The following is a 54,382-nucleotide window of genomic DNA, read 5'->3' on the forward strand; positions in this document are numbered from 1 at the left end:
CTGGCGGGTGCCCGGCGCCCGCCGACCGACCCGATGTTGCTGGTATAAATGCGGGGGTCAGAGTCCATTTCCGCCCCGCGAATTGGAACTTTGACCCCGGATTTGATCCGGTCCTTTGGTCGCCGGGGACTGATCCGAGATCTTGTGGCCGGACCGCGAAGCGGCCCGACTGAGGGAGGCGCGGCGACTGGCCGGCGGGCTGGCCTGTCCGAACTGGAGCGCGCATCCCGCAGACAGGCCGCGGTACTTCGCAGGTCGCTCAGCTCCGTGCAGGCGTTGCGGCCGGAGCAGGGGGCTGCGACGCCGCCGGTGCGCTCCAGCCGCAGCTGCGGCCTTCGTTCTGCTGCTCGAGCCAGGTCTGCAGCGGCGCGAAGTATTCGAGCACGGGCGCTGCGTCCATCGTCTCGCCGCCGGTCAGTTCCTTGAGCGTCTGCTGCCAGGGCTGGCTGTTGCCCTTTTCGAGCATGGCCCAGAACTTCTCGCCGGCCGCCTTGTTGCCGTAGAAGCTGCACTCGTACAGCGGGCCGGTGTGCCCCGATGCATCGCACAGCGCCTTGTAGAACTGGAACTGCAGCACGTGCGAGAGGAAGTAGCGCGTGTAGGGCGTGTTGCCCGGCACGTGGTACTTGGCGCCGGCATCGAAGAAGTCCTCGCCGCGCGGCGTCGCCGGTGCCACGCCCTGATACTGCGCCTTGAGCGACCACCATGCGGCGTTGTAGTTGTCGGGCGTGATCGAGCCGTCGAACACGCCCCAGCGCCAACGGTCGATCATCAGCCCGAACGGCAGGAACGACACCTTCGCCAGCGCCATGCGCATCTGCGAGTTGACCAGCGATTCCTGCGACTGCCGCTGTTCGCCGACCAGACCGATCGACTGCAGGTACTTGGGCGTCATCGCCAGCACGATCGTGTCGCCGATCGCTTCGTGGAAGCCGTCGTGGGCACCGCTCTGGAACAGCGGCGGGCGGCCGTTGTAGGCGAGGTAGTAGTAGACGTGACCGAGCTCGTGGTAGATCGTCGTGAAGTCTTCCTCGTTCGGCTTGGTGCACATCTTGGTGCGCACGTCCGGCTGGCCGTCGATCTTGCCGCCCATGTCCCAGGCGCTGGCATGGCAGACCACGTCGCGGTCGCGCGGCTTGATGAACTGCGTCTTGGCCCAGTAGCTGTCGGGCAGCTTGGGCATGCCGAGCGAGACGTAGAAGTCCTGCGCGCGCTCGTTCATGCGCTTGGCGTTGTCGACCTGGGCGGCGTGGGCGATGTCGGCGCGGCGGTCGGAATCGATCAGCGCGTTCTCCTTGACCATCCGCTCGTTGAGCAGCGCCTGGTAGTTCTTCTCCAGCGCACCGGTGATGTCGAGATCGCCGGCGTCGGGGTAGGGCTGCAGCACGTCCCAGAGGTTGCCCCAGTCCTGTTGCCACATGTTGCCCAGCAGGTGTGCCGGCAGCAGGCCGCCGTCGACCGTGCCGCGACCCGGATACCGGGCTTCCAGCCGGCCGCGCGCGTAGCAGTGCAGCTGTTCGTACAGCGGCTTGACCTGGCCCCAGAGGCGGTCGGTCTCGGCGGCCAGTTCGGCCGGCGGCATGTCGTAACCCGAGCGCCAGGCCTCGCCGGCATCGGCGAAGCCCAGGTCGCGCGCGCCTTCGTTGACCAGTTCGACGAAGCGCGTGTAGTCGCCGCGCATCGGCTGGGCGATCGTGTGCCAGCCCTGCCAGGCGTCGAGCTGCGCATCGTAGTCGCGGCTGTTGCGCAGCACGTCCTCGAGCTGGCCGAGCTGGCGGCAGCTGCGCGCCTCGCCTTCGCCGGTGCAGTACTGGCCGGCGCCGTAGGTGCCTTCCATCTTCGAGGCGATCTTCGTCAGCTCCGCAAGGTGTTCGGGATTGCGCGGCGGCGGCATCGAAGCGCCGAGTTTGAGCAGGTTGATGGCGCGTGCGGTCTCGGGCGACATCTGCTGGCCTTCGAACTTGCGCGACTGCTCGATCCAGCTGTTGAGCTGGGCGAGGTAGCGCTCGTTGTACTTGGCCGCCAGCAGTTGGCTGTCGTCGTTGATGTAGGTCGCCGACAGCCATTGTGAGGCGGTCAGTTCCGGCATCAGCGTGCGCATCTCGTCGTTCACGCGTGCGATGAACTGGTCGGCCGTCTCGCCCTCGGGCGCCGTGGATGCAGCCGGCGTCGTGGCCTCGGGCGAGGGGGAGCGGTTACAGCCGGCGAGCGTCAGGCTCGCGGCGACCGCGACCGCGACCGCGAGGGCGAGCAGGGCATGGCGATGGGTCACGACGGCATCCGGTGTACAGAAGGAACCGGGAGGCTAGTGCGCCGGTTGCGGGGCCGCAAGTCAGGCGGCACGGCCGGCAACGCGGTGTGGCGGCGTAGCCGCAGGCCTATTCAGCCCGAAACGGGCGCCGGTAACAGGCCGCGTGCGGCCAGCCACGCGCGCGCATCCTCGGCGTCGCGCTCGAACCAGGCCTGGGCCGAGCCCAGCCGGAAGGTGTAACCCCACGCGTCCATATCGGCCATCAAGCGTGCGCTGCCGACGCCGGGCAGCGCCTGGGCGAGCAGGATCTGCAGATAGCAGGCCGCATCCTCCTCCTCGACCGAATCGGTGGCGTCGGTATGCACCGTCGCGCGGCGCTCGGACGGCAGCACGATCAAGTGGCAGGCCTCGTGCAACAACGAGTGCACCGGCGTGTCGTCGCGCGCATGCACGTCGCAGCCGATGATGCCCGCCTCGCTCTCGCCCCAGTAGCTGCCGGGAATCGGCAGCCCCGGGGCGATGCGATGCAGCCGCAGCCCATGGCCCCGCAACAGGGCGGTCGGGGCCTCGAAGCCGATGTTGGCCAGACGCAGCACGGGCGCGGCGGCGGCGTGCGGCGCCGCAGTGGACGTCGCCGAGCCGACTGAGGGCGAGGGCATGTCGGCTCAGGCCGGCGTGATGCGCTCGTCGGGCAGGGCGACCGAGATGTCGAGCACGTCGTTGTCGCCGTCCTTGACCAGGTCCACCTTGACCGCCTCGACGTCGATGCTGACGTACTTGCGGATCACCTCGAGCAATTCGCGCTGCAGCAGTGGCAGATAGTCGGGGGCGTCGCGGTTGGTCCGCTCCTGGGCGACGATGATCCGCAGGCGATCCTTGGCGATCGTCGCAGTGTTCTTCTTGGGCTTGAGGAAATCGAACAAGGCCATCATCAACCTCCGAACAGCTTGCTGAAGAAGCCCTTCTTCTCCGTGGTGGTGAAGCGCAGCGGGCGCTCCTGGCCGAGCAGTCGCGCGACCGCGTCGTCGTAGGCCTGGCCGGCAATCGACTGGGCGTCGAGGATCACCGGCTCGCCCTTGTTGGACGCGTTGAGCACGTCGCCCGATTCGGGGATCACCCCGATGGTCTTGAGCCCCAGCACCTCTTCGACGTCGGCGATCGACAGCATCTCGCCGCTTTCCACCCGGACCGGGCTGTAGCGGGTCAGCAGCAGGTGTTCCTGCACGCGCTCGCCCGACTCGGCGCGCCGGGTCTTGGACTGGAGCAGGCCGATGACGCGATCGGAGTCGCGCACCGAGGAGACCTCGGGGTTGACCACCACGATCGCGCGGTCAGCGAAGTACATCGCGAGGAAGGCGCCTTTCTCGATGCCGGCCGGCGAGTCGCAGATCACGAAGTCGAAGCCGTCGTCGGCGAGCTCCTTGAGCACCCGTTCCACGCCCTCCTTGGTCAGCGCGTCCTTGTCGCGGGTCTGCGAGGCGGCGAGCACATAGAGGTTGTCGAAACGCTTGTCCTTGATCATCGCCTGCTTGAGCGAGGCCTCGCCCTGGACGACGTTGACCAGGTCGTACACCACGCGGCGCTCGCAGCCCATGATCAGGTCGAGATTGCGCAGGCCGACGTCGAAGTCGACGACCGCGGTGCGCTTGCCCTGCCGGGCCAGGCCGCTGGCGATGCTGGCGCTGGTGGTGGTCTTGCCGACCCCGCCCTTGCCCGATGTGACTACGATGATTTCAGCCAAAACACGTCTCCTGGGGTGTGCCGCCGTCACTCGAGTGCGGCGATCTTCAGTTCTTCATGCTCCAGCCAGACCTGGACGGCCTTGCCGTGGAGTTCTCGTGGGATATCTTCCAGCACCTTGTACTGCCCCGCCACGGCCACCAGTTCGGCATGGAAGCTGCGGCAGAAGATGCGGGCATTGCGGTTGCCCTGGGCGCCGGCCAGTGCGCGACCGCGCAGCGGGCCGTAGATGTGGATCGAACCGTCGGCGATGACCTCGGCGCCGGCACCGACCTGCGACATCACCGTCAGGTCGCGGTTGCGGGCGTAGACCTGCTGGCCCGAGCGCACCGCCGAGGTCTGCATCAGGCCCGGTTCGGCGGCCGCCTGGGGCGGTGCAGGCGCAGGCGCCGGCGCCGGCGCCGCAGGGGCGGGCGCTGCGCGCGCAGGCGCCGGGGCGGGCACGGCAGCTGCGTCCGCGTTCTCGTACTGGGCGCGGAACTTCGACAGCAGCGGCAGGCCGAGCGCCTGCGCGAGCAGGGCGTTGTCGCTGCTGCCCCAGGCCAGTGCGACCGGCAGCGCGCCGGCCTCGCGCAGCGCGTCGATCAGTGCCTGTGCGGTCGCCGGGTCCGGGGTCGCGGGCAGGCCGCCGAAGTCGAGGATCACCGCCGCCCGCTCGAACAGCTTGGGCGCGCGGGTCACGCGGCTGCGCATCTCCTCGCCCAGCCGGGCGACGTCGAGCGTGCGGATGCGCAGGTTGGCGATGCCGACCTGGCCGATCTTCAGTTCGCCGGCCGGTTCGAAATCGGCTGCCGGCGCGGGCGCGGGCTGGCCGGCCATCAGGCTGCCGCCCCTGCGCGGGCGGGTAACTGCCTGGGCCTGAGCCAGGCGGTGTCGGGCAGCCGGCCACCGTAGGTGTCGCGCACCCACGGGTAGCTGCACATGTCCTTGACCAGCATCGAGGCGCGCAGATCGGTGCCGGGCATGACGTGCTGGCCGACCTCGCGGAAGCCGAAACCGCCGTGGAACAGACGGACCGGATCGTTGTCGTGCTCGACGAACACCTCGCAGGTCAACAGCGGGTAGCGGACCTCGGCGTAGCTCTGCACGTCGGCATAGAACGCCCGCCCGACGCCGCCGCCGCGGCGACGGCTGGCGACCACGATGCGGTCGATGTAGAAGAATTCGGGATAGTGCGCGCCGAACCAGGCGTAGTTGCTGCTGTCGTGGCCGCTGCCCGAGCCGAAGCCGATCAAAAAGCCCACCATGGCCTCGTCGCGCTCGGCGACGCGGAAGTACTCGGCGGTGTCGTGCAGACGGCGGAGGCGGGCGGCATCCAGCGGCAGGATCGACGGGCCAGCGGCATTGTTGAGTTCGAGGATGGAATCCAGCTCGTGCGCATGCACGTCGCGGACGACGATCGACATTCCAGACTCCATGTGAGACGACGACAGACACACGAATCGACCGCAGGCGGCAATTTTGGCCGCAATGCGTCGCAAGGGCGGATTATTGCATGCCCGCTGCGCGCGGGCGAGGCATGGCACGGGCGCCGGCATGACTTCAGGCCCTCTGCGCGAGGTCCGGTGCGCGCCTACCATGGCGCATGATCCGTGCCCTGAACCACAACCGCCTGCTGCGCGTCGCCGGCCTGTTCACCTGGGCGGTGATCGGCCTGCCGTTGCTGATGCTGTCGCTGGCGCCGGCCGACCAACTGGTCGAGGGCGGGTCGCGGCTCTGGCTCGACAGTTGGCGCTCCTGGCTGGCCTGGGCGGTCTTTGGCACCAGCTACGCCTGGCTCACGCGCGGCCTGGGCGAGCGCCGCATCGGCGTCTTCGATCGGCTGCTGGTGCTGGTGCTGGCCGGCAGTGCGATCGCGATCAGCTACTACAGCCAGAGTGGCCTGGGCAGCATCCTGCTGATGGTCGTCGCCTGCGTGCTGCCGTGGCTGTTGCCGCTGTGGGTCGGGGTGGCGCTGCTGGTGGCCTGCGAGTTCGTGATCGTGCCGGTCTATGTGCGCGGCTTCGACTTCACCTGGGCCGAGGCGGTGCTGCAGGCCGCGCTGTACGTGGGCTTCACCGGCTTTGCGTTCGTGACCGGCCTGGTCGCGCGGCAACAGGCGCAGGCCCGGGAGGAGCAGCGCCGGCTCAACGCCGAGCTGCGCGCGACCCGTGCGCTGCTCGCCGAGAGTGTGCGCGTCAACGAGCGCACACGCATCTCGCGCGAGCTGCACGATCTGCTGGGCCACCACCTGACGGCGCTGAGCCTGAACCTGGAGATTGCCAGCCATCTGGCCAGCGGCCAGGCGCAGGAACACGTCGGCCAGGCGCAGACGCTGGCCAAGCTACTGCTCAGCGACGTGCGCGAGGCGGTCAGCCAACTGCGCGACGACGATGCCATCGACATGCGCGCCACGCTGCTGCCGCTGGCCGAGAACGTGCCGAGCCTGCGGATCGACATGCAGATGCCGCAACAGTTCCTGGTCGACGATCCTGAGCGCGCGCACGTGCTGCTGCGCTGCACCCAGGAGATCATCACCAATGCCGTGCGCCATTCGGGCGCCAGTCTGCTGCGCCTGCGCTACGTGCAGGACGCCGGCGCGATCCGGCTCGATGCCCGCGACGACGGCCGCGGCGCCGACGTCGCCCGCGCCGGCAACGGCCTGACCGGCATGCGCGAGCGGCTGGCCGCCTATGGCGGCGCCCTGCAGGTCGAGACCGCGCCGGGCAGCGGCTTCGTGCTGCACCTGGAATTGCCGCTGGCGGACGACGCCCGCCTGCGCGATGCTGCACCCCGCACGGCTGCGGCCCCGCCGCCGTGAGCCCGCATCCGTTGGGAGGCCCCATGATCCGAGTCTGCCTGGTCGACGACCAGACCCTAGTCCGCCAGGGCATCCGCTCGCTGCTCGCGCTCGACGGCGGCATCGAGGTCGTCGGCGAGGCCGCCGATGGCCGCCAGGCGGTCGACCTGATCCCCGGCCTCAAACCCGACGTGGTGCTGATGGACATGCGCATGCCGGCGATGTCCGGACTCGAGGCGCTGCAGTCGCTGGCGCGCGCCGACGCGCTGCCGCCGACGATCATCCTGACCACCTTCGATGACGACCAACTGGTACTGGCCGGCCTGAAGGCCGGCGCCAAGGGCTACCTGCTCAAGGACGTGTCGCTCGAGCAACTGGTCGGTGCGATCCGCACGGTCGCCGACGGCGGTTCGCTGGTGCAGCCGGCCGTGACCCAGCGCCTGCTGACCGGCCTGGAGCAGATGCGCAACGAGTTCGTCAGCCTCGACCGGCCCGATCCGCTGACCGACCGGGAGACCGAGATCCTGCGGCTGATGGCCGGCGGCTTCTCCAACAAGGAGATCGCCAACTCGCTGGGCGTGGCCGAGGGCACGATCAAGAATCACGTGTCCAACATTCTGTCCAAGCTGGGCGTGCGCGACCGCACCCGGGCCGTGCTCAAGGCCTTCGAGCTGCAACTGGTCTGAGCGGAGGCGGGGGCCATCACGCCGGCGGCGGCGTGGGGCGTCAAACGCCGGCCCGGCGGCGCCTGGACGACACCGGTGTCGTGCGCTGCCTGCCGCGCCGCGCATGGCAGCTGCTGAGCCCGGCGCGAAGCCGCGCTTACGACCGTCGATTCACTCGCAACATCGCTCGCCCGCGGCAATACAATCTTGCTACGATTGCCGGTCTGTGCCGCCTCAGGCCGGAATTGGTCCTGGAGAACCCTGAATGACCCGTCTGCTCGAACTGCTGATCTCTTGCGTCATCGTTGCCGTGCTGTTCCTGGTGGTGGCCGTGCTGCTCCCGTCCAGCCGCACGTTGACCGAATCTGTCGAGACCAACCGTCGGCAGTCGATCGTGTTCGACACGATCAATAGCGTCCGTCGCTTCAAGGACTGGTCGCCGATCCCGCGTTACGACCCCGCCGTCCAGCTCAAGCTCTCCGGCCCGGATGCCGGCGTCGGCGCCCGCGTCGACTACACCTCCAAGGACAAGCGCATCGGCCAGGGCCACTGGGAGATCACCGAGTCCGACGCCGACAAGCGCGTGGTCTACGCGGTCGAGAACCCGCAGCGCGGCGACAACAAGAAGATGACCTTCACGTTGAAGCCCACCGGCCGCAACAACCGCAACATCGAGATCACCCAGACCTACAACGTCGATTACGGCTGGGATCTGCTCGGTCGCTTTGCCGGCCTGTACGTCAGCCGCAACGTCGGCGACGACATGAAGCTGGGGCTGGGCCAGATGAGCAACCTGCTGGCCGCCGTGCCCAACGTCGATTACCGGGTCGAAGGCAGCTCGCTGTCGGATCTGGCGGCGGTCAACCGTCCGGCCGAGAACCTGCTGGTCGTCAGCGCCGGCGCGGTGGAGCGCAACAACCAGGTCATCCAGGATTCGATGAAGGCCAACCTGGAGTGGATCAACCGCACGATCGCGGCCAACGATCTGGAAGCCGCCGGCCCGCTGCGCATCATCACCACCGAACTGGGCCGCGAGACCTATACCTTCGACATCGCGCTGCCGGTCCGCGCCAAGGGCACCGGCCCGGCCGCGCCCGCCGCTGCCGCCGAGGGTGAAGGCGAAGGCGAGGCTGACGCACAGGTCGCCGCAGCACCGGAGGCCCCGGCCACCGACGCCGCCGAGCTGTCCGATCTCGAGCTGCTGGGCCCGGTGAAGTACGTGCACCTGCCGCGCGGCCGCGTCGCCAAGGCCAACTACAAGGGCTTCATGGCCGAGCTGGACAACGTCCGCAACGCCGTGCGCGCCTGGGCGCTGACCCAGGGCTACGAAGTCACCGATCGTCCGTACGAGTCCTACCGCAACGGTATCGAGTCCGCGTTCACCGAGAACGGCGAGTTCGAAGTCTTCTGGACCTTGCGCCAGCAGCCGTAAGCGGCGGTCTTCGTACCGCGACACAGGATCACGCGCACGCCGCATCCATTGGATGCGGCGTGTTGCGTTGGGAAACCGGGCATCGTCACGGTGCCCCAGGACAGGGGGGAGTGTCTTGCGCAGATACGAAGGAAATGCATCGGGCCTGGCCGCGGCTGGGGCACTGCTGGCCGGGGTGGCCGTCGCACTGGCGGCCTATGCCAGCCACGGGATGGAAGGCGATGCGCGCGCGGCGCTGCAGTCGGCCGCGGTGTTCGCGTTCGGTCACGGCGTCGCCCTGGCCGCGCTGTCGCGGGGCCTGTGCGATCCGATGGCGAAACTGGCCTTGCTGGCGCTGCTGGGCGGCACCTTGCTGTTCGCAGGTGCCGTCGTCTCGCGCCATCTGCTCGGTGGCCCGTCGGCGTTCGCGCCCTGGGGCGGCGGGCTGACGATGTTCGGGTGGCTGCTCTACGCGATCTCGGCATTGCGCACACCGCGACGCTGAGGCCGCGCCGCCGCCTTCGAGCGGCTCAGCCGTGGCGCCAGTGCCACGGCTCGTAGACGATGCCGTGGGGATTGCCCTGCGGGTAGCTCATCGCAAAGCCGTGGTCACCGGCATGGTGCGTCAGCCAGGCAAATGCCGGCGTCGCCTCGAACGAGGTCTCCGCGCTGGGCTCGCCAGGCGTGCCGATGTCGAGCGCGCGGCCCGAATGGTGCTCGCTGTAGCCGGGGGCGGCGTTGACCTCGAGGATGGTGTCCACGTCGAGGCCGCGGGCGCGCTTGCGCTCGAAGATGCCAAGCTGGTAGTCGTGGCTGCGGTAGCCGGAAATTGCCTCCAGCACGATGCCGTCGCCTCGCGCGGCCTCGCGCATCCGCGCCCAGGCGCGAGCGGCCGTGGCTTGGAGCCACAGCGGCCGGCGGTAGCGGTCCACGCCGGCGAAGGCCAGCCAGGCAGGCTCGGGCACCAGCGACAGGCCGGTGCGGGCCGCGTAGGCCTGCGCCTCGATGCCCAGGCCGTCGAGCCGCCCCTGCAGCCGCGCGACCGGCAGCGTGTCGGCCGGGGTGGACGGGATCGCGGACGGGGACGTGTCGAGCAGGCCAAGTGCCGCATCGAGCCCGGGGCTGCGACGCCACTCGGGCAGCAGCGGCATCAGCCCTTCGGGCAGCAGCGCGGCCAGATAGCGGCCGTCGCGTTTGCGCCGCAGCACCCACGACGCGCGCACCAGCACGCGGGCATCGCGATTGGCGCGCGCACGCAGCAAGGTGGCTGGCCACAGTTCGATGTCCGGGGTGTTGACCAGAAGGGCGGCGGGCGGTCGACGCATCGCCCCAGCTTACCGGCCGGGCGCCGGCCACGCACGACGCCCGCGGGCAGTGGCGTTCACAGCACCGTGTGTGGCATCAGCAGCGGCATCAGCACGTGCAGCACCAGATCGGCCGTGAAGTGCGCCACGATCGCCATCTCCAGGCCGCGCTTCCAGTACAGCCAGCCGAACGCGATGCCGGCGAGCGCGTTGAGCAGCACTGTGCGCGCGACCACCCCGGCATCGAGCTCCCAGACGGCGGCGGCCGCCGGCAGGTGACCGGCGCCGAACAGCAGCGCCGCGCCCAGGATCGCGATCCACGCTGCGGCGGGCGGCAAGCCGCCGTCATACCCGCGGCCGCGTCGCAGCAGCCAGGTGACAGCCCAGGCCAGCAGGGTCATCAGAAACAGCCGCAGTTGCAGTTCCTCGACGATGCCGCCGTAGAACGAGGCGAGCAGCCCGTATGCCGCGCTGCGCGCGCCGTCGATGTCCTGCATCGCGACCTTGGCCGGCGGCAGCAGCAGCGGGTCGAGCAGGGCGGACAAGGCCAGCACGACCACCGCTGCGGCAGCGCCCAGGCCGGCGGCGCGCCAGGGCTGCAGCGGCGCCAGTCGCGCCTGACCATGGCGGTTGAGCCAGCGTTGCAGCAGCGGTGCGCCCAGCCCGACGCGATGCCCCATGCGCAATCCGGCCCACGCCAACAGTGCCGCGAGCACGAACATCTGCATCGCCTGGATCGCGATCAGTGCCGGCAGCGACACCGGCAACGCCTCGATCTGCCCGGGGGCGAGCTGCATCAGGTACGGGAACACCGCGACCGTCGACAGCGCCGCGGCCGCGGCAAGCGCGACCGCCACGCGCAGGTCCTGACGGACGCGGGGCGCTGCGGCGGCGCTCACGTCCGGCGCTTCAGGAACAACATCATCGGTTGCCACGGTGCAGCTTGCACGACATCGACCAGCTCCCAGCCCTGCTGGCCGAGCGCCTGCAGTTCGGCTTCGACCGTCTCGGTCTTGAGGCCGAACATGCCCGGCTTGATCTCCTGCACTTTGTACTGCCAGCGCTCACTCATGCGAATCTCCCTTGGATGGGGTGCGATCGGGCTGCCCGGGGGCCGGCAGCCGGCCGGACCGGCGCAGCGCGTCGCGCAATACGTATTCGATCTGCGCGTTCACGCTGCGCAGTTCATCATCGGCCCAGCGCTGCACTGCGGCCAGCACCGTGGCATCGATCCGCAGCGGATAGGCCTTGCGGGCGCTCACCCGCGCCCGCCACGCGCGCGCCGCTTGCTGTGGGCAACGGTGTAGACGAAGGCGATCGCCAGCCCGTTGACCACGAGCACCATGACCACCGCCAGGATCGACAATCGGCGGTCGTCGTCGCCCCACAGTGCGATACCGGCCGCGGTGGCCAGCGTGGCCACGCCGACCATGCGCATCAGGCGCGCCAGCCGGCTGTCGAGCAACGCCTTGTCGCGGACCGTCATGCGGCTGTGGCCGGCCAGCGGCAGACGGCCGTCGCCGAGCCAGCGCGCGAACACGAACGCCGGCAGCGCGAAGACCGCGAACACCAGCGCGACGACATGATGGGCCGCCATCAGTACAGCGAGCCGGCGTTGACCACCGGCTGGGTGCCGCGGTCGGCGCACAGCACGACCAGCAGGTTGCTGACCATTGCCGCGCGCCGCTCCTCGTCGAGTTGGACCACGCCGCTCTTCTGCAGCTCCGACAGCGCCATTTCGACCATGCCCACCGCGCCGGCGACGATCCGCGTGCGCGCCGCGATCACCGCGTTGGCCTGCTGGCGCTGCAGCATCGCGTGGGCGATCTCCGGCGCGTAGGCCAGGTGGCTGATCCGCGCTTCGAGCACCTCCACGCCTGCCGCCGCCAGGCGCTCGTCGAGATGTTCCTTGAGCCGGTCGGAGATCTCGACCGGGTGGCTGCGCAGCGAGATCTGCCCGTCCTCGTGCTGGTCGTAGGGATAGCTGGTGGCCATCGCGCGCAACGCGGCTTCGGACTGGATGTGCACGAAGCTCTCGTAGTTGTCGACGTTGAACACCGCTTCGGCCGAGTCGACCACGCGCCAGACGATCACCGCCGCGATCTCGATCGGGCTGCCGTCGAGCTCGTTGACCTTCAGCCGACCGCTCTCGAAGTTGCGCACGCGCAAGGACACCTTCTTCTTGGTCAGGAACGGGTTGTTCCAGCGCAGCCCGTTGTCCTTGGCGGTGCCGACATAGCGGCCGAACAGGCTCAGCACGGCGGCCTGGTTGGGCTCGACCATGTACAGGCCGAGCGCGCAGAACGCGATCAGTAGCGCGGCCACCACCGCAAGCACGGGTAGGGCGCCGCCGGTGTTGAGCATCATCCAGGCGCAGGCGGCGATCGCGACCAGTTGCAGGCCCACCACCGGGATGCCGGGGAAGGAGCGGATCGGATTCTCTTTCATGCGGCATCTCCCAAGAGTTCGCCAAGTGATATCGATGCGATATCATTCTGTCAAGCGGCGCTCACATGCGCCTGCCTGCCGCCGCGGCACGATGCGGATGCCCCCCAGCCCTGGAGCCCCGATGCACCGCCCTCGTCATTTCTCGATGCTGCGCGACTTCCATCTGGCCGACTGGTTCACGCTGGCCAACGCGTTCTGCGGTACCGGCGCGGTGTTTGCGGCGATGCGGTTCCTCCAGGACGGCGGCGTGCGCGATCTGATGATCGGGATGGCGCTGATTCCATTGGCGTTCGTGTTCGATGCGCTCGACGGCCGCATCGCGCGCTGGCGCAAGATCGCCTCCACGCTGGGGCGCGAGCTCGATTCGCTGGCCGACGTGATCTCGTTCGGCCTGGCGCCGGCGGCGCTGGCCTATGCCTGCGGCATGCAGGGCGGCTGGGACTGGATCGTGCTCAGTTTCTTCGTCGGCTGCGGCGTCAGCCGGCTGGCCCGTTACAACGTCACCGCTGAGACCCTGGCCGATGGCGGCGACAAAGTGAAGTTCTTCGAGGGCACGCCGATCCCCAGCAGCCTGCTGCTGGTCGTGGTGCTCGCGATCGCCGCATCGCAGGGCCGGATCGGCGATGCGCTGTGGCTGGGCGACGTTCGGCTCGGCCCCTGGTCGCTGCACCCGCTGGTGCTGATGTTCGCGCTGTCGGGGTCGCTGATGATCAGCAAGACGCTGCGCATTCCCAAGCCTTAGGGCAGCTTCGTGGCGGCTCGAGATGGGGCGTGCGAGGGCGCCGGGCGCGCCGCGGCTGTTGCTATGATCGGGCCATCGCGGCGGGAGCGAACGATGGCCAACAGTGCGTGGGACCCGGCAGCGCCGGGCGAGGAACTCGAGCGGCTCGCGCGCCGCTACTGGGATGCCTGGCAGGCCGCATTGCAACGCACGATGCCCGGCGCTGCGCCCGGCCTTCCGAACGACGCGGCCGCCCGGCCGACCGCGCCCTGGCAGGCGATGTTCGAGGCCTGGATGCCGTCGTCGCCGAGCGGCAAGGCCGGCATCGAGGACGTGTTGCAGCGCTTCAACCGGCAGGCAGGCGACTGGTGGACGCGGATGCAGCGCGTGGCCGAGGGGTTCGCCGGCCAGCAGCCGTCGCCCGAGACCGTGGCACGCACCTGGCGCGACGCGCTGGGCGGCGATGCGGCCAATCCGTTCGCACAGATGTTCGGTGGGCTGGGCGGCACCGGCGTCGAGGGCTGGGATGGCTGGCTGCGGGCGCTGCAGCCGCTGGTCGATGCCCTGCGCGGCGATGGGTCCGCTGACGGGCCCTGGCCCGCGTTGGGGCCATTGCGCGAGCACCAGTTGCGCTGGCAGGCGCTGCTCCACGCGTTCGCCGAGTATCCCAAGACGCAGCAGGCCTACCAGGGCCTGCTGTTGCAGGCCTCGCAGGCCGCGTTCGCACGCTTCGAGCGCCGACTGTCCAACCTCGATGCAGACGCGGTGACGATCGAGTCGCCGCGGGCTTTGTTCGATCTGTGGGTCGAGGCCGCCGAAGAGGCCTACGCCGAAGTCGCATTGTCGCCGGGGTTCCGCAGCGCCTATGCGCAGATGGTCGCCGGGCAGATGCGCCTGCGCCAGGCGCTGCAGCGCGAGGTCGAGCAGGCCTGTCGGTTGCTCGACCTGCCGACGCGCAGCGAACTCGACGGCGCGCACCGCAAGATCGCCGATCTGGAGCGGACCGTGCGCCGGATGCGCGATCGCCTCGATGACGTCGAGGCGGCGCGCACCGCGCCGTCAGCCGCGTCCAGGCAGGAGCCCGAGAAGCCTGCACGGCCAAGCCGCGCGCCGAAGAAGGCGGCCGCCAAGACCGCGCCGCGGCAGGCTGCGAGGAAGACCGCCGCGGCGCAGCGCCAGGGCGCAAAGCGTGCGCCCGCCAAGCGTGCGGCCAAGGCCAAGCACTTGTCGGCGACGATCCCGCAGGCGCCCGCACCGCTGACGTCCGCCAAGCCGCGGACCCGGAAGCGCTGACATGGCGGGACCGGTGCGCATCACGCCCGAACGCATTGCCGAAGAGGCCCTGCAGGTCCAGCGCAAGCTCCTGGCCGGCCTGGCGACGCTGCGCGATGTCGGTGACGTGGACTATGGCGCCACGCCCCGCGAGGAGGTCTGGCGCGACGGCAAGGTCGTGCTGTACCGCTTCATCGGCGCGCAGGCGCCGACCTCGCGTACGCCGCTGCTGGTCGCCTATGCGCTGGTCAACCGGCCGTACATGATCGACCTGCAGCCCGACCGCTCGATCGTGGCCGGCTTGCTGGCGCGCGGGCAGGACGTCTACGTGCTGGACTGGGGCTATGCCGATCGCTCGGACCGGTTCCTCACGCTGGAGGATTACATCGAGCGCTTTCTGGGCGGCGCTGTGGATCATCTGCGCCGCCGCTTCGGTCTGCCTGCGATCGACCTGCTCGGCATCTGCCAGGGGGGGACGTTCGCGCTCAGCTATGCGGCGCTGCATCCCGAGCGCGTGCGTAATCTGATCACGATGGTCACGCCGGTGGACTTCCACACCGACGACAACATGCTCGCGCATTGGGCGCGGGATCTGGATGTCGACCTGTTCGTCGAGACGCTGGGCAACGTCCCGGCGGACATGATGAATGCCTGCTACCTGATGATGAAGCCGTGGCGGCTGCTGGTGCACAAGTACGTGGGGCTGATCGACATCCTCAACGACCCGAAGGGGGTCGAGGATTTCCTGCGGATGGAAAAGTGGATCTTCGATTCGCCCGACCAGGCCGGCGAGGCGTTCCGCCAGTTTGTGCGCCAGTTCTACCAGGACAACGGCTTCGTCGCCGGCAGCCTGGTGATCGGCGAGCGCGCGGTGGAGCTGGCGCGGGTCACGATGCCGGTGCTCAACATCTACGCCGAGCAGGACCACATGGTGCCGCCCGACGCATCGCGCGCAATGCGCGGTCTGGTCGGCACCGACGACTACACCGAGTTCTCGTTCCGCGGCGGGCATATCGGCATCTACGTGTCCGGACGGGCGCAGGCGCAGGTGCCCGCGGCCATCTGCGACTGGCTCGCACAGCGCAACTGATCGCGCCGCCTAACCGCTGTCTTCCCCGTCCGTCAGGAGCCGATCGATGTCCAGCCCCGCCCCAAGCTTGAGCCGTTCCCGCAGCGACCGTGTCCTGGCCGGCGTGCTGGGCGGGGTGGCGCGTCGGTTCGACTGGAATTCCACGCTGGTGCGCGCGCTCTATGTCGTGGTGTCGGTGCTCTCGGCAGCGTTTCCTGGCGTGCTGGTCTACCTGTTGCTGTGGCTGCTGATGCCCGAAGGCGAGACCTGAGGCGATGCAGCGTGGGCAACGCCTGCCGGCCCCATTGCGTGCGCTGTTGCCGGCCTTGGGGGCGGTGTGGACCTTGCCCAACACCGCCATCGGCCTGCTCGGCGGGCTGGCCGGCCTGCCGTTCGGCGCGCGCGCCCGATGGCGCGGCGACGACTGGGCGTTGGTGTTCGACCGCTGGCCCTGGGGGCCGGGCGGGGCGATCACGTTCGGCAACACGATCCTGCATACCGGCGACTCGCTCGACTGCGCCTGCTACACGTACGCGCACCGCGCCGCACTGTGCGTGGAGGCGCCGATCCGCCTGAGCGACCACGAGCGCGCCCATGTCTACCAGTACATGGTGCTCGGTCCGCTGTTCTTGCCGTTGTACCTGCTGTGCGGCGGCGTCAGCGTGCGCAACCGCTTCGAACGTGCCGCCGACCGCTATGCGCTGACCGGGCACGGCTGGTGGCCGTGGCCGACGCCGTGACTGGACGCGTCCCGATTCAGCGCCCGAGCTGCACGCAGGTTTCACCCGCCGGCACCCCGTCCGCAGCGAAGCGCCGTTCGGCGAACATGATGTCGTCGGTGCCGGCCAGGACCACGGTGCTGCTGCGCGTGCCGTAGACCGGATCCTCGATGAAGGGCGGCGACAGGCGCCGTTCCAGCGCGAGGCCGACGCCGGTATCGGGCAGTTGCGCATCGTCGGCGGGGCGCACGTCGCGCAGGCCGGCGAACAGCGGCGCCAGAGACCCTGAAGCGTCAGGCGACGCGGCCAGCCAGTCGTGCAAAGTGCGTGTGGCCGCGTTGCTCTTGGGCCAGGGCGCATCGAATGCGCCGTTGGACATCGCGTGCAATCCCGGTGCAACCTCGGCGACCGCGAAGCGGGGATGGTTGCTGGCGAACCACAGCGCGTCGCCGTCCCACAGCAGCAGGTTGAAGCGCCCGTAGCCTGCAGCATTGTCGGCCAAGGCATGGGCGAAGCGTTCGGCCGACGCGTCGCCGCGGACGAAGTCGCGCACCAGCCAGCCGCGCGACAATGGCGCGGTCTCCGGCGCCACGCCGGCGCGGACATTGGTCACCGCCGCCAACCGGCGGCGCGACGAGGCCTGCAGCCAACTGCCGCCCGACCGCAGGTCGCGGCCGCCGAACACATGCGGCGCCTCGGGGTCGGCGCCGGCCGCCGCGGTCGGACGCGCATGCGCCTCGTCGCGATTGGCGATCAGCGCCAGCGGCAGGTCGGGGCGGGTGTTCCAGGCGACGGCGATCAGGCACATGCGCCGATGCTAGTCGAATGCGGGGCGGCGCCGTGCGCACTGGCTGGGCTGCCCTGCTGAAATGACGCCAAGATTGCGTCCAGGCCGATCGGGATGCGGCCTGCTGGTACCGGAGGCGGGACTCGAACCCGCACGCTTTTAAAGGCGGTGGATTTTGAGTCCACTGCGTCTACCATTCCGCCACTCCGGCGCGGAGGGCGAGTATAGCGGATCGTCCGGCGGTGGAGCGGACAACGCATTCGCGCCATCCGAACATCCCGCCTGGCATGCTCCGCGGGCCGGCGCGTGCCGGTGGCAGCAGGAGACGGGCATGGCGGGCAGTCAACGTGGACGCGGGCGCGCAGACCGCTTGGGGCGACGGCTCGTAGGCGTGCCGGTCGGCATGCTGCTCCTGGCGCTGGCCGCATGCGCAAGCCCATCCGGCCGGCACGTGGGCGCCGCCGAGCCCGTCGGCGAACGGGTGCTCGATCCTGCAGTGTTGCGGGTGCCGGTGCAGCCATCCGGACAGCTGCGTCTGGCGCAGGGCGTCTTCCGCGTGCACCTGAGCAACATCCGCTGCGTGCGTGCGCCCTGTCCCAACGGCTACATGGTGTCCGACGTCGAGGGACAGCCTGCGGCGTTGCGCCCCGATGTGCCCCAACCGGTCTCGCGGTTGCCGCAGCAGGTGCGCTTCGATGCGGCCTCGGGCGGGCCGATCGAAGATGGCCTGGTCGACCGGGCGCATCAGGGAGACGGGATCGTCGTGCAGGGCCGGGCCTGGCTCGACGACGGTGGCCAGACCTTGCGCGTTGAGGTCGAGCGCCTGCTCGACTAGCCGTGTTTGCAGACGCTGCGCCGCGATCTGCGCGTGCAGCTAGTCGCCTGGGTCGAAGGCGTCGGTCTGCATGAGCGTCTCGCGGCGCAGGTACCAGTCCCCATCCTGCGGATCGAACAGTGCGCAGCGCAGGATAGGCGCCTGATAGATGTGCAGCGAAACCGCGACCAGCGCGGGGTCGACGTTGCGGATGATGTGGTACTCGTGCGGCGGGATCAGGCTGCCGGCGCTGCCGGTCTGCGCCTGCACGGTGCTCGCCGGCCGGAAGCGGTGGCGCGCGCCGTCCTGGGCGAGATGTTCGTACTGCACGATCTCGAGCGCGCCGTGCCACACCCCTTCCACGCACCACAGTTCGTCGTGATCGTGCAGCGGCGTGCCTTGGCCGGGGGCCCAGGTCATCGCGACGATGCTGTAGCCGTGCTGCGGGCTGCGGTAGAGCTCGCGGCGCGCGTAGTGGCCGTCGACCGGCGCATGCACGCACGGCGGCAGGCGCACCGCAGGATCGCGGATCAACGCCTGCATCGTCTCGCGCAGCGCCGCGGTGACGGTATGCGCGTCGTCGTGGACGAGTGCGGCATCGACAGCGGCGATCAGCCGATCGCGGCCGGGATAACGGATGTCGGGCAGTGGCGAGGTGGTCTCGGGCATGCGGTCCAGTCTAGCCGCTGCGATCGGTGCGCCGTGTCGCGGCCCTGCACTCAGGGCGCGAGCGCATCGAGGAAGCCGCGCAGCGCCGGCCCGAAGCGAGCGATGTCGACCAGGAACGCGTCATGGCCCTGCGGCGACGCGAGCGGCAGGAACTGCGCATCGACACCGCCGGCGCGCAGGCCGTCGGCGATCTGGCGCTGTTGCTGCAACGGGAACAGGATGTCGGTGTGCACGCCGATGCTCAGCGCGCGCTCGACCCGCAGCGCCGCCAGGCCCGCATCGGTATCACCGCCGCAGTGATCGCCGATGTCGAACCAGTCCATCGACCGGCTCAGGTAGAGATAGCAGTTGGGATCGAAGCGGCGTACGAAGCGCCGTGCATGGCCTTCGAGATAGCTTTCGACCTCGAACTCCAGGCCGAATGGATCCTCGTCGTCGCGGCGGTCCGACTCCAGGCGCACGCGCCCGAAGCGGCCGTCCCATTCGAGCGCCGAGCGATAGGTGATGACGCCGAGTTTGCGCGCCATGCGCATGCCGCTCTCGGGGTAGGCCGCATCACTGTAGTCGCCGCCGTTCCACATCGGGTCGAGCCGGATCGCCTCGCGCTGCAGGGAGCGGATCGCGATCGAGAACGGCAGCGCGCGCGCCGCGCCGCAGATGTTGACGTGCGTGCGTGCCAGGCCAGGGTGGCGCGCCAGCAGCGACAGCGCGGTCATGCCGCCCATCGAGTTGCCGATCACGCAGGCCAGTTGCGCGATGCCCAACGCCCGCACGACGTGCGCGGCGGCGTCGGCGACGTCTTCGATCGCCAGTTCGGGAAACGCCAGGCGATACGGCGCGCCGGTGGCCGGATCGGCCGAGGCCGGCCCGGTGGAGCCCTTGCAGCTGCCCAGCGAGTTGACGCAGACCACGAACCAGCGATCGGTGTCGATCGGACGGCCCGGGCCGACCATCGCCTCCCACCAGCCCGGCGACGGGTCGTCGCTGTGCGCGGCGGCATGGGCGTCGGGCGACAGGCCGGTGACGATCAGGATCGCATTGCCGGCGGCGGGGTCGAGCCGGCCCCAGGTCTCATAGGCGACGCGTGCGCCGTGCAGCATGCCGCCGCGTTTCATCGGGAACGGCGAGGGCAGCGCGACGAAGCGGCTGCCCGGCGGGATGAATTCGGTCATCGGATCTGGCGCCCGGAGGCGCGATGGCGTGCCGGTGGCGCGTGGCGTTGCATGATCGCGGTTCGACCGGCGAAAAGCCATCGCCAGCCGCGCCCCTCGCCGCTAGGGGCGGGGGGCTTCGATCACCAGCTCGATCGTGTCCGTGGTGGGCAGGCTCACGCGCACCGGCGCCGATTCCAGGTCGTCGGCGCTGCGCTCGGCGATGCCGCGGGCCGCAATCCGGGCGACGACCTCGACCTCGTCGAGCGCCGACAGCGGCTGGGTCGGCATCGGGCTGTCGCCGTCGTCGAGCACGATGTCCAGCGGCAGCGCGGACAGGCGGTGGCGCTGCGCGGCCACCGGCATCGGCGGGCCGCCGGGCTGGCGGGCCATCACGAACACACTGGCCTCGGGCGGCAGTCGCGCGGCCAGGGCCGCAGGGTCGCCCGCGATGCGCACGCGCACGTGCAGTGCGCGCGCCGGGACCGCGGCCGTCGCCTCGGTGGCCGGGGCGGTCGACGCGGGCATGCCCGCAGCCTCGCGTGCGGCAGCGATCTGCTCGCGCAGCGTCGCGGCGGTCTCGCCGTCGAGCTGGGCCAGCAGCGGCTCCCAGGTCGCGACCGCAGCCGCATCGTCGCCAGCCTGGCGCTGGGCGATGCCCAGGAACCAGCGCGCGTGCTGCTGTTCGGGATTGCGTGCGAGCACCGTGCGCAGGATCTCGACGGCGGTCTGATCGAAGCGGCGCTGTGGATGCGCCTCGGCGCGCGCCCGTGCGTACTCGACCTGCAGCGCATCGTCGTCGGGCAGCAGCTTGGCCGCACGCTCGATCGCGTCGCGCGCCTTGCCCGGCTCTTGCATCGCCGCATAGCTGCGGCCCAGCAGCAGCCAACCTTCGGGCTGGCGCGGGTCGCGTTCCAGGTCGGCCTGCAGCCGGGTGATCGCCTCTTCCAGCGAACCGGGCGCGCGCAGCGATTGCGGATCGAGCGCGGCGGGGGTGCCGACGATCGTGTACAGGCCGCCGACCAGCACCGGCACCAGCACGGCCACCGCCAGCGCCACGCGTGGCGCCCCGGCGCGCAGGGCGTGGACCAGCATGGCGACGGTCGCCAGCGTGATGCAGATCGCGATCGCAACGAAAACGGCCATTACCACTCCTGGGAGTCATCGATCGGCGACAGTGGCTCGCGGCGACGCGCGGCCACGATCCGCCAGATCACCACGCCACCGGCACCGAGCACCACCAGCGGGCCGAACCACAGCAGCCAGGTCGCCGGCCCGACGCGCGGGCGATAGAGCACGAACTCGCCGTAACGTGCGACCAGATGCTCGCGGATCTGCGTATCGCTTTGCCCGCGACGCATCAGCGTGAGCACTTCGCGGCGCAGGTCGTGGGCGATCTGGGCATTGGAATCGGCCAGCGACTGGTTCTGGCACATCACGCAGCGCAGCTCGAGGATCAGGCTGCGGAAGCGCTTTTCCTCGGCGGGGTTCTCGAATGTCAGCGGCGCCGGATCGACGGCGGCCTGCGCGCGGGCCGCGGGCGGCCAGGCCAGGCACAGTGCCAGCGCGAGCAGCAGCGCACGGATCATGGCGCCTCCAGCCGTTCGACCTGCGGCAGCAGTTGCGTGCGCAGCACCTCAGGGGTCATCGGGCCGACGTATTTCCAGACGATGGTGCCGTCGCCATCGACCAGGAAGGTCTCCGGTGCGCCATAGATGCCCCAGTCGATCGCCGCGTGCCCCTCGTAGTCCACCAGCACCAGCCAGTACGGATTGCCGAACTGCTCCAGCCAGCGCAGCGCATCGCTGTGCTCGTCCTTCCAGTTGTAGCCGATGACGCGCACCCGCTTGGTCTTGGCGAACTCGCTGATGACCGGATGTTCCTCGCGGCAGCCCGGGCACCAACTGCCCCAGACGTTGAGCAGGTAGGGTTCGCCGCGCAGTTCGGCCGCGGTCACCATTCGGCCCGGTTCGTGCAGCACCGGCAGGCGAAAGTCCGGCGCGGGCTTTCCGATCAGCGGCGAGGGGAGGGCGTCGCGGTTGGGATTGCGGCTGAGCCAGACGCCTGCGGCGAGCAGCACGGCGATCGCGGCGAAGACCGCCAGCGGCAACCAGCGGCCGTGGGAGCGGCGGGTCGGGGACGTGGTCATGCGGACGGCTCCCTGCGCGGCGATGGCGGGCGGCGGAAACGGCGATCGCCGGCGACGACGAATGCCCCCAGCGCCATCAGGAACGCGCCGGCCCAGATCCAGCGCACGAACGGCTTGACGTGCACACGCAATGCCCAGGCATCGCCACCGAGCGGCTCGCCGAGCGCGACGTAGACGTCGCGAGTCACGCCCGCGCGGATCGCGCTTTCGGTCATCACCTGGCCGCCGCTGACGTAGGCGCGTTTCTCCGGATGCAGCGTGGCGATCAGGCGGTCGTCGCGCAGCATGCGCACGGTGCCGCGGTCGGAGATGTAGTTCGGCCCCTCATGGTGCTCGACGCCATCGAGCACGAACGCATCGCGCCCCATCTCCAGCGTCTGCCCGGGCGCCAGTGCGACTTCGCGCTGGACGTTGAGCGCCTCGACCAGCAGTGCGCCGACCAGGAACACCGCGATGCCCAGGTGGCCGAGCAGCATGCCGGTCATCTCGGGCGTGAAGCGCCTGGAGCCGGTGCGCAGCCGCACCCAGACGAAGCGCAGCGTGCCGGCGGCGACCCACACCGCGCCGGCGATGCCCATCGCAACCTTCCACGGGCCCTGCGGAGCGAGATAGAAGCCGACCGCGCCCAGCACCAGTGCGAGCACTGCCCACGGCGCGAGCATCCGCAGCGGCCGGCTGGCGGCATCGTTCTGCCAGCGGGTCAGCGGCCCGAACGGCAGCAGCAGCACCAGTGGCGCCATCAGCACCAGGAACAGCAGCGAGAAGTACGGCGGACCGACCGAGATCTTGCCCAGGTCCAGCGCATCGGCCAGCAGCGGATACAGCGTGCCCAGCAGCACCATCGCGCACGCGGCCACCAGCAGCAGGTTGTTGGCCAGCAGCAGCGTCTCGCGCGAGGTCGCGGTGAACGGCTTGCCGCCGCGGCCATCGGGTGCGCGCAGCGCATAGAGCAGCAGCGAGCCGCCGACGACGATCCCCAGGAACACCAGGATGAACAGGCCGCGCGCCGGATCGGCGGCGAAACTGTGCACGCTGGTCAGCACGCCCGAGCGCACCAGGAACGCGCCCAGCAGCGACAGCGAGAACGTGGCGATCGCCAGCAACAGCGTCCAGCCGTGGAAGCTGCCGCGCTTCTCGGTCACCGCCTGCGAATGAAGCAGCGCCGCGCCGGCCAGCCAGGGCATGAAGCTCGCGTTCTCGACCGGATCCCAGAACCACCAGCCGCCCCAGCCCAGCTCGGCATACGCCCACCAGGAGCCGAGCGCGATGCCGATGGTCAGGAAGGCCCAGGCCACGTTGGTCCAGGGCCGCGTCCAGCGCAGCCAGCGCGCATCGATGCGGCCGTCGAGCAGCGCGGCGATCGCGAACGCGAACGGCACCATGAAGCCCGAGTAGCCGATATAGAGCATCGGCGGGTGCACGATCATCCCCGGGTCCTGCAGCAGCGGGTTGAGATCGCGGCCGTCGAGCGGCATCGGCAGGATGCGATCGAAGGGATTGCTGGTGAAGATCAGAAACGCCAGGAAGCCGAAGCAGATCGCGCCCATCACGCCGAGCACGCGGGCCAGCACCAGGTCGGGCACCTCGCGCGAGCCCCAGGCCACGGCGCCGTTCCAGCACGCCAGCAGGAACACCCACAGCAGCAGCGAGCCTTCGTGACCGCCCCAGACCGCCGTGATCCGATAAATCATCGGCAGCAGCAGGTTGGAGTTCTCGGCCACGTAGCGCACCGAGAAGTCCTGCACCATGAAGGCGACGGTGAGCAGCCCCCAGGCGGCGAGCAGCAGGATCGCCTGCGCGTAGGCGGCCGGTCGCGCCGTCGCCATCCACGGCGCGATGCCGCGACGTGCGCCGAGCAGCGGCAACAGGGTCTGCAGCAGTGAGGCGACCAGCGCCAGCAGCAGAGTGATCTGACCGAGTTCAGGCAGCATCGGTGCGCTCCGGGCGCGGCCCGCAGACCCAAGCCGTCATTGCGCGCCCTCGGCCGGCGTCGCGACCCCGTGCTTGTCGTGGGCCAGGCCCATCTTGTCGGCGACCTCCTTGGGCACGTAGGTCTCGTCGTGCTTGGCCAGCACCTGCTCGGCGACGAACACGCCGTCGGCCATGCGCCCGGTCGCGACCACCGCCTGGTTCTCGCGGAACAGGTCGGGCAGGATGCCGGTGTAGCTGACCGGCAGTTCTGCATCGCCATCGGTGACGCGGAAATGCGCCTCCATCGATCCGCTCTCACGCGCGAACGAGCCGTCGGCGACCATCCCGCCGAGGCGGAAGCGCGCCTCGCCCGAGGCGACCGCCGGCCCTGCGGCGCCGCCCAGCACCTCGGCCGGGGTGTAGAGATAGGAGACGTTGCGCTGCAGCGCGAAGGCGATCAGCGTGGCCGACAGCGCACCGGCGGCGGTGAGCGCGACGACGAAGCCCAGGCGGCGTTTGCGGATGGGGTTCATCGGGTCAGCTCCGTATCGGGGGCGGGAACGACGGAGGCCCGGCGGCGGGCCTCGAGGGTGCGCACCGCACGCAGCGTTTGCGCGATGCGGATCCGCGGGGCGACGAAGTCCCACACCAGCACGGCTGCGAACACCGCATAGGCGGCGATGACGTATTCCAGATAGCTCATGCGCGTTCTCCCGGTGCGCCGGCCATCCGCCGCACCCAGTCCTTGCCCGCCTCGCGGCGCAGGTTGTCGGCGCGTGCGCGCGCCAGCAGCGACCCGACGAACCAGAACTTGGTCGCCACGATCATCCACAGCAGCGGGCCGATCATGCTCGCGTCCATGCTCGACTGACCGAATACGCGGATCGTCTGTCCCTGGTGCAGCGAGTCCCACCACACCACCGAGTAGCGGATGATCGGCAGCAACGCGACCCCGACGATCGCCAGCAGCGATGCCGCGCGCGCCGCCGTGCGGCGGTCCTCGATCGACTGGTACAGGCCGATCACCCCGAGGTAGAGGAACAGCAGGATCAGCTGGGTGGTCAGGCGCGGGTCCCAGTCCCACCAGGTGCCCCACATCGGCTTGCCCCAGATCGACCCGGTGACCAGCGTGATCACAGTGAAGGCTGCGCCGATCGGCGCGCAGGCCATCGCCAGGATCTCGCACAGCTTGATCCGCCAGACCAGCGCGATCGCGCCGTAGAGCGCCATCAGCGCGAACACCGCCAGACTCATCCAGGCGCTCGGCACATGGATGTAGAGGATCCGGAAACTGTCGCCCTGCTGGTAGTCGGCCGGGACCTGGAACAGCGCACCGTACAGGCCGACGGCCATCGTCAGCAGCCCCAGCCCGTAGGCCCACGGCGCCCAGCGCCGCGCGAAGCGGTCGAATGTCGGCGGCGAGCCGAGCTGATGGAACCAGAGGATGATGGGATTCATGCGGGCGGGCGTGCTGGCGTGGACGGGCTGGCGGAATCGTGCGGCGCGGCATCCGGCCGCGGGCGGAACGGTGGCGCGTCGATGGCGGGCGGTCGCTGCATGCGGTCAGGTCAGCGCGATGCGAATGGCGGCGGCGGCGGCGACGGGCGCCAACACCACGGCGGCGGCAAGGCCGGCACCGAGCAGCAGCAGGCCGCCGGTCGGATCGTGGCCCTGGGCCGAGATCGCCACGCTGCCGGCCCCGAACACGAGCACCGGGACGTACAGCGGCAGTGCGAGCAGCGCCAACAGGATACCGGAACGCCGCATGCCGATGGTCAGCGCGGCGACGACCGCGCCGAGCAGGCTCAGCAGCGGCGTGCCCAATGCCAGTCCCGCCAGCAGCACCGGCAATTGCGCGCGCGGCAGTCCAAGCAGTTCGGCCAGCAGCGGCGTGGCCAGCAGCAGCGGCAGCGTCGTGGTCGCCCAATGCGACACCGTGCGCACCAGCACCAGCCAGGCCAGGGGGACCGGGGCGAGCATCCATTGCTCGAGCGAGCCGTCGTCGGCGTCGCCGCGGAACAGCGTGTCGAGGGCCAGCAACCCCGACAGCAGCGCCGCGACCCACAGCACGCCCGGCGCGACCCGGGCCAGCATCGCCGCGTCGCTGCCCAGCGCCAGTGCAAACAGCACGATCACGATCAATGCGAACAGGGCCGGCTGGAGCGCGTCGCCGCGCCGGCGCCACAGCAGTCGCAGGTCGCGCGCGATCAGCGCGCGGGCACTGCCGGCCAGCGTGGGCAGCGGTGTGCTCATGCGGCCGGGTCCAGGCACAGCTCGCGCGTGCGCACCGGCGGCGCGGCGTAGGCGCCGTGGGTGGTGACCAGCGCCGCGCCGCCGTCGTCGAGTTGGGCACGGACCATGCGATTGACCAGCTCGATGCCCTGCAGGTCGAGATTGGCGTAAGGCTCGTCGAGCAGCCACAGGGGCGCGGGCGACATCCACAGCCGCGCCAGCGACAGCCGCTTCTTCTGCCCGGCCGACATCTGCCGCACCAACAGATGCGCGTGCGCGGCCAGCCCGACGACACCAAGCGCGCGCTCGGCGGTCTGGCTGGCCCGGCAGCCCTGCAGGCGCGCCAGGAAGGCGAGGTTCTCGGCCGCGTCCAGGTCGGCCTTCAGCCCTGGCAGATGGCCCAGATAGGCCATGGTGCCGGCGCGCATCGCGCGCGCGACCGGGCGGCCGGCGACCTCGACCGTGCCCTCGTCGGCCTCGAGCAACCCGGCGAGCACGCGCAGCAACGTGGTCTTGCCGACGCCGTTGCCGCCGCGCACCAGCAGCGCTTCGCCGGACTGCACCGCGAAGTCCAGCGGCCCGAAGACCGGCCGCTCGTCACGCGAGAAGCGCAGGCCGCGGGTGGCGAGCAGGGGCGAAACAGCAGCAGGCATGGGCGGGCGGTCGGCGGGCGGAAGGGCCGCGTCGGAGTTGCATTCTAGGGACTGCCGCCGACCCCGGCATTGCGCTGGGTCAATGCCGCCACCGATGCCCGCCCCTAAAACCGGGGTCCAAAACCGGGGTCTGCTTGCATTTTCATGGCGAAATGGCACGCTGACCCCGGTTTTGGGGTGGGTGGCCCCGTACACTCGGTGCCCCTTTCACGATGGACGCAGGCCAGATGATCCGGACCAAGCTGCCCAAGGTCGGCACCACGATCTTCACCGTGATGTCGCAGCTGGCGGCCGAGCACGGCGCGGTCAATCTCGGGCAGGGCTTCCCGGATTTCGAGGTGCCCCCGCGCCTGGTCGATGCACTCGCCGCGGCGATGCGCGACGGTCACAACCAGTACGCGCCGATGACCGGCATCCCGGCGCTGCGCCAGGCGATCGCAGAGAAGACCGCGCGTGTCTACGGCCATCTTCCCGATCCCGAGACCGAAGTCACCGTGACCAGCGGCGCGACCGAGGCGCTGTTCAACGCGATCCACGCGGTCGTGCGCGTCGGCGAGGAGGTGATCGTGCTCGACCCGGCCTACGACAGCTACGCGCCGGCGATCGAACTGGCCGGTGCGGTCGCGGTGCATGTGCCGCTGGATCCGGCCACCTTTGCGCCGGACTGGCAGCGCGTGCGCGAGGCCGTCACACCGCGCACCCGCCTGCTGATCGTCAACAGCCCGCACAACCCCTCAGGCGCGATGTTCGCGGCCCACGACATGCAGGCGATCGCCGACATCGTCGCCGACACCGGCATCTACCTGCTGTCGGACGAGGTCTATGAGCACATCGTCTTCGACGGCGCGCGGCACGAGTCGGCACTGCGCTACCCGGCGCTGCGCGAGCGCGCATTCGTGGTCTCGAGTTTCGGCAAGACCTATCACTGCACCGGTTGGAAGCTTGGCTACTGCATCGCACCGCCGGCGTTGAGCGCGGAGTTCCGCAAGGTCCACCAGTACAACGTGTTCTGCACGTTCGCACCGGCCCAGCATGCGTTTGCCGAGATGTTGCGCGAGGAGCCGGCGCATTACGAGCAGCTCGGCGCGTTTTACCAGGCCAAGCGCGACGCGTTCGCCGCGCAGTTGGCGACCACGCGCCTGCGGCCGTTGCCGGTCCCGGGCGGCTATTTTCAGCTCGTCGATTACGCCCAGGTCAGCGAACTCGACGATGTGGCGTTCTGCCGTTGGCTGACGATCGACAAGGGCGTGGCCGCGATCCCGCTTTCGCCGTTCTACGCCAGGCCACCGCAGGGCCAGCGGCTGGCGCGGCTGTGCTTTGCGAAAAATCCGGCGACGCTCGATGCGGCGATCGCGCGGCTGCGCACGCTGTAGCCTGCCGCCGGGCCGCCGGGCCGCCGGGCCGTGGTGGCGGGGCTGCGACGATCGGTCGCAACCGCGCCTTCAGGGCCCAGCGCCTAGAATCATGGGACCTCGCGGCCCACGCGGCGCCGCGATTGTCCTTCCCGAACCCTCAAGCGTCCCCGTGCGATCGTTGCTGCCGTCCGTTCTCTGTCTCACGCTCGCGCTGTCTGCGTGCGCGTCGCCGCCTGCCGGCCCGTTCCACGGCACCGACCTGTCGGGTGTGTCCTACGGGCGCAGCCTGGACTTGCAGGACACCGAGGGCCGCCCGCGCGGCCTGGGCGACTTCCGAGGCGATTACGTCCTGCTCTCGTTCGGCTACACCCATTGTCCCGAGGTCTGCCCGACGAGCCTGCTCAAGGCCACCCAGGTGCGCCGAGCGCTGGGCGAGGACGGCGACCGGCTCAGGATCGTGTTCGTCACCGTCGATCCCGAGCGCGATACCGGAGCGGTGCTCGATGAGTACGTGCGCGCGTTCGGCGACGGCATCGTCGCGTTGCGCGGCGATGCGATGCAGACGCGACTGGCGGCGCAGACCTTCCGTGTGACCTACCGGCAGGTGCCCACCCGCTCGTCGTATGCGATGGACCACACCATGGTCAATTACGTGATCGGGCCGGACGGCCGGCTGCAGCTGGCGTTCCAGTACGATCAGCCGGTCGCGCAGATGGTCGACGACCTGCGGGTCTTGATGACGCGCGAGCGCGGAACCGACTGACCTTGCGGTCGGACTTCTCCGACTTGCGGCCACCGCGATGCACCGCTTAGCCTCGTTCTGGGGAATACAACGGGACAACAAGGATGAAGATTCGTGTGTTCATGGTCGATGACCATGCATTGGTACGTACCGGCATGCGCATGATCCTCGACGGACAGTCCGACATCGAGGTCGTCGGCGAGGCCCAGAGCGGCGAGGACGCGCTGCCGCAGATCCGCAAGCTGCAGCCCGATATCGTGCTGTGCGACCTGCACCTGCCCGGCGTCAGCGGTCTGGAGGTCACCGAGCGCATCGTGCGCGGCGGCTCGCCGACGCGCGTGATCGTGGTCTCGATCCTCGAGGACGGGCCGATGCCGCGTCGGCTGATCGAAGCCGGCGCCTCGGGCTACGTGGGCAAGGGCGGCGATGCCGCAGAGCTGGTACGTGCGGTGCGCGACGTCGCGCGCGGCAAGCGTTATCTCGCCAGCACGATTGCGCAGAACCTGGCGCTGGCCGGCGTCGACGGCGATGGCACGCCGTTCGATGCGCTGTCCAGTCGCGAGCTCGAGGTTGCGATGCTGTTGCTGCACGGCCTGCGGCAGGAGGACATCGCCCGGCGGCTGAGCCTGAGCGCGAAGACGGTCAATACCCACAAATCGCGGCTGTTCGAAAAACTGCAGATCCAGGATGCGATCGCATTGGCGCGGTTGGCGAGCCAGTACGGCATCGCACCGCCCGACATGGCGGTGTAGGCGCCCGCGCCGCGCCCGCGGTACCGACGCGAAAGCGCGGACTGATCGTCTCGGCACGGTCGTGGCCCGCACCCGGATCCGGCCGGCTGGCGAGGCAGGGCGGGGCCGTCTCGCCGCCCGTATGCGTCGGGCGCGCTGTGGGATCTGCTGCCCAGCGCAGTGATGCCCGCGATCGAGCGCGCGTTGCGGCACAGACGCTGGCTCGCCGAGAGGGCCAAAAAGAAGCCCCGGACATGCCGGGGCTTCTTCGTGTGGCTCAGGCCTCGCGGCTCGGCGGCGGGTCCGGCTGCTCGTCCTGCTTGGCCTTGGCGTCGCTTGCCGCAGGCGTGCGCGTCGCGACTGCGGACTCGGGCACGTCGTGACGCTCGCCATCGGGCTGCGCCTCGGGCTCGACTGCGTCCGTCGGCTCGGCCTGTGGCGGCGTCGCTGCGGCGATACCGGCCCGCGACGCATCCGTTGCCGAGTCGACTGCGTGCGCGGCCTGCGGCACCTCGTCGATCGCCTCGGTCCGCTCGACCTCGACGGCCTTGACCGCTTCGACCTGCTCGACTGCGTCGGTCGCTGGGGTGCTGGACACCGGCGCATCGAACAGACCCGGAGCCGTCTCGCGGCTCCCAGCGTCCGCCACCGGCTGTTCGACCGGCGAGGCGGGCACGGCGGCCTCAGCCTCGGCCTGGGCGGTGTCGACCGCCGACGGGGTCGACAGCGTCGCGGCCGGATCGACCGGGTCCGCGTCCTGGGCCTGTGCCGAAACCGAGGTGTCTGCCACGCCGGTATCGACGTCGGTCTGCGCGTCTTCTGCTGCCGGCAGGGCCGGGACGGTGCTCGGGGCCGATGCAGGCGCCGCCGACGACGGTTCGGACGCGTTGTCGACAGGCGCCTGCGCCGCGCCATCGGCGCCGGTCGCGATCACGGCTGCGGCTGCGGCAGAAGCAGGCGCCGCGGTTGCAGCGGGCGTGAGCGCAGGCGCCGACGTCGCGGCCTGGGGCTGCGCCGGGGCGGCCGGCAGGTCGTCGAAGTCGAACTCGGGCTGGGCGCGGTCGGACGGGACGATGCCGTGGTCGTCCGCGGCATCGTCGTCGTCCTGCTGCAGCTCGTCGCCCGCGACGCTGCCGTCGCCGGCCTTGCCACGGCGGCGGCGGCGGCCGCCGCGACGACCGCGACGGCGACGGCCGTTGCCGCCCTCGTCATCATCGCTCGCGGTCGGTGCCTCGTCGGTCCGATCCTCGTCGGTCGGATCGGCATCGACCACGGCCGGCGCGAGCTGGGGCGATGCCGCGTCCGCTGCCGAAGCCGGCGCGTGCCGATCGGCCTCTGCCGGGGCCGATGCCTCGACCTTCGGCGACTCGACCGGTGCCGGGGTGACCTCCGTGCGTGCGGGCGCTGCCGCCTGGGCCGGCGGCGTCGAGACCGCGGCCGCGGTGGCCGCGACGGCCGGGGCCGTCATCGTCTCGGGGGCGTCGTCCTCGCCTCTGGGCGGACGGGGCGCGCGCGGCGGCTTCTGCTTCTGGCGACGCTCCTGGGGACGCTTGTCCTGGGCTGCGGGCTGCTCGCGGCGCGATTCGCGCTGCGGCGTGGCGGCCTGCTCCTCGCGTGCAGGTGCCGAGGCGCCGGTCTGCGCGCCCTGACCACCTTGTCCACCCGAACGCGACCCGCGGCGGTCGCGACGCTGACCGTTGCGGCCGTTGCCGCGTCCTTCGCCGCGCGGCTGGCCATCCCGGGCCTGACCATCGGGGCGCGGCGCGCGGGTGTCCTGGCGCGCGGGCTGCGGCGCAGGGGCGGGAGCGGCGAACAGCGTCTTGAGCCAGCCGACGAAACCGCCGGACGAGGCCGGGGCCGGCGCCGGTGCAGGGGCGGCCACGGGCGCGGGGGCCGGGGCGGGCGCCGGCTCGGGCTTGGGCTCGCGGATCGGCGCAGGCTGGGCCGGGCGAACATTGGTCACGGCCGGCGGCGGCACATTGAGGTTGCCCTTGCTCAGCGCGATCGTCGCCACGCGGCGCGGCGTGCCGCGCTGGTAGCTTGGGCGGCTGGTCTCCTCGCCGAGCTCGTTCTCACGGATGCGCGAGACCTCGTAGTGCGGCGTATGCAACTGCTCGTCGGCGACGATGATGATCGGGGCGCCGTGGCGCTTCTCGATCTCGGCCAGCGCGCTGCGCTTCTCGTTGAGTAGGTAGTTGGCGATCTCCACCGGTGCCTGCACCAGCACCTGCCCGGTGTTGTCCTTCATCGCGTGCTCTTCGGCGACGCGGATGATCGACAGCGACAGCGATTCGATGCTGCGCATACGGCCGTGGCCTTCGCAGCGCGGGCACACGATCTGGCTGGACTCGCCCAGGCTCGCGCGCAGGCGCTGGCGGCTCATCTCCAGCAGGCCGAACTTGGAGATCCGGTTCTGCTGCACGCGTGCGCGGTCGTACTTGAGCGCGTTCTGCAGCCGGTTCTCGACGTCGCGCTGGTGCTTGTTGGACGACATGTCGATGAAGTCGATCACCACCAGGCCGCCCAGGTCGCGCAGGCGCAGCTGGCGGGCCACCTCGTCGGCGGCCTCCAGGTTGGTGTTGAACGCGGTTTCTTCGATGTCGCCACCCTTGGTGGCGCGCGCCGAGTTGACGTCGATCGCGGTCAGCGCCTCGGTCTGGTCGATGACCAGCGCGCCGCCGGAGGGCAGGCGCACGGTGCGCTCGTAGGCGCTCTCGATCTGCGACTCGATCTGGTAGCGGTTGAACAGCGGGACGTCGTCGGTGTAGTGCTTGAGCTTGCGCAGGTTGTGCGGCATCACCTGCTCGACGAAGTCGCGCGCCTCGGCGTACATCTCCGGCGTATCGACCAGGATCTCGGCGATATCGGCGCGCATGTAGTCGCGCAGCGCCCGGGTGATCAGGCGCGACTCCTGGTAGATCAGGAACGGCGAGGGCTTGCTGAGCGCGGCCTCGGCGATCGCCCGCCAGATGCTCAGCAGGTAGTCCAGGTCCCACTGCAGTTCTTCGGCGTCGCGGCCGACGCCGGCGGTACGGATGATCACGCCCATGTCGTCGGGAATGGTCAGCGCGTCCATCGCCTTCTTCAGCTCGGCGCGGTCCTCGCCTTCGATCCGGCGCGAGACGCCGCCGGCGGTCGGCGAGTTGGGCATCAGCACCATGTAGCGGCCGGCCAGCGAGATGAACGTGGTCAGGGCGGCGCCCTTGTTGCCGCGCTCTTCCTTGTCGACCTGGACGACGACCTCCTGGCCCTCGCGCAACAGTTCCTTGATCGAGCCCTTGTTGGGGTCGACGCCGGCCTGGAAATAGTCGCGCGAGACTTCCTTGAGCGGCAAAAAGCCGTGGCGGGCGGCGCCGTACTCGACGAACGCGGCCTCGAGCGAGGGTTCGATCCGGGTGATCCGGCCCTTGTAGATATTGGACTTCTTCTGTTCCCGCGACGGCTGTTCGATATCGATGTCGTACAGGGACTGGCCGTCGACGATGGCGACGCGCAGTTCTTCTGCCTGCGTCGCATTGATGAGCATGCGCTTCATGGATTGCGTTCCTCAACGCGCTCTCGCGCGCGGAACGTCGGGGCGTTTCGCCTGGATGAAGCCTGAAGCCGCCGCGCACGCGCAGCGACGAACCGGATTTTCCAGCGCTACGACACCACGGCGGGCCGCGGGAGCGCTCGTTGTTGTCTGGGTGTTGCGGGCCGCTGGCCGCTCGCGACCGGTCTTGGACCGGGACGGGCGCCGCGCGGGACGTGTTCAGCGCCGATGCCAGGCATCGGGCGATAAGCAGCGTTGCCGTCCAGCCGCTAACATGGCCGCCCCTGGGGCGGTGGCCGCGCACTGTCCGGAGACCTTCGGAAGGTGGGCTTTTGGCCCGTGATCTTCCAGGGAAATCAGCACCTTATATCGCGGGCCGAGTGTAGCAGATAAATAAGCGACGATGACTGACAACGATTCCGGCCCGGCCGGCGGCGGCGTGCGGCTGGTCCGGGTAACCGACGACCGCGCCGGCCAGCGCCTCGACAACTTCCTGCTGGGCCAGCTCAAGGGCGCGCCGCGGTCGATCGTCTACAAGATCGTGCGCAGCGGCCAGGTCCGGGTGAACGGTGGCCGCGCCAAGGCCGAGCGCAAGCTCGAGGCCGGCGACGAGGTCCGCATTCCCCCGGTCAGGCTGGCGCCGGCCGGAGAGGCGGGCACGCCGTCGCGCGGGCTGCTGGCGGCGATGGAGGCGAGCATCGTGTTCGAGGATGCGCGGCTGCTGGCGATCAGCAAGCCGTCGGGCATCGCCAGCCACGGCGGCAGCGGGATCAGTTTCGGGGTCATCGAGACCTTGCGCGCGCTGCGACCGAACCAGTCGCTGGAGCTCGTGCACCGGCTCGACCGCGACACCTCGGGGCTGATGGTGCTGGCCAAGAAGCGCTCGGCGTTGACCCAGTTGCAGGCGCTGATGCGCGAGGATCACGGCGCGGGTATTCGCAAGCGCTACCTCGCGCTGCTCGCCGGCCGCCTGCCCGACGGCACGATGAGCGTCGATGCGGCGTTGCACGTGGGCTTGCGGCAGGGCGGCGAGCGCCACGTCCAGGTCAACGCCGCGGGCAAGCCTTCGCTGAGCCATTTCCGGGTGCTGGAGCGCCGCGGTGGACAGTCGTACTGCGAGGTGCGGATCGAGACCGGGCGCACCCACCAGATCCGCGTACACGCTCAGCACATCGGCCATCCGGTGGCCGGCGACGACAAGTACGGCGATCTCGAGGTCAACCGCCGGCTGCGCGAGCAGATCGGACTGCGGCGCCTGTTCCTGCATGCCGCATCGCTGGAGTTCACGCTCGACGACGGCGAGGCCTACGTCCTCAATGCGCCGCTGGCCGAAGACCTGCGCGAGGCGCTGGACCGGCTGGGCTGAGCCGGGAGGCGGTCACGGCGCGACTGGAATCCCGCTCAAAGACGCTCGCCGGACGCTGGGACGCCGAGTCGATGGCCGCAGTGCACTGACCGCGCCCTCATTCGACCTCGGTGCCGTAACCCGCGCGCAGCACTTGCCGGTAGTCGGCCATCGAGGGCAGTCCGACAGCAGCGCGGCGCGCCTCCAGGCCGTCCGGGTCCTCCACCGGGCGCATCCGCATGACGCCATCGTCACCGGTTTGGAACTGGGTGCCGTAGCGCTGGGGCTGGCCGTCCGCGAGCAAGACGCGGTCGGTCAGCAGCGCGAAGTCGCTGCGGTCGGCACGGTCCAATTCCACCGCGACCTGCATCCGCGCGAGCGCGTCCCGCTGGAATGCGGGGTCGTGATCGGCATGTTGGACGAGCAGCCAAGCTGCCTTCGCGCCGTCGTGGCCGACCAGATCACTGTCGGGCCAACCTCGGGTTTCGATCAGCGGCTTCAGCCATGCGACGTTCTCGCGGTCCACTGCTGCGATCGCCTCCCAGTCGGACTGATCGAGCCGCCCCGTGCCGCCATCGGTCATCGCGCTGCGGACGGCCTGGTCACGCGCCGCGCGCGCCAGGAGTTCTGCGCGCAGCGCGGAATCGCGGGTGTCGGCGCGCGCGGCGTCCAGCGACTCGGCCTCGGCGCGCAATGCGGTCCATCCCGGCTGCGCCCGCAACGCGTCCAGCCCCGGGCGAGATTTGCCCAGCAGTTCGTCGAGTGCGATCCGACCGTGGGGGAGCTGCCTTCGCAGATACGCGAAGGCATCATCGTAGCGTCCCATCGCCGACAGGCATTCGGCGGTCAGCAGTTCGCCACTCATCGGGATCGCGCCGCCCGCGGCTTCCGCGCCCAGCAGGATCTCGCCGCAACGGGCGGGGTCGCCCGCCGTGTACGCGTCCAACGCGTCCATGAAGGTTGGCGGATTCGCCCAAGCAGGCACCGCGCAGACGAGCGCGGCGAGCATGCCGATCGCGCGGCGACTCACGCGACCAACCGGTCGGCCTTGGCCGCGCAGATGAAGTCGTTCTCGCTCAGTCCGCCGACGTCGTGGGTCGAGTAGCGCACGTCGACTCGGTCGTAGTGCACGCCCAGGTCGGGGTGGTGGTCCTCGCGGTGGGCCATGAACGCCAGGGCATTCACGAACGCCATCGTCCGGTGGTAATCCTCGAACCGGAACGTGCGGGTCAGCGCGCCGCCGTCCTCGGCGAGGGTCCACTCGGGCAGGTGCTGCAGCAGTTCGCGTACCCGCGCTTCAGGCAGGCGGTGCTCGGCGCCACGGCGGGCGATGCAGTGGGCTTGGGCGAGGGGGGTCAGATCCGACATCGGCAGTTCCTTGGGCAGCGGCGGCCGTTCCGCAACGGCCATTCATGCGACAGACGGCGACCGGCACGTGCGCCGGCGCAGGCTCGCTAGAATACCCCCATGATCAATATCTCCGAATCCGCCCAGACGCATTTCCGCAAGCTGATCGAGCGCGAGGCGCTACCGGGACTGGGGGTGCGCCTGGCCGCGGTCCACGCCGGTACCACGCGCGCGGACGTGCGCCTGGAGTTCGCCGAGCCAGGCGATCTGACCGGCGACGAATGGGCGATCGACTGCGAGGGCTTCACGCTGTGGCTCGACGCGCCCAGCGTGCCTTACCTGGACGGCGCGCAGATCGACTACGAGGCCCGCGCGACCGGCGGGCAGTTGCAGATCCGTGCGCCGAAGATCAAGGGCGAAGCGCCGCCGGAGGCTGCATCGCTGGTGGAGCGGGTGCACTGGGTGGTCGAGAACGAAGTCAATCCCCAGCTGGCCCAGCATCGCGGCAACGTGTCGGTGCAGGAGATCACCGCCGAGGGCGTGGTGGTGCTGCGCTTCGGTGGCGGCTGCCACGGCTGCGGCCTGGTCGACGTGACCCTCAAGCAGGGCATCGAGAAGACGCTGATGGAGAAGGTCCCCGGCGTCACCGCCGTGCGCGACGCGACCGACCACGACAGCGGCAGCGCGCCGTACATGCCGCGCGACGTGGCCTGAGCCAGGTCCGGCAGCCGGCGGCCTGCGACGGATGTTCACCTCTACCGACCTGATCGAGGTGCTCCGTCGCCGGCGGTCGGGCGGGGCGGCCGAGGCGGCGCCGGACTTTCCGCCCGGCTGGACGGCGTGGTTTGCGGCCATGCGGGCGCGCGCCGGCGGGGTGACCGGCGCGGCCGCGCCGGCGATCGCCGCAGTGCTGGCCGGCCGGCCGGCATCGCCTCGGCGTCGGCATGCGCCGCCGGCCAGTGCACTGGCCGCCTGGGCCAGCCTGGCCTATCCGCTCTGGGAGCATGCCCCCCGGGACGAGCGCGGCCTGCGGGTCGTCTCGCTGGTGACGACGCTGCTGATCCAACTGAGCTGGCTGGGCCTGTTGCTGCTGCTGATGCAGGCGCGGTTCCTCGCCGCGACCGAGGCCGCCGCCCACGGCGAGGAGCACGTCGTCGAGGCGGTGTTCATTGGCGCCGGCACGCCACGCGATGCCGGGGGCGATCCGGGCGAGGCACCAACGCCACCGACACCGACCGCTGCCGCGCAGGCGACGCCCACCGACCCGGCATCCGCACCGGTACCCGCGCCCACGGTGCCGCCCCCGGCGCAGGATCCCGCGCCCGCACAATCGATGGCCGATGCGGACGACGCGCCCGCGCAGGACGTGCTGCAGGTCACCGAGACGCCGCGGCCAGACAGTGCGTTCACGCTGCCGCCGCCGCGTCCGGCGGCGCCGGAGGTCGCCGTGCGCGACCGGCAGGTGCCCGACGCGCCGTTGCAGGCGGTCGAGATCCCGGCCCTACGAGGTCCTCAGCGCATCGACTTGGCGCCGCCCACGCCAGAGGCGCCGACGCTGGAGCTCGAGGTCCGCGAGCGGGCCGTGGCGCAGGCGACCGAGACCGTCCGTCTGCCGACCGCGCCGCGACCGGACGTGACGGTCGAGACGCCGACGCCAGCGGCGCGGTCCGCGCCCGAAGTCACCGCGCGCGAACGCAACGTGCCGCTGCGCGATCCCGCGCCCGCTGCCGAAGTCGCGACGACCCCGGCCCCCACCTCGGCACCGGCGCCTGCTCCGGCGCGGCCCGTGCCAGGCGGCGCGGCGACGCCAGCGCCGGGAACGGGCGAGCAGACCCCGGCCGCGACCGCAGGGCGTGGGCCCGTCGCGGCGTCCCCGCCGGGCGCCGCGCCGTCGACCCGGGCTGCCGACGACTGGGGCGATGCCGACACCGCGCGCGACGGCGGCCGGCCCGGTCGCCCGTCGGGCCTGTTCGGCGCCGATGGCCGCCCGCGCCTGGCCGATGGCGGGCGCGTGGGCGGCGGGCTGCCGCCGGGCACGATCACCGAGGATTTCGAGAAGATCGACCGCATGGGCACCTGGCTGCGGCGACCGGCCCCGGGCTACGAGTCGACGCGCTTCGATCGTTACTGGGTGCCCAGCGAATCGCTGCTGGAAGAATGGGTGCGGCGCAGCGTGCAGACGGTGCTGATCCCGATTCCGGGCACCAGCAAGACCATCCAGTGCAGCGTCGCGTTGCTGGCCTTCGGCGGCGGCTGCGGGATCACCGATCCGAACATGCAGGACGTCGAGACCGACGGCCGGCCGCCACCGGACGTGCCGTGGAAGCCGGAGTTGCAGGAAGACCGCGACAGCCTGGGCAAATGAGGCCGGAATCGAATTCAGTGCGTGCGCCTGTGCCGCGCGCGGCCCAGGCGCACGGCGCTCAGGCCAGGACTGCGATTGGGCCTGGTCGCCCCGTGGTGCTCGGCGCGCGCTACGGCGCGCAGGTCGGGGGCAGCGGCTGAAATCCGAAGCCGAAGTTAGAGTCGGCAGGCCGCACGCAGGCAGAGCGGATCACAGGTGTTGATCCGCTCTTGGGCATCCCTCCAGCGAGGGCGCGCATGGGGTCGAACGGCGACGACGACGGTCAGCGGTCGTGCACGCCGCGAAGATCGCGCAACTGGCTGGGCTGGTCGGCGAAGTAGGCCGCGAGGTCGGCGATCTGCTGGTCGCTCAGCCCGGTGGCCTGCTGCGACATCAGCGCATGCTCGCGCGTGCCGTCGCGGTAGGCCTGGAGCGCGTGGGCGATGTAGTCGCGGTACTGCCCGCCGATCTTCGGATAGGTCGGGTCGAGCGGCGCATTGCCGCCGGCGCCGTGGCAATCGGTGCAGGTCTGGCCGGTCGCGGCGCTCTTGACGTTCGCTGCGCGCTCGCCTGCCTGCACCGACCCCTTGGGCAGGCCGGCCGACGATGACGTGCCGCCACCGGCATGCGCCTGGCCGTCGGCGGCGGGGCCGCCGCAGGCGGCCAACGCCAGACAGGCCGCGGTCGGGATCAGCAGAAGGAAGGTCCGGTTCATGCCGCTCACTGGGTCAGCTCCGAAAGAAAGGCGGCGATGTCGGCGATGTCCTGGTCCGAGAAGCTCTGCGCCTGGGCCTGCATCGTCGGATGCCGGCGGGTGCCGCGCTTGTACTCGTTGAGCGCATTGACGAGGTACTGGGGCGATTGGCCGCCGATCCGGGGCACGTGGTAGTGCGGATAGACGTTGCGGTAGCCCTCGACCCCGTGGCAGCCCTGGCAGGTGTAGGTCAGGGTCCGGCCGTTGCCGGCGTCGCCCGCCAGCGGCGCATTGGCCGCGGCGGCAGGTGCGGCGGCGGTCTGCGCCAGGGCCGCGGGAGAGGCCATCGCGGCAAGGGCGAGGCAGGAGGCGAGCAGCAGCGGTCGCGTCATCTTGGTATCCGCAATCCTGAGTGGCTGGAACGGCTGTCGGGGAAGCGTGGGACGTGACCCGCGGGCGGTCGCTGAACCGCGGGCAACCGCGCCAGTATAGCCATGGGCTCTGTGCAAACCCAACGGCGCATCCAGGCCCAGTTCGCAACGCTGGAGGTCACCATGACCAATGGCGGATGGAATCCGCATGTTCGGGTGAACTACATTGCTACCACACCGTAGGGGTCATTCCATTCCAATGTCGACACTGCTCGTTCGCACGTCCTCGGGACGCATTTTCGCCGGCAGCCTGCTGCTGGCGGCCGCCTTCGGCTTGAGCGCCTGCAAGGGGGGAGGAGGCGATGCCCAGGCCCAGCCCGGCGATGCGGCGCAGGCGCCGGTGCCGGTGGAGACCGAGGCCGTGGCGAGGCGCAGTGTGGCGGCGAGCTATGTGGGGACCGCGTCGCTGGACGTACCGCGCGGTGCGGACGTGGTCGCCAAGACCTCGGGAATCGCGCTGGAGGTGCTGGTCGAGGAGGGGGATGCCGTCCGGGCCGGCCAGCCGCTGGTGCGGCTCGACCCCGATCGTGCACGCCTGGCGGTGCTGCAGAGCCGGGCGACGATGGGCAAGCTGGAAAACAGCTACCGTCGCGCGCAGCAGCTCGTCGGCCAGCAGATGATCAGCGCCAACGATCTGGACCAGATCAAGTTCGACCTCGATACCGCACGTGCGCAGTACGAGATGGCGCAGCTGGAGTTGTCCTACACCACGGTCACCGCGCCGATCGCAGGCGTGATCTCCCAGCGCATGATCCGCACCGGCAACTTCGTGCAGATCAACACGCCGATCTTCAGCATCGTCGACAACGCGCGCATCGAGGCGACGCTCAATGTCCCCGAGCGCGAGTTGCGCGTGCTCAAGCGCGGCCAGCCGGTGCGGCTGCAGGTCGACGCGCTGCCGGGCGAGTCGTTCGAGGGCGTCGTCGAGCGCGTCGCGCCGGTGGTCGAGTCGCGCAGCGGCACATTCCGCGTGGTCACCGCCTTCGCCGGTACCGATGCGCTGCGCGCGGGCATGTTCGGGCGCATCCACATCGATTACGACCAGCGCGCCGACGCGCTGGTGATCCCGCGCGCCGCGCTGCTCGATGACGGCGACCAGGCGGCGGTATTCACCGTGCGTGACGGCAAGGCCGTGCGCGTGCCGGTGACGCTGGGGTATGTGGATGGCGATCTGATCGAAGTCCGCGACGGCTTGGAGGACGGCATGCAGGTGGTGACCGCCGGCAAGGTCGCGCTGCGTGAGGGCAGCCCGGTGCAGGTGATCGGCGCGGCCCCGGTCGCGGCCGCCAAGCCCGCCACCGGCGCCAAGAGCGACGCGCAGTAATGGCCGGCGCCTCCCACGAAGGCCCCGCCGGCGACGGCCCGGCCGCGGACCCGCATGCCACCGCACCCAGGCGGTTCGATCTGGTCGAGTTCTCCACGCGGCGCCGCGTGACGGTGTGGATGGTCGCGATCAGCCTGATGCTGTTCGGCCTGATCGCGCTGACCAACCTCAAGGTCAACTTGCTGCCCGATCTGAGCTACCCCACACTGACGGTGCGCACCGAGTACACCGGCGCGGCACCGTCGGAGATCGAGACCCTGGTCAGCGAGCCGGTCGAGGAGGCGCTGGGCGTGGTCAAGGGCGTGCGCAAGCTGCGCTCGATCTCGCGGACCGGCCAGAGCGATGTGGTGCTCGAGTTCGCCTGGGGCACCGACATGGACCAGGCGAGCTTGGAGGTGCGCGACAAGCTCGAGACCTTGCAGTTGCCGCTCGAGGTCAAGCCGCCGGTGCTGTTGCGCTTCAACCCGTCCACCGAGCCGATCCTGCGGCTCGCGCTGACCGCCGGCGACAAGGGCGGTGCGGTCGACGAGTTGACGCGCATGCGTCGCTACGCCGACGACGATCTGAAGAAGAAGCTCGAGCCGGTGGCCGGCGTGGCCGCGGTCAAGGTCGGCGGCGGCTTCGAAGACGAAGTGCAGGTGGAACTGGACCTGCAGCAGATGGCGCGCATCGGCCTGCCGATCGAGAACGTGATCCAGCGCCTGCAGCAGGAGAACATCAACCTGTCGGGCGGTCGTCTCGACCAGGGCACGCAGCGCTATCTGGTGCGCACGGTCAACCAGTTCGCCAGCGTCGAGCAGATCGGCGAGATGCTGGTGGCCACGCAGTCGGGCGGCGACAACGCCGCCGCCAGCGCGGCGCAGCAGATGGCCGCGATCGCGGCGGCCAGTGGTTCGCAGGCGGTGCTCGCCGCTGCGGCGTCGGTGCAGAGCGCCTCGGGCGCGGATGGCGCGACGATCGCGGGCGGCCGCGCGATCCGGCTGCGCGACATCGCCACCGTGCGCCAGGGCTTCAAGGAACGCGAGAGCATCATCCGGCTCGGCGGCGACGAGGCGGTGGAGTTGGCGATCTACAAGGAGGGCGACGCCAATACCGTGTCGACCGCCGATGCGATCCAGGCGCGGTTGGCGGTGATCCGCAAGGACCTGCCGCCGGGGATGACGCTGACCGTCGTCGACGACCAGTCGAAGTTCGTGCGGGCGGCGATCAACGACGTGCGCACCGATGCGCTGATCGGCGGCACTCTGGCGGTGCTGATCATCTTCCTGTTCCTGCGCAATGGGTGGAGCACGTTGGTGGTGAGCCTGTCGCTGCCGGTCTCGATCATCACCACGTTTTTCTTCATGGGCCAGTTGGGCCTGAGCCTGAATGTCATGTCGCTCGGCGGCCTGGCGCTTGCGACGGGTCTGGTGGTCGACGATTCGATCGTCGTGCTCGAGTCCATCGCCAAGGCGCGCGAACGCGGGCTGGGCGTGCTGGAGGCCGCGATCACCGGCACCCGGGAAGTGGGCATGGCGGTGATCGCCTCGACGCTGACGATCATCGCGGTGTTCCTGCCCTTAGTGTTCGTCGAAGGCATCGCCGGCCAGTTGTTCCGCGACCAGGCGTTGACGATCGCCATCGCGGTCGGCGTGTCGCTGCTGGTGGCGATGACGTTGATCCCGATGTTGGCCTCGCTCAAAGGCCGTCCGCCGCTGGCCTTCCCGGAAGAAGCGCCGCATCCGCAATGGCGCCCCGAGCGCCGCTGGCAGAAGCCGTTGGCGGCGACCGGCCGCGGCATCGGCACCGGCATTCATGGCGTGCTGTTCGGCTTGGTCTGGCTGCTCATTCGTGCCTGGCGCGGTGTCTCGTACGTGGTCAGCCGCGTGATGGGACGCGCCAGCGATGCGGCGATGGCGCCCTACGAGCGCGCCGAGCGTGGCTACATGCGGATCCTGCCGGCGGCGCTGGCGCGGCCGTGGTGGGTGCTGGGTACTGCGACCGCGGTGTTTGTGGTCAGCATGTTCGCCGTGCCGCTGTTGGGGACCGACCTGATCCCGCAACTGGCCCAGGACCGGTTCGAAATGACCGCCAAGTTGCCGCCCGGCACCCCGTTGCGCGAAACCGACCGCATCATGCGCGAAGTGCAGCAGGCGCATCGCGACGACGACGGTGTGGCCTTGTTGTTCGGGGTGAGCGGCAGCGGCACCCGGCTGGACGCGAATCCGACCGAGAGCGGCGAGAACATCGGCCGGTTGAGCATCGTCATGAGCGACGGCGGTAGCCGCGAGTTCGAGGCGCAGCAGACCGAGCGCCTGCGCAACACCATGCGGCAATATCCCGGCGTCGCGGTGGACTTTTCGCGGCCGCAGATCTTCAGCTTCTCCACGCCGCTGGAGATCGAACTGCGCGGCCAGGATCTCGACGGGCTGGCGAAGGCCGGCCAGCGCATGGCCGAACTGCTGCGGGCAAATCCGCACTACGCCGACGTCAAGAGCACGGTGGAGCAGGGCTTCCCCGAGATCCAGATCGTCTTCGACCAGGCGCGTGCGGGGGCGTTCGGCCTGACCACGCGGCAGATCGCCGATGCGGTGGTGCGCGCGGTGCGCGGCGAGGTGGCCACGCGCTACAACTTCCGCGACCGCAAGATCGATGTGCTGGTGCGCGCGCAGGAGAATGAGCGCGATTCGGTGGAGCGCATCCGCAACCTGATCGTCAATCCGGGCAGCGGCGCGGCCGTGCGACTGGACTCGGTCGCCGACGTGGTCGCGACCATCGGCCCGAGCGAGATCCACCGGGCCGACCAGGTACGCGTGGCCGTGGTGTCGGCGAACCTGCGCGACATCGACCTGGGCGCGGCGATGACCGAGGTGCGGCAGATGGTCGCCGAAAACCCGCTCGGTCCCGAGATCGGGCTGCACATCGGTGGGCAGGGCGAGGAACTCGCCGAGTCGATGCGCTCGCTGCTGATGGCGTTCGCATTGGCGATCTTCCTGGTCTACCTGGTGATGGCCTCGCAGTTCGAATCGCTGCTGCATCCGTTCGTGATCCTGTTCACCATCCCGCTGGCGATGGTTGGTGCGATCGGGGCGCTGCTGCTGACCGGCAACACGATCTCGGTGGTTGCCTTCATCGGCCTGATCCTGATGGTGGGTCTGGTGGTCAAGAACGCGATCATTCTGATCGACAAGGTCAACCAGTTGCGCGAGGCCGGCGTGGCCAAGCGCGAGGCGCTGGTCGAGGGCGCACGCTCGCGTCTGCGTCCGATTGTGATGACCACCCTGGCGACGCTGTTCGGCTTCCTGCCGTTGGCGCTGGCGCTGGGCGAGGGCGCCGAGGTGCGCTCGCCGATGGCGATCACCGTCATGGGGGGGCTGGCGGTCTCGACCGTGCTCACGCTGCTGGTGATCCCGGTGGTCTACGAGCTGCTCGATCGCAAGTCCGATGCGTTCTACGCCGAGCGTGGTCGCCGCGCGCGGCTGGGTGCGGCCGCTGAGCGCGATGGGGCGGAGGCAGGCACGCCATGAGCATCGCCGAGCTGAGCCTGCGCCGTCCGGTCACCACCATCATGTGCTTCGTCTCGATGGTGGTGATCGGCCTGATCGCGGCGGTGCGCCTGCCGCTGGAAGCGCTGCCCGACCTGACCATGCCGATCCTTTATGTCGAGTTGCCCTACGCGGGGTCCACGCCCGTCGAGGCCGAGCAGAACCTGCTGCGCCCGGCCGAGGAGGCACTGGCGACGATGAGCGGCATCAAGCGCATGCGCGGCGATGCCAATGCCGATGGCGCGGGTGTGCTGCTCGAGTTCTCGGACTGGGACCGCGACATCGCGATCAGCGCCGCCGAGGCGCGCGAGAAGATCGACGCGATCCGCTCCGACCTGCCCGACGATTTCCGTCGTTACTTCGTCCACAAGTGGACCGCCAGTGACCAGGCGGTCCTGCGCCTGCGCCTGGCCGCCAATGTCGATCTGTCGGGCAGTTACGAGATGATCGACCGGCAGCTCAAGCGCCGGCTCGAACGGGTGCCCGGTGTGGCGCGCGTGGAGATCAGCGGGGCGTCGCCCAACGAGGTCGAGATCGCAGTCCAGCCCGATCGCCTGACTGCGCACGGCATCGAACTCAACGCGCTGGCCACTCGCCTGCGCGCATTGAACTTCTCGGTCTCGGCCGGCCAGATCCTCGATGGCGGGCAGCGCTTGCGGGTGCAGCCGCTGGGCGAGATCCAGGACCTGCAGCAACTGCGCGACCTGGTGATCGACCAGAAGGGACTACGGCTGTCGGACATCGCCGACGTGCGCTTCAAGCCGCAGCGCATGGACTATGGTCGGCGCCTCGACGGACGGGCGGCGGTGGGGCTGGAGATCTTCAAGGAGCGCGATGCCAACCTCGTCGAGATCGCGCGCAGCGTGCTGGCCGAAGTCGAGACCGCGCGCAGCGAACCGGGGCTGGAAGGCATCGACGTCAAGGTGATCCAGAACCTGGGCGAGGAAGTGACGTCGTCGCTGCTGGAGCTGGTCGAGGCGGGCGCGATCGGTCTGGTGCTGTCGATCGTCGTGCTGTACTTCTTCCTGCGCCACTGGCCGTCGACGCTGATGGTGACGCTCGCGATCCCGATCTGCTTCATCATCACCCTGGGCTTCATGCACTTTTTCGACGTCACGCTCAACGTGCTGTCGCTGATGGGCCTGCTGCTGGCGGTCGGCATGCTGGTCGACAATGCCGTGGTCGTGGTGGAGAGCATCTACCAGGAGCGCGAACGCATGCCCGACCAGCCGTGGCTGGCCTCGGTGCTGGGCACGCGGCATGTCGCGATCGCGCTGTCGGCCGGCACGCTGTGCCACTGCATCGTGTTCGTGCCCAACATGCTGGGCGAGACCAACAACATCAGCATCTTCATGAATCAGCTGGCGATCACCATCTCGGTCTCGCTGCTGGCCTCGTGGCTGGTGGCCGTGAGCCTGATCCCGATGATGTCGGCGCGCATGAAGACGCCGCCGGCGGTCGCCCGGCCCGATGGGCTGATCCCGCGCATGCAACGCGGCTATGCGCGGCTCCTGCGCTGGTCGCTGCAGCACCGCGGTTGGTCGGTGGCGGGCATCGTTCTGGTGGTCGCGTTGAGCCTGTTGCCGATGAGCCAGATCAAGTTCGATATGTTCGGCGACAGCGGCGGCGGCAAGGAGATCCAGCTCTACTACCAGTGGAAGGGCAGCTACAACCTGCAACAGCGCTCCGAGGAGGTGCGACGCTACGAGACCTTCCTCGACCAGCGCCGCGAGCAGTACCGGATCCGTCAGCTCTACTCGTGGTTCGGCGAGGGCGGCGATTCGGGCACGATCATCACGTTCCAGGACGATGTGTCCGACACCCGGGTGCTGTCGGACAAGATCAGCGAGGCGCTGCCCAAGTCCGCGCGCGCCGATGTCGGCGTACGCGGTGGCGGCCAGGGCGGCGGCGGGGCGGGCGGCAGCCAGGGCGTCCAGGTGCAACTGGTCGGCGATTCGACCCAGGTACTGCGCGAGATCGCCGATGGCGTGATCCCGATCCTGGCGGCCAATCCGGCGCTGCGCGACGTGCGCGTGGATTCGGGCGATCTCAACCACGAGCTTCGGATCAGCGTCGATCGCGACCGCGCAGCCGCGTTCGGATTCTCGGCCGAGCAGGTCTCGAACTTCGTCGGCCTGGCGCTGCGCGGCAGCCAGCTGCGCGAGTTCCGGCGCGGTGACGACGAGGTGCCGGTGTGGGTCCGCTTCGCGGGCGCGGAGACCTACAGCGAAGCCGATATCGCCGCCTTCATGGTCCGGGCGCCGGACGGCCGCAGCGTGCCGCTGACCAGCCTGGTCGAAATGCGGGTGGAGCCGGCCTCCAGCCGGATCACCCGCAACGACCGGCAGACCTCGCTGACGCTGCAGGCCAACCTCGCTGGCGGTACGACGATGCCCGATGCCCGCAAGGCGCTGGAGCAGACGCTGGACACGGTCGCGTTTCCAGCGGGCTACGGCTACAGCTTCTCCGGCAGCGGCTTCGAGGACGATACGGCGGCAAGCCAGCAGATGCTGTTCAACCTGGTGATTGCGGTGATCATGATCTACGTGGTGATGGCAGCGGTGTTCGAGTCGCTGCTGTTCCCCGCGGCGATCATGAGTTGCGTGCTGTTCTCGGTGTTCGGCGTGTTCTGGCTGTTCTGGTTCACCGGTACCGCGTTCACGGTCATGGCCTTCATCGGCATCCTGGTGCTGATGGGCGTGGTGGTGAACAACGGGATCATCATGGTCGAACACATCAACAACCTGCGCCGACGCGGCATGCCGCGTCTGGAGGCGCTGGTGGAGGGCAGCCGCGAGCGGTTGCGGCCGATCATGATGACGATGGGCACGGCGATCCTGGCGATGGTGCCGATCTCGCTCAGCGACACCGTCGTACTCGGCGGTCTGGCGTACTCGCCGATGGCGCGCGCGGTTGCCGGCGGGCTGGCGTTCTCGACCGTGGTCAGTCTGTTGTTCCTGCCGACGATCTACGCGCTGCTCGACGACCTGCGGTACGGCACGGCGCGCATGCTCCGCCGCGCGCGGGGCGTGCCGGCGGGCGTGTCCACGGCGTCGTAACGTCACTGGCCCGCGTCGCTTGGCGGTGCGGGCCATTCCGCCTTGAGGGCGTGGTGGCCCGCGTGGTCGCGCCGGTCAGTGCAGCAGCTTGCCGAAGATCCGCAGGCCCGCGACCCACACGCCGATGCTCGACCCCAGGTTGGTGAACATGAAGTTGAGGATCGTCCTCGAGACGCGGTTGCGGTACCAGCCGCGGAACGTGCCCGCATCATCGCGCAGGGCCAGGAAGTCACGGTAAGCGGGCGTGCGCATGTGCGCTTCGATCAGCGCACTGAACAGGCCGGGCGAGACGCCCGGGGGACGGAATGGCTTGAGTGGCGCGGCGATCGCCGCGGCCAGGATGCCGAGCGGATGCGCGGCGGCGGCGATCGCGCCCAGCGCGGCGAATGCGGCGGTGATCAGCACCCACTCCTCGAGCAACTGGCGGCCGACGTCGACGCCGCCATGCCAGTAGCCCCAGCCGATCATCGCCAGGATCAGCGCCATCAACAGGGTGGTGAACCACGGGAACCGACGCGTGCTCGGCGCCTGTTCCAGCTCTGTGCGGATCGCTGACGGCGTCTGCGTGTCTTCGGCCAGGTGGCGCGCGATGCCGGCCAGGTGACCAGCGCCGACGACCGCCAGGACCTCGCGCGCGTGGCCGACATCGCCACGCAGGCGTGCGGCCATGTAGCGGTCGCGCTCGGCGATGATCGTCTCGTAGAGCTTGGGATCGCTGCGGGCGAAATCGCCGAAGCTCGATTCGAGCATGTCGCCTTGCTTGAGCTTCTCGATCTCGTCTTCGCCCATCTCCTCGTTGGTCAGCAGGCCCGACATCAGGCTGCCGCCGAGTCGCAGCTTGCCCATCAGCCCGAGCCGGGACGAGGTGCGGCGGAAGGTCAGGCCGACATCGCGGTCGATCAGCGCGACCGGCAGGCCGCGGGCATCGGCGAGCGCGACGGCGCGCTTGAGTTCGGCGCCCGGCTCGATGCCGAGTTGCTCGGCGAGCCGGCGCTGATAGGCCGACAGCGCCAGATTGGCGGCGAACAACGCGACGCGGCCCTTGCGGATCACGTCGACCAGATTGAGCTTGCCCAGCGCGTCGGGATCGGTGATCGCCTGCAGGCGCTGCGGGTCGAGTTCGACCGCGACCATGTCGAACGCGCCGCTGCCGATTGCGTCCTCGACCGCCTCCACGCTGACTTTCGAGACGTGGGCGGTGCCCAGCAGGGTGTAGCGCACGCCATCGCGCTCGACGATCGTGTGCGGCTGCGTCTGCCAGGACGGGGAGGCGGCGGAATCGGTCATCGGGTCATTCGTCTTCGGGTGGGGTGGCGGCGCCGTCGCCCAGCGCGCGCTGCATCAAGATGGTGTCGAGCCAGCGGCCATGCTTGCGGCCCGAGCCCGGCAGCACGCCGACGGTCTCAAAGCCCAGGCGCGCGTGGAAGCGGACGGAGGGGCCGTCCTGCGGTGGGCCGATCACCGCGATCATCTGCCGGAAGCCGCGCTGCGTGCAGGTATCGATCAGCGCGTCCATCAGCCGCCGTCCCACGCCTTGGCCGTGCAGCGCCGGTATGACGTAGACCGAGCTTTCGACGGTGAAGCGGTAGCCGATGCGCGCGCGGAAACTGCCGGCGTAGGCATAGCCGGCGAAGCGGCCGTCGAGCTCTGCGACCAGATACGGAAAGCCGGCCTGGCGCAGCGCCGACCAGCGCCGGCGCATCTCATCGCGATCCGGCGCGTCGTATTCGTAGGTGGCCACGCCGTCGACGACTTCCCGCGCGTAAAGCGCGGCGATCGCCTCGAGATCGCCGTCGTGCGCGTCGCGGATCACGACGCCAGGGGTGGGAGCAGCCACCGGCGTCAGTCGATATAGCGCTTGAGCAGATCGCCGTAGGCGTCGATCCTGCGGTCGCGCAGGAACGGCCAGATCCGGCGCACGTGCTCGCTGCGGCCCAGATCCACTTCGCAGGTCAGCAGCGTCGGATCGCCGCCGGCCTGGGCGAGGAATTCGCCCTGCGGGCCGAGCACGTGGCTGTTGCCCCAGAAGTCGATGCCGGCCGCGCCCAGCGGCGAGGGTTCGTGGCCGACCCGGTTGCACGAGAGCACCGGCAGCCCGTTGGCCACCGCGTGCCCGCGATGACTGAGAATCCAGGCATCGCGCTGGCGTGTCTTCTCGGCGTCGTCGTCGCTCGGGTCCCAGCCGATCGCGGTGGGATAGAGCAGCAGGTCCGCGCCCGCCAGCGCCATCAGCCGGGCGGCCTCGGGATACCACTGATCCCAGCACACCAGCAGGCCGAGTCGGCCGACCGAGGTTTCGATCGGCTTGAATCCCAGATCGCCCGGGGTGAAGTAGAACTTCTCGTAGAAGCCCGGATCGTCGGGGATGTGCATCTTGCGGTACTTGCCCGCCAGGCTGCCGTCGGCGTCGAACACCACGCCGGTGTTGTGGTACAGGCCGGCGGCGCGGCGCTCGAACAGCGAACTGACCAGGACCACCTGGTGCCGGCGGGCGAGCGCGGACAGCCGCTCGGTGCTCGGGCCGGGAATCGGCTCGGCAAGATCGAACGCATCGACGTTCTCTTCCTGGCAGAAGTACGCACCGTTGTGCAGTTCCTGCAACAGCACCAGCCGTGCGCCCTGCGCCGCCGCCTCGCGCACGCGCGCCTCGATGATCGACAGGTTGGCCTCGGCGTTGTCGGTGCCGCGGTCGATGATGGCGCGTTCCTGGATCAGCGCGACGGGCAGGGTGGTCTTGCGGGTCATGGCGGCGGTGCTACGGGACTCGAAAAGGCCGACCATGCTAACGCGGATAGACGCGCGCGCCCGCGCGCCGGCCACCGCCGTTCAGAGCGCGTCAAAGCGTGGCCGCGAGTGCGACGACGTCGGCCGTGAAGCGCGGGTAGTCCAGCGCCGGGGCATGCGGGGTATCGCGGCGCCGGATCTGCCGCACCGCCACCAGGCGCTTGTCGGGCACCACGACGATGTACTGGCCAAGGAAACCGTCCGCCGCATACGCCACGACCGGGCCGGTGTCCTCGTCGAACACATCCGCACGGGCGAGACCGCGCCCGGTAATCTGAGCCGAGTACAGCACCGGCCAGTCGTCGCCCAGTGCATCGCCCAGCGCCTTGCGCAGCCCCGCGGCGCCATCGAGTCGCTGCCCGCGCAGCGACTCCAGTGCACTGATCCAGCGTGGATCCGCGTCGCGTGCGCGCGCGGTTGCGATGGCGTCCTCGCGCACGGTCAGGAATTGCCACTCGGGAATGCGCCACCACAGCAGGCCGACGCGCGGTGAACGCGGACCGGCACTGTACAGCGCCTGGACGAAGCCTTCGGGCAGCAGGCGCGTGCCATCGGGTGTGACGCCGTCGTCGAGCAGCAACTGGCCGAGCTTGGCCGCGTCGCTTGCGGTGACCGACAGGCCGGCCATGGCCCAGGGATTTCCGGCCGGATCCTTCAGCCAAGAGCCAGGGTGGATGTCGAGTGGGTCGAAGAGACGGCTTTGGAGATAGGCGTCCATCGGCATCCCGCTGGCCCTTGAGATGACGCCGGACAGCAGGTTGGTGGCCTTGTTGTTGTACGAAAACGTTTCGCCAGGCGCGGCATCGAGTTCCGCCGCCAGTGCGAGTTGCACGATGTCGGGTGCTGGTTCGAGTTCTTCGCCGGCGTTGGGCACGTTCTGCAGGCCCGAGGTGTGGTCGAGCAGCATGCGCACGGTGATGTCGCGCTTGCGTCCCTGCGCCCATTCGGGGAAGAAGGTGTGGACGGGGGTGTCGAGCGAGTCCAGCTTGCCGTCGGCCAGCAGCAGGCCGACGCCCAGCGCCACCACCGACTTGGTCGCCGACATTAGTTCGATCGGTGCGCGCGCCGGATCGGTGGCGGTGTCGACCAGCACGCGACCGTCGTGGACGATCAGCAGCGCATCGGATTCGGCGGCCGTCGAGGCCGCCTGCAACCGGGCCAGTGCTTCGGTGGTGGTGTCCTGGCCCGGCGCGGACGCCAGGGCCGCTGCGGACAACAGGAAGGCCGCGATGGCGGCGAGCAGGGTGCGAGGCATCGAAAGAACTCCAGGCGGTGGGCCAGAGTGGCGACACCTGTAGTCACGCTCCAGTGCCGTTGGTCATGCTTTCGTCCGGGGCGGACCGGGATCAGCCTGCGAGCGCGCCCTGCGGCAATTGCATGGTGATGCAGTGCAGGCTGCCGTTCTGCCAGATCAGCGGGCGGCAGGGCACCTGCACGATCTCGCGGCCAGGATACGCCTGCGCCAGCACGGCGGCGGCGGCCGCGTCGGCCGGGTCGCCATAGGCGGGCATCAGCACTGCGCCGTTGAGGATCAGGTAGTTCGCATAGCTGGCCGCCAGGCGGCGGCCCTGGTCGAGGATCGGACGCGCCCACGGGAGCGGGAACAGCCGATACGGCGCGCCATCGGAGGTGCGCAGCGCCGCGATCTCGTCGGCCATTGCGTGGAGTTCGGCGTGGTGCGGATCGTTCGCGTCATCGCAGGCCTGGAAGACGATCGCATCGTCCGGCGCGAACCGGGCGAGGGTGTCGATGTGCGCATCGGTGTCGTCGCCTTCGAGGTAGCCGTGGTCGAGCCACAGCACGCGGTCCTGCGCCAGCCAGTCCGCCAGCCGCGCGCTCAGTACATCGCGCGAGGTCTCGGGGTGTCGCTCGTGCAGGCAGCGCCAGGTCGTGAGCAGCGTGCCGGCACCGTCGGTCTCGATCGCACCGCCCTCCAGGGCGAAGTCGATCTGCCGGCGCTGGGCCTGGTCGGCGAACAGGCCGGCCGCGTGCAGGTGCCCGACCAGCCGGTCGTCGCGACTGGCGTCGAACTTGCCGCCCCAACCGGTGAAGCGGAAGTCGTTGAGGACGAACGCATCGCCGCCCACCAGGGTGATCGGCCCCGAGTCGCGCAGCCAGGTGTCGTCGTAGGCCGCTTCGACGAAGCGCACGCGGTCCATGTCGACCCGGTTGGACGCCAGGCGCACATAGGCGTAACTCTGGACGTCCTCGTCGGGCACGCAGATCAGCACCGGCTGGAAGCGGGTGATGGCCGCGACCAGCGCGATGTAGGTGTCCTCGACCTCGCCCAGGCGTTCCGCCCAGTCGGTGTCTTCGGTCGGCCAGGCGATCAGGATGGCGGACTGGGGTTCCCACTCCGCGGGGAAGCGCATTGCGGTCTTGGTCATGGACTCAACGGATGGCGGGCTTGGGGCCGATCTCGGACGCGGTCGCGCGATTGGCGACCGTGTCGACGACCCGGTTGCGTTCGAAGTAGACGGTGAAGGCGGGGTAGACCCAGCGATGGATCGTCGGCCATTGCCGCTTCTGTCCGCCGCGCGGTTCGAGGCGCTGGGACGGTGCGCCGAAGTCGGCCTCGACCTGGGCCATCGTCATGCCGCGTGCGGGGACGGCCAACCCGGCCGGCTTTCGGCTGCGGTCGACCAGCAGGGTGTCGGCCGTGGCCGGTGCGGTGCCGAGCAGCAGGGCGGCGCCCAGCGCGGCGGCTGCGAACATCGTGACGGTGGAACGCGACATGACGGACTCCTGGCCTGCGAACGGGAGGGGCGTGGCCGGGAACCCGGCCGCACGGCGGCTGTGTAGCAGACCCGTGGCGACGGCGCTGCATGCGGCCGGCGCCGATACGACGAAGGGCCGCATCGCTGCGGCCCTCGCGTGCTGCGCCCGGCCCAAAGGGCTGACGCAGGATTGCCGGAACACCACGTCGCCGGGGCGCGCGTGTTCCGCCTCGCTGTTTAGCGCTGACGCGCCTTGAAGCGGGGGTTGGACTTGCAGATCACGAAGACCTTGCCGCGGCGACGCACAACCTTGCAATCGCGGTGGCGGGTCTTCGCCGACTTCAGGGACGACAGGACCTTCATGACAAACCTCTGGGATGGGATACGAACGGCAAGCCGGCTATTCTAGCGGCTTATTTCCACCTGATTCAAGCGCTTGGGCCTTCGGGCGCGATGCGCAGGAGATGCGTATGACGGCCGAGACGCCGGTGTTGACGATCGACGGCCCCTCCGGGTCGGGCAAGGGCACGATCAGCCGGGCGGTCGCGCAGCGGCTGGGCTGGCACTACCTGGACTCGGGGGCATTGTACCGGGCGGTCGGGGTGTCGGCCGGCTGGGCCGACCTCGACCTGGGCGACGCCGGCGCGCTGGTGCGCTGCGCGTTCGACACCACGATTGCATTGCGCGACGACCCGAGCGGCGAGCCGCGCGTGATCGTCAACGGACACGACGCTACCGACGAGCTGCGGACCGAGACCGCAGGGGCCGCGGCTTCGGCGATCGCGGCCATTCCCGAAGTGCGTGCCGCGCTCAAGGACCGGCAGCGCGCATTCAGGACGCCGCCGGGGCTGGTCGCCGACGGCCGCGACATGGGTACGGTCATCTTTCCCGATGCGCGCTGGAAGGTGTTTTTGACCGCGAGCGCCGAGGAACGCGCCGAGCGGCGCTATAAACAGTTGAAGGGCAAGGGGGTTTCGGTGACAATGGACGGTCTGCTGCGCGAGATTCTCGCGCGTGACGCCCGCGATGCCAGCCGCGCAGTGGCGCCGCTGCGGCCGGCCGAGGAGGCCGTCCGCATCGACACCACCGGCCTGGGCATCGAGGCCGTCGTGGCGCAGGTGCTGGCGCTGTTGCCGGCGCGCATGGACTGACAGACCCGGTCCGGCGCGCCTGCCGTCGTCGGCGCGCCCAGCAGTCGCGTGCCCCCGGACGGAGCGTCCGGTCGCATGCCGCAGTCGCAACATCGCGTCATCGCTCCAACGGTTCCGGCACCACGCCCAGGGCGCGGCGCCGGGTGTTCTTCCATGCCAACACTCACGGCCCTGCAATCCCGCGACGGCCGATCAACGGGTGGACCACCGACACCGCGCTCCGTCGCTGCGCCGGCCCGGTCCGACATCAACCAGGTATTCACCAAATGACCGAATCATTCGCAGAACTGTTCGAACAGAGCCAGACCAATCTGGCCAAGCTCAAGCCGGGCGCCATCGTCTCGGGCGTCGTGGTGCAGGTCCGCACCGACGTCGTCGTGATCAACGCCGGCCTGAAGTCCGAAGGCATCGTGCCGATCGAGCAGTTCCGTAACGAGGCCGGCGAGATCGACGTGGCCGAGGGCGACACCGTCAAGGTGGCGCTGGACTCGCTCGAAAACGGCTTCGGCGAGACCGTGCTTTCGCGCGAGAAGGCCAAGCGCGCGATGGTGTGGGAC

57 protein-coding genes and 1 tRNA gene (1 of these 58 cut by a window edge) are annotated in these 54,382 nt (G+C 69.9%); 21 read left to right on the top strand and 37 right to left on the bottom strand.

All coding sequences use genetic code 11. The features are described from left to right. Positions 1-259 precede the first annotated feature (259 nt). The 6 genes from ABE487_RS11685 to ABE487_RS11710 all read right to left on the bottom strand — a co-directional run bounded on the left by ABE487_RS11685 (position 260) and on the right by ABE487_RS11710 (position 5,397). Positions 260-2,272 (bottom strand): M2 family metallopeptidase, encoded by a 2,013-nt coding sequence (locus tag ABE487_RS11685; protein ID WP_346452663.1) that lies wholly within the window; start codon positions 2,270-2,272, stop codon positions 260-262. 110 nt (positions 2,273-2,382) lie between these two features. Continuing rightward, the gene (locus ABE487_RS11690) at positions 2,383-2,910 is read right to left on the bottom strand and encodes a hypothetical protein (protein ID WP_346452664.1); all 528 of its coding nucleotides are present in this window, start codon (positions 2,908-2,910) and stop codon (positions 2,383-2,385) included. 6 nt (positions 2,911-2,916) lie between these two features. Further along, positions 2,917-3,180: a cell division topological specificity factor MinE gene (gene minE / locus ABE487_RS11695; protein WP_346444989.1), complete on the bottom strand. Its 264-nt coding sequence runs from the start codon at positions 3,178-3,180 to the stop codon at positions 2,917-2,919. 2 nt (positions 3,181-3,182) lie between these two features. After that, positions 3,183-3,992, bottom strand: coding sequence for a septum site-determining protein MinD (gene minD / locus ABE487_RS11700; protein WP_346444987.1), 810 nt, complete (start codon positions 3,990-3,992; stop codon positions 3,183-3,185). A gap of 26 nt (positions 3,993-4,018) precedes the next feature. Then, a complete protein-coding gene (gene minC / locus ABE487_RS11705) occupies positions 4,019-4,810 on the bottom strand; it encodes a septum site-determining protein MinC (protein ID WP_346452665.1) in 792 nt (263 codons plus the stop codon). Beyond that, positions 4,810-5,397 (bottom strand): GNAT family N-acetyltransferase, encoded by a 588-nt coding sequence (locus tag ABE487_RS11710; protein WP_346444984.1) that lies wholly within the window; start codon positions 5,395-5,397, stop codon positions 4,810-4,812. The genes minC and ABE487_RS11710 overlap by 1 nt, the downstream gene beginning before the upstream one ends. A gap of 179 nt (positions 5,398-5,576) precedes the next feature. Here ABE487_RS11710 and ABE487_RS11715 point away from each other — a divergent pair, with 179 nt between their 5' ends. From ABE487_RS11715 to ABE487_RS11730, 4 genes are all read left to right on the top strand, one after another. Continuing rightward, on the top strand, positions 5,577-6,791 hold the full coding sequence (locus ABE487_RS11715; protein ID WP_346444982.1) for a histidine kinase: 1,215 nt from the start codon (positions 5,577-5,579) through the stop codon (positions 6,789-6,791). Positions 6,792-6,814: 23 nt separating this feature from the next. Beyond that, positions 6,815-7,456, top strand: coding sequence for a response regulator transcription factor (locus ABE487_RS11720; protein ID WP_337246030.1), 642 nt, complete (start codon positions 6,815-6,817; stop codon positions 7,454-7,456). Positions 7,457-7,700: 244 nt separating this feature from the next. Next, positions 7,701-8,867, top strand: coding sequence for an SRPBCC family protein (locus tag ABE487_RS11725; protein WP_346444980.1), 1,167 nt, complete (start codon positions 7,701-7,703; stop codon positions 8,865-8,867). Between the two features lie 115 nt (positions 8,868-8,982). Further along, complete coding sequence (locus tag ABE487_RS11730; RefSeq protein ID WP_346444978.1) at positions 8,983-9,351, top strand: DUF423 domain-containing protein; 369 nt, start codon at positions 8,983-8,985, stop codon at positions 9,349-9,351. Between the two features lie 25 nt (positions 9,352-9,376). On the opposite strand, the gene ABE487_RS11735 is transcribed toward ABE487_RS11730, so the two are convergent. The 6 genes from ABE487_RS11735 to ABE487_RS11760 are packed head-to-tail and all read right to left on the bottom strand — an operon-like array spanning position 9,377 to position 12,598. Further along, complete coding sequence (locus ABE487_RS11735) at positions 9,377-10,171, bottom strand: M15 family metallopeptidase (protein ID WP_346444976.1); 795 nt, start codon at positions 10,169-10,171, stop codon at positions 9,377-9,379. Between the two features lie 56 nt (positions 10,172-10,227). Further along, the gene (locus tag ABE487_RS11740; protein ID WP_346452666.1) at positions 10,228-11,049 is read right to left on the bottom strand and encodes a CPBP family intramembrane glutamic endopeptidase; all 822 of its coding nucleotides are present in this window, start codon (positions 11,047-11,049) and stop codon (positions 10,228-10,230) included. After that, on the bottom strand, positions 11,046-11,222 hold the full coding sequence (locus ABE487_RS11745; protein WP_346444973.1) for a DUF4177 domain-containing protein: 177 nt from the start codon (positions 11,220-11,222) through the stop codon (positions 11,046-11,048). The genes ABE487_RS11740 and ABE487_RS11745 overlap by 4 nt, the downstream gene beginning before the upstream one ends. Next, positions 11,215-11,412 (bottom strand): Arc family DNA binding domain-containing protein, encoded by a 198-nt coding sequence (locus ABE487_RS11750; protein WP_346452667.1) that lies wholly within the window; start codon positions 11,410-11,412, stop codon positions 11,215-11,217. Before ABE487_RS11750 ends, ABE487_RS11745 begins: the two co-directional genes overlap by 8 nt. Continuing rightward, positions 11,409-11,747, bottom strand: a complete 339-nt coding sequence (locus ABE487_RS11755) for a hypothetical protein (RefSeq protein ID WP_346452668.1) — start codon at positions 11,745-11,747, stop codon at positions 11,409-11,411. Before ABE487_RS11755 ends, ABE487_RS11750 begins: the two co-directional genes overlap by 4 nt. Beyond that, complete coding sequence (locus ABE487_RS11760; protein WP_346452669.1) at positions 11,747-12,598, bottom strand: SPFH domain-containing protein; 852 nt, start codon at positions 12,596-12,598, stop codon at positions 11,747-11,749. The genes ABE487_RS11755 and ABE487_RS11760 overlap by 1 nt, the downstream gene beginning before the upstream one ends. A gap of 121 nt (positions 12,599-12,719) precedes the next feature. Here ABE487_RS11760 and ABE487_RS11765 point away from each other — a divergent pair, with 121 nt between their 5' ends. From ABE487_RS11765 to ABE487_RS11785, 5 genes are all read left to right on the top strand, one after another. Further along, positions 12,720-13,340 (top strand): CDP-alcohol phosphatidyltransferase family protein, encoded by a 621-nt coding sequence (locus ABE487_RS11765; RefSeq protein ID WP_346452670.1) that lies wholly within the window; start codon positions 12,720-12,722, stop codon positions 13,338-13,340. A gap of 93 nt (positions 13,341-13,433) precedes the next feature. Continuing rightward, on the top strand, positions 13,434-14,612 hold the full coding sequence (locus ABE487_RS11770; protein WP_346452671.1) for a poly(R)-hydroxyalkanoic acid synthase subunit PhaE: 1,179 nt from the start codon (positions 13,434-13,436) through the stop codon (positions 14,610-14,612). Position 14,613: 1 nt separating this feature from the next. After that, a complete protein-coding gene (gene phaC / locus ABE487_RS11775) occupies positions 14,614-15,681 on the top strand; it encodes a class III poly(R)-hydroxyalkanoic acid synthase subunit PhaC (protein WP_346452672.1) in 1,068 nt (355 codons plus the stop codon). Between the two features lie 46 nt (positions 15,682-15,727). Then, the gene (locus ABE487_RS11780; protein ID WP_346444960.1) at positions 15,728-15,931 is read left to right on the top strand and encodes a PspC domain-containing protein; all 204 of its coding nucleotides are present in this window, start codon (positions 15,728-15,730) and stop codon (positions 15,929-15,931) included. 4 nt (positions 15,932-15,935) lie between these two features. Beyond that, the gene (locus ABE487_RS11785) at positions 15,936-16,400 is read left to right on the top strand and encodes a hypothetical protein (RefSeq protein WP_346452673.1); all 465 of its coding nucleotides are present in this window, start codon (positions 15,936-15,938) and stop codon (positions 16,398-16,400) included. Between the two features lie 16 nt (positions 16,401-16,416). On the opposite strand, the gene ABE487_RS11790 is transcribed toward ABE487_RS11785, so the two are convergent. Beyond that, a complete protein-coding gene (locus ABE487_RS11790; protein ID WP_346452674.1) occupies positions 16,417-17,187 on the bottom strand; it encodes an NRDE family protein in 771 nt (256 codons plus the stop codon). A gap of 104 nt (positions 17,188-17,291) precedes the next feature. Continuing rightward, a tRNA-Leu gene (locus ABE487_RS11795) sits at positions 17,292-17,377 on the bottom strand. 120 nt (positions 17,378-17,497) lie between these two features. On the opposite strand from ABE487_RS11795, the gene ABE487_RS11800 reads away from it, so the two are divergent. After that, complete coding sequence (locus ABE487_RS11800; RefSeq protein WP_346444955.1) at positions 17,498-18,001, top strand: hypothetical protein; 504 nt, start codon at positions 17,498-17,500, stop codon at positions 17,999-18,001. Between the two features lie 39 nt (positions 18,002-18,040). On the opposite strand, the gene ABE487_RS11805 is transcribed toward ABE487_RS11800, so the two are convergent. The 11 genes from ABE487_RS11805 to ccmA form a co-directional block, all read right to left on the bottom strand. Continuing rightward, entirely contained in the window at positions 18,041-18,649 is a 609-nt protein-coding gene (locus tag ABE487_RS11805; protein WP_346444953.1) for a cysteine dioxygenase family protein, read from the bottom strand. 50 nt (positions 18,650-18,699) lie between these two features. Then, entirely contained in the window at positions 18,700-19,821 is a 1,122-nt protein-coding gene (locus ABE487_RS11810; protein WP_346452675.1) for a homoserine O-acetyltransferase, read from the bottom strand. Between the two features lie 102 nt (positions 19,822-19,923). Then, positions 19,924-20,946, bottom strand: a complete 1,023-nt coding sequence (locus ABE487_RS11815; protein ID WP_346449040.1) for a tetratricopeptide repeat protein — start codon at positions 20,944-20,946, stop codon at positions 19,924-19,926. Beyond that, the gene (locus ABE487_RS11820) at positions 20,946-21,389 is read right to left on the bottom strand and encodes a cytochrome c-type biogenesis protein (protein WP_346444947.1); all 444 of its coding nucleotides are present in this window, start codon (positions 21,387-21,389) and stop codon (positions 20,946-20,948) included. The genes ABE487_RS11815 and ABE487_RS11820 overlap by 1 nt, the downstream gene beginning before the upstream one ends. After that, complete coding sequence (locus ABE487_RS11825; protein WP_346444945.1) at positions 21,386-21,949, bottom strand: DsbE family thiol:disulfide interchange protein; 564 nt, start codon at positions 21,947-21,949, stop codon at positions 21,386-21,388. Before ABE487_RS11825 ends, ABE487_RS11820 begins: the two co-directional genes overlap by 4 nt. After that, complete coding sequence (locus ABE487_RS11830; protein ID WP_346444943.1) at positions 21,946-23,880, bottom strand: heme lyase CcmF/NrfE family subunit; 1,935 nt, start codon at positions 23,878-23,880, stop codon at positions 21,946-21,948. Before ABE487_RS11830 ends, ABE487_RS11825 begins: the two co-directional genes overlap by 4 nt. Positions 23,881-23,916: 36 nt before the next feature. Further along, a complete protein-coding gene (gene ccmE / locus ABE487_RS11835) occupies positions 23,917-24,393 on the bottom strand; it encodes a cytochrome c maturation protein CcmE (RefSeq protein WP_346452676.1) in 477 nt (158 codons plus the stop codon). Further along, positions 24,390-24,563, bottom strand: coding sequence for a heme exporter protein CcmD (gene ccmD / locus ABE487_RS11840; RefSeq protein ID WP_346444939.1), 174 nt, complete (start codon positions 24,561-24,563; stop codon positions 24,390-24,392). The genes ccmE and ccmD overlap by 4 nt, the downstream gene beginning before the upstream one ends. After that, entirely contained in the window at positions 24,560-25,318 is a 759-nt protein-coding gene (locus ABE487_RS11845; protein ID WP_346452677.1) for a heme ABC transporter permease, read from the bottom strand. The genes ccmD and ABE487_RS11845 overlap by 4 nt, the downstream gene beginning before the upstream one ends. 105 nt (positions 25,319-25,423) lie before the next feature. Next, on the bottom strand, positions 25,424-26,113 hold the full coding sequence (gene ccmB, locus ABE487_RS11850; protein WP_346444935.1) for a heme exporter protein CcmB: 690 nt from the start codon (positions 26,111-26,113) through the stop codon (positions 25,424-25,426). Further along, positions 26,110-26,745 (bottom strand): heme ABC exporter ATP-binding protein CcmA, encoded by a 636-nt coding sequence (gene ccmA / locus ABE487_RS11855; protein ID WP_346444933.1) that lies wholly within the window; start codon positions 26,743-26,745, stop codon positions 26,110-26,112. The genes ccmB and ccmA overlap by 4 nt, the downstream gene beginning before the upstream one ends. A gap of 227 nt (positions 26,746-26,972) precedes the next feature. On the opposite strand from ccmA, the gene ABE487_RS11860 reads away from it, so the two are divergent. The 3 genes from ABE487_RS11860 to ABE487_RS11870 all read left to right on the top strand — a co-directional run bounded on the left by ABE487_RS11860 (position 26,973) and on the right by ABE487_RS11870 (position 29,594). Beyond that, a complete protein-coding gene (locus ABE487_RS11860; RefSeq protein ID WP_346452792.1) occupies positions 26,973-28,118 on the top strand; it encodes a pyridoxal phosphate-dependent aminotransferase in 1,146 nt (381 codons plus the stop codon). Positions 28,119-28,269: 151 nt separating this feature from the next. Further along, the gene (locus ABE487_RS11865; RefSeq protein WP_346445838.1) at positions 28,270-28,863 is read left to right on the top strand and encodes an SCO family protein; all 594 of its coding nucleotides are present in this window, start codon (positions 28,270-28,272) and stop codon (positions 28,861-28,863) included. Positions 28,864-28,946: 83 nt separating this feature from the next. After that, positions 28,947-29,594: a response regulator gene (locus ABE487_RS11870; protein WP_346449682.1), complete on the top strand. Its 648-nt coding sequence runs from the start codon at positions 28,947-28,949 to the stop codon at positions 29,592-29,594. A gap of 256 nt (positions 29,595-29,850) precedes the next feature. On the opposite strand, the gene ABE487_RS11875 is transcribed toward ABE487_RS11870, so the two are convergent. Next, positions 29,851-33,099 (bottom strand): Rne/Rng family ribonuclease, encoded by a 3,249-nt coding sequence (locus ABE487_RS11875; protein ID WP_346452795.1) that lies wholly within the window; start codon positions 33,097-33,099, stop codon positions 29,851-29,853. A gap of 409 nt (positions 33,100-33,508) precedes the next feature. Between ABE487_RS11875 and ABE487_RS11880 the strand changes: the two genes are divergently transcribed. After that, complete coding sequence (locus tag ABE487_RS11880; protein WP_346442237.1) at positions 33,509-34,471, top strand: RluA family pseudouridine synthase; 963 nt, start codon at positions 33,509-33,511, stop codon at positions 34,469-34,471. 97 nt (positions 34,472-34,568) lie between these two features. On the opposite strand, the gene ABE487_RS11885 is transcribed toward ABE487_RS11880, so the two are convergent. Both ABE487_RS11885 and ABE487_RS11890 read right to left on the bottom strand, forming a co-directional pair. Next, complete coding sequence (locus ABE487_RS11885) at positions 34,569-35,459, bottom strand: DUF6624 domain-containing protein (RefSeq protein ID WP_346452793.1); 891 nt, start codon at positions 35,457-35,459, stop codon at positions 34,569-34,571. A gap of 17 nt (positions 35,460-35,476) precedes the next feature. Further along, on the bottom strand, positions 35,477-35,818 hold the full coding sequence (locus tag ABE487_RS11890) for a 4a-hydroxytetrahydrobiopterin dehydratase (protein WP_346452794.1): 342 nt from the start codon (positions 35,816-35,818) through the stop codon (positions 35,477-35,479). Positions 35,819-35,917: 99 nt separating this feature from the next. On the opposite strand from ABE487_RS11890, the gene ABE487_RS11895 reads away from it, so the two are divergent. Continuing rightward, positions 35,918-36,511 (top strand): NfuA family Fe-S biogenesis protein, encoded by a 594-nt coding sequence (locus ABE487_RS11895; RefSeq protein ID WP_346442234.1) that lies wholly within the window; start codon positions 35,918-35,920, stop codon positions 36,509-36,511. Between the two features lie 31 nt (positions 36,512-36,542). Beyond that, entirely contained in the window at positions 36,543-38,162 is a 1,620-nt protein-coding gene (locus ABE487_RS11900) for a hypothetical protein (RefSeq protein ID WP_346442233.1), read from the top strand. 262 nt (positions 38,163-38,424) lie between these two features. Here ABE487_RS11900 and ABE487_RS11905 read toward each other — a convergent pair whose 3' ends face one another. Both ABE487_RS11905 and ABE487_RS11910 read right to left on the bottom strand, forming a co-directional pair. Continuing rightward, positions 38,425-38,865, bottom strand: coding sequence for a cytochrome c (locus ABE487_RS11905; RefSeq protein WP_346442232.1), 441 nt, complete (start codon positions 38,863-38,865; stop codon positions 38,425-38,427). Beyond that, positions 38,862-39,227 carry a cytochrome c gene (locus ABE487_RS11910; RefSeq protein ID WP_346442231.1) on the bottom strand — a complete coding sequence of 122 codons (366 nt, stop codon included), beginning with the start codon at positions 39,225-39,227 and terminating at the stop codon, positions 38,862-38,864. Before ABE487_RS11910 ends, ABE487_RS11905 begins: the two co-directional genes overlap by 4 nt. 238 nt (positions 39,228-39,465) lie before the next feature. Between ABE487_RS11910 and ABE487_RS11915 the strand changes: the two genes are divergently transcribed. Genes ABE487_RS11915 through ABE487_RS11925 form a run of 3 tightly spaced genes read left to right on the top strand, consistent with a single transcriptional unit; the run spans position 39,466 to position 47,173 of the window. After that, the gene (locus tag ABE487_RS11915) at positions 39,466-40,590 is read left to right on the top strand and encodes an efflux RND transporter periplasmic adaptor subunit (RefSeq protein WP_346442230.1); all 1,125 of its coding nucleotides are present in this window, start codon (positions 39,466-39,468) and stop codon (positions 40,588-40,590) included. After that, positions 40,590-44,096 (top strand): efflux RND transporter permease subunit, encoded by a 3,507-nt coding sequence (locus ABE487_RS11920; protein ID WP_346442229.1) that lies wholly within the window; start codon positions 40,590-40,592, stop codon positions 44,094-44,096. The genes ABE487_RS11915 and ABE487_RS11920 overlap by 1 nt, the downstream gene beginning before the upstream one ends. Further along, positions 44,093-47,173: an efflux RND transporter permease subunit gene (locus ABE487_RS11925; protein WP_346442228.1), complete on the top strand. Its 3,081-nt coding sequence runs from the start codon at positions 44,093-44,095 to the stop codon at positions 47,171-47,173. The genes ABE487_RS11920 and ABE487_RS11925 overlap by 4 nt, the downstream gene beginning before the upstream one ends. 75 nt (positions 47,174-47,248) lie before the next feature. On the opposite strand, the gene ABE487_RS11930 is transcribed toward ABE487_RS11925, so the two are convergent. The 7 genes from ABE487_RS11930 to ykgO form a co-directional block, all read right to left on the bottom strand. Next, the gene (locus ABE487_RS11930) at positions 47,249-48,460 is read right to left on the bottom strand and encodes a TraB/GumN family protein (RefSeq protein WP_346442227.1); all 1,212 of its coding nucleotides are present in this window, start codon (positions 48,458-48,460) and stop codon (positions 47,249-47,251) included. A gap of 4 nt (positions 48,461-48,464) precedes the next feature. Continuing rightward, positions 48,465-49,010 (bottom strand): N-acetyltransferase family protein, encoded by a 546-nt coding sequence (locus tag ABE487_RS11935; protein WP_346442226.1) that lies wholly within the window; start codon positions 49,008-49,010, stop codon positions 48,465-48,467. Between the two features lie 5 nt (positions 49,011-49,015). Next, positions 49,016-49,918, bottom strand: a complete 903-nt coding sequence (locus ABE487_RS11940) for a carbon-nitrogen hydrolase (protein ID WP_346442225.1) — start codon at positions 49,916-49,918, stop codon at positions 49,016-49,018. 91 nt (positions 49,919-50,009) lie between these two features. After that, complete coding sequence (locus tag ABE487_RS11945) at positions 50,010-51,212, bottom strand: serine hydrolase domain-containing protein (RefSeq protein WP_346442224.1); 1,203 nt, start codon at positions 51,210-51,212, stop codon at positions 50,010-50,012. 91 nt (positions 51,213-51,303) lie between these two features. Beyond that, the gene (locus ABE487_RS11950; protein ID WP_346442223.1) at positions 51,304-52,344 is read right to left on the bottom strand and encodes an agmatine deiminase family protein; all 1,041 of its coding nucleotides are present in this window, start codon (positions 52,342-52,344) and stop codon (positions 51,304-51,306) included. A gap of 4 nt (positions 52,345-52,348) precedes the next feature. After that, complete coding sequence (locus tag ABE487_RS11955) at positions 52,349-52,672, bottom strand: hypothetical protein (RefSeq protein ID WP_346442241.1); 324 nt, start codon at positions 52,670-52,672, stop codon at positions 52,349-52,351. A gap of 239 nt (positions 52,673-52,911) precedes the next feature. Next, entirely contained in the window at positions 52,912-53,037 is a 126-nt protein-coding gene (ykgO, locus tag ABE487_RS11960; protein WP_005913193.1) for a type B 50S ribosomal protein L36, read from the bottom strand. A gap of 107 nt (positions 53,038-53,144) precedes the next feature. On the opposite strand from ykgO, the gene cmk reads away from it, so the two are divergent. Together cmk and rpsA are read left to right on the top strand one after the other, a co-directional pair. Further along, entirely contained in the window at positions 53,145-53,825 is a 681-nt protein-coding gene (gene cmk, locus ABE487_RS11965; RefSeq protein ID WP_346452198.1) for a (d)CMP kinase, read from the top strand. A 266-nt stretch (positions 53,826-54,091) separates the two neighbouring features. Further along, positions 54,092-54,382, top strand: partial view of a 30S ribosomal protein S1 gene (rpsA, locus tag ABE487_RS11970; RefSeq protein ID WP_047135971.1) — the 5' portion only. It continues 1,398 nt past the right edge of the window; 291 of the gene's 1,689 nt are visible here — the first part of the coding sequence; it begins with the start codon at positions 54,092-54,094; its stop codon lies beyond the right edge, outside the window.

It is taken from the genome of Luteimonas sp. TWI596 (genome assembly GCF_039674105.1).
Classification (GTDB): domain Bacteria; phylum Pseudomonadota; class Gammaproteobacteria; order Xanthomonadales; family Xanthomonadaceae; genus Luteimonas.

What these genes read in the sequence shown, in the direction of transcription:
- ABE487_RS11720 (WP_337246030.1), top strand. Translation starts at nt 6,815, where the DNA reads ATGATCCGAGTCTGCCTGGTCGACGACCAGACCCTAGTCCGCCAGGGC.
- ABE487_RS11745 (WP_346444973.1), bottom strand. Translation starts at nt 11,222, where the DNA reads ATGAGTGAGCGCTGGCAGTACAAAGTGCAGGAGATCAAGCCGGGCATG.
- ABE487_RS11890 (WP_346452794.1), bottom strand. Translation starts at nt 35,818, where the DNA reads ATGTCGGATCTGACCCCCCTCGCCCAAGCCCACTGCATCGCCCGCCGT.
- ABE487_RS11765 (WP_346452670.1), top strand. Translation starts at nt 12,720, where the DNA reads ATGCACCGCCCTCGTCATTTCTCGATGCTGCGCGACTTCCATCTGGCC.
- ccmA (WP_346444933.1), bottom strand. Translation starts at nt 26,745, where the DNA reads ATGCCTGCTGCTGTTTCGCCCCTGCTCGCCACCCGCGGCCTGCGCTTC.
- ABE487_RS11860 (WP_346452792.1), top strand. Translation starts at nt 26,973, where the DNA reads ATGATCCGGACCAAGCTGCCCAAGGTCGGCACCACGATCTTCACCGTG.
- cmk (WP_346452198.1), top strand. Translation starts at nt 53,145, where the DNA reads ATGACGGCCGAGACGCCGGTGTTGACGATCGACGGCCCCTCCGGGTCG.
- ABE487_RS11930 (WP_346442227.1), bottom strand. Translation starts at nt 48,460, where the DNA reads ATGACCGATTCCGCCGCCTCCCCGTCCTGGCAGACGCAGCCGCACACG.
- ABE487_RS11885 (WP_346452793.1), bottom strand. Translation starts at nt 35,459, where the DNA reads ATGCTCGCCGCGCTCGTCTGCGCGGTGCCTGCTTGGGCGAATCCGCCA.
- ABE487_RS11810 (WP_346452675.1), bottom strand. Translation starts at nt 19,821, where the DNA reads ATGACCGAATTCATCCCGCCGGGCAGCCGCTTCGTCGCGCTGCCCTCG.
- ABE487_RS11940 (WP_346442225.1), bottom strand. Translation starts at nt 49,918, where the DNA reads ATGACCCGCAAGACCACCCTGCCCGTCGCGCTGATCCAGGAACGCGCC.
- ccmB (WP_346444935.1), bottom strand. Translation starts at nt 26,113, where the DNA reads ATGAGCACACCGCTGCCCACGCTGGCCGGCAGTGCCCGCGCGCTGATC.
- ABE487_RS11955 (WP_346442241.1), bottom strand. Translation starts at nt 52,672, where the DNA reads ATGTTCGCAGCCGCCGCGCTGGGCGCCGCCCTGCTGCTCGGCACCGCA.
- ABE487_RS11690 (WP_346452664.1), bottom strand. Translation starts at nt 2,910, where the DNA reads ATGCCCTCGCCCTCAGTCGGCTCGGCGACGTCCACTGCGGCGCCGCAC.
- minC (WP_346452665.1), bottom strand. Translation starts at nt 4,810, where the DNA reads ATGGCCGGCCAGCCCGCGCCCGCGCCGGCAGCCGATTTCGAACCGGCC.
- ABE487_RS11915 (WP_346442230.1), top strand. Translation starts at nt 39,466, where the DNA reads ATGTCGACACTGCTCGTTCGCACGTCCTCGGGACGCATTTTCGCCGGC.
- ABE487_RS11845 (WP_346452677.1), bottom strand. Translation starts at nt 25,318, where the DNA reads ATGAATCCCATCATCCTCTGGTTCCATCAGCTCGGCTCGCCGCCGACA.
- ABE487_RS11815 (WP_346449040.1), bottom strand. Translation starts at nt 20,946, where the DNA reads ATGGCCGTTTTCGTTGCGATCGCGATCTGCATCACGCTGGCGACCGTC.
- ABE487_RS11770 (WP_346452671.1), top strand. Translation starts at nt 13,434, where the DNA reads ATGGCCAACAGTGCGTGGGACCCGGCAGCGCCGGGCGAGGAACTCGAG.
- ABE487_RS11895 (WP_346442234.1), top strand. Translation starts at nt 35,918, where the DNA reads ATGATCAATATCTCCGAATCCGCCCAGACGCATTTCCGCAAGCTGATC.
- ABE487_RS11755 (WP_346452668.1), bottom strand. Translation starts at nt 11,747, where the DNA reads ATGGCGGCCCATCATGTCGTCGCGCTGGTGTTCGCGGTCTTCGCGCTG.
- ABE487_RS11780 (WP_346444960.1), top strand. Translation starts at nt 15,728, where the DNA reads ATGTCCAGCCCCGCCCCAAGCTTGAGCCGTTCCCGCAGCGACCGTGTC.
- ABE487_RS11950 (WP_346442223.1), bottom strand. Translation starts at nt 52,344, where the DNA reads ATGACCAAGACCGCAATGCGCTTCCCCGCGGAGTGGGAACCCCAGTCC.
- ccmD (WP_346444939.1), bottom strand. Translation starts at nt 24,563, where the DNA reads ATGAGCTATCTGGAATACGTCATCGCCGCCTATGCGGTGTTCGCAGCC.
- ABE487_RS11800 (WP_346444955.1), top strand. Translation starts at nt 17,498, where the DNA reads ATGGCGGGCAGTCAACGTGGACGCGGGCGCGCAGACCGCTTGGGGCGA.
- ABE487_RS11925 (WP_346442228.1), top strand. Translation starts at nt 44,093, where the DNA reads ATGAGCATCGCCGAGCTGAGCCTGCGCCGTCCGGTCACCACCATCATG.
- ABE487_RS11875 (WP_346452795.1), bottom strand. Translation starts at nt 33,099, where the DNA reads ATGCTCATCAATGCGACGCAGGCAGAAGAACTGCGCGTCGCCATCGTC.
- ABE487_RS11725 (WP_346444980.1), top strand. Translation starts at nt 7,701, where the DNA reads ATGACCCGTCTGCTCGAACTGCTGATCTCTTGCGTCATCGTTGCCGTG.
- ABE487_RS11805 (WP_346444953.1), bottom strand. Translation starts at nt 18,649, where the DNA reads ATGCCCGAGACCACCTCGCCACTGCCCGACATCCGTTATCCCGGCCGC.
- ABE487_RS11870 (WP_346449682.1), top strand. Translation starts at nt 28,947, where the DNA reads ATGAAGATTCGTGTGTTCATGGTCGATGACCATGCATTGGTACGTACC.
- ABE487_RS11945 (WP_346442224.1), bottom strand. Translation starts at nt 51,212, where the DNA reads ATGCCTCGCACCCTGCTCGCCGCCATCGCGGCCTTCCTGTTGTCCGCA.
- phaC (WP_346452672.1), top strand. Translation starts at nt 14,614, where the DNA reads ATGGCGGGACCGGTGCGCATCACGCCCGAACGCATTGCCGAAGAGGCC.
- ABE487_RS11830 (WP_346444943.1), bottom strand. Translation starts at nt 23,880, where the DNA reads ATGCTGCCTGAACTCGGTCAGATCACTCTGCTGCTGGCGCTGGTCGCC.
- ABE487_RS11710 (WP_346444984.1), bottom strand. Translation starts at nt 5,397, where the DNA reads ATGTCGATCGTCGTCCGCGACGTGCATGCGCACGAGCTGGATTCCATC.
- minE (WP_346444989.1), bottom strand. Translation starts at nt 3,180, where the DNA reads ATGGCCTTGTTCGATTTCCTCAAGCCCAAGAAGAACACTGCGACGATC.
- ABE487_RS11735 (WP_346444976.1), bottom strand. Translation starts at nt 10,171, where the DNA reads ATGCGTCGACCGCCCGCCGCCCTTCTGGTCAACACCCCGGACATCGAA.
- ABE487_RS11920 (WP_346442229.1), top strand. Translation starts at nt 40,590, where the DNA reads ATGGCCGGCGCCTCCCACGAAGGCCCCGCCGGCGACGGCCCGGCCGCG.
- ABE487_RS11880 (WP_346442237.1), top strand. Translation starts at nt 33,509, where the DNA reads ATGACTGACAACGATTCCGGCCCGGCCGGCGGCGGCGTGCGGCTGGTC.
- ABE487_RS11900 (WP_346442233.1), top strand. Translation starts at nt 36,543, where the DNA reads ATGTTCACCTCTACCGACCTGATCGAGGTGCTCCGTCGCCGGCGGTCG.
- ABE487_RS11785 (WP_346452673.1), top strand. Translation starts at nt 15,936, where the DNA reads ATGCAGCGTGGGCAACGCCTGCCGGCCCCATTGCGTGCGCTGTTGCCG.
- ABE487_RS11825 (WP_346444945.1), bottom strand. Translation starts at nt 21,949, where the DNA reads ATGACCACGTCCCCGACCCGCCGCTCCCACGGCCGCTGGTTGCCGCTG.
- ABE487_RS11760 (WP_346452669.1), bottom strand. Translation starts at nt 12,598, where the DNA reads ATGAAAGAGAATCCGATCCGCTCCTTCCCCGGCATCCCGGTGGTGGGC.
- ABE487_RS11820 (WP_346444947.1), bottom strand. Translation starts at nt 21,389, where the DNA reads ATGATCCGTGCGCTGCTGCTCGCGCTGGCACTGTGCCTGGCCTGGCCG.
- ABE487_RS11910 (WP_346442231.1), bottom strand. Translation starts at nt 39,227, where the DNA reads ATGACGCGACCGCTGCTGCTCGCCTCCTGCCTCGCCCTTGCCGCGATG.
- ABE487_RS11715 (WP_346444982.1), top strand. Translation starts at nt 5,577, where the DNA reads ATGATCCGTGCCCTGAACCACAACCGCCTGCTGCGCGTCGCCGGCCTG.
- ABE487_RS11790 (WP_346452674.1), bottom strand. Translation starts at nt 17,187, where the DNA reads ATGTGCCTGATCGCCGTCGCCTGGAACACCCGCCCCGACCTGCCGCTG.
- ccmE (WP_346452676.1), bottom strand. Translation starts at nt 24,393, where the DNA reads ATGAACCCCATCCGCAAACGCCGCCTGGGCTTCGTCGTCGCGCTCACC.
- ykgO (WP_005913193.1), bottom strand. Translation starts at nt 53,037, where the DNA reads ATGAAGGTCCTGTCGTCCCTGAAGTCGGCGAAGACCCGCCACCGCGAT.